The organism is Crocosphaera sp. XPORK-15E, from assembly GCF_034931425.1.
Taxonomy (GTDB): domain Bacteria; phylum Cyanobacteriota; class Cyanobacteriia; order Cyanobacteriales; family Microcystaceae; genus UHCC-0190.
The window spans coordinates 1-57,671 of sequence record NZ_JAYGHQ010000013.1; the positions used below are offsets into that span (position 1 = coordinate 1).

Genomic DNA, 57,671 nt, shown 5'->3' on the forward strand with positions numbered 1-57,671 from the left:
ATCCCGTCGCCAAATGAGTACATTATGGCGCGGGGCTTTCGGCGATTTAGCTAAATATACTACTATGGCCCGATCAGGATGACAATTTGATTGATCTATTGAGAATTTAGCTAAGATGGAATCTGGGGAAAAACTAAACAAATCCTAACTTTACCCCCAACTCTGATTACAATTGCCCATAGAGCGTAACGCGACTTTGCTAGGAGCTAACCGTGAGTCACAACACCTTAATAGACACGCCAGCGAAAGCCTTTGATACCAATGAATTTGATACCTATGTGATGCACACCTATGGGCGGTTTCCGATCGCCATGGAACGAGGAGAGGGGTGTCGTCTCTGGGATACGGAAGGAAAGGAATATCTCGACTTTGTGGCGGGTATTGCCACTTGTACTCTAGGCCATGGCCATCCTGCCTTAATTAAAACTGTAACCCAACAAATCCAACAGCTACACCATGTCTCCAATTTATACTATATTCCACAACAAGGAGAATTAGCTCAGTGGATTGTCGAGCATTCTTGCGCGGATCGGGTCTTTTTCTGTAATTCTGGGGCAGAAGCTAACGAAGCTGCCATTAAACTGGTTCGTAAATATGCTCACACTGTTCTCGACTTTTTAGAGCAACCCGTTATTTTAACGGCTAAAGGGAGTTTTCATGGACGTACCTTAGCCACCATTACCGCCACAGGACAACCCAAATATCAACAGGATTTTGAACCTTTGATGCCTGGTTTTGCCTATGTTCCCTACAATGATATCAAAGCCGTTGAACACGCGATCGCTGATATTGATGAAGGCAACCGTCGGGTAGCGGCGATTATGTTAGAACCCTTACAAGGAGAAGGGGGAGTGCGCCCTGGTGATATTGACTATTTCTTGCGTCTGAGAAAGATTTGTGATGAGAATAATATTCTCTTAGTCTTCGATGAAGTGCAAGTGGGAGTGGGACGCACCGGAAAGCTTTGGGGTTATGAAAATTTGGGGGTTGAACCCGATATCTTTACTAGCGCGAAAGGGTTAGCCGGGGGTATTCCTATCGGGGCGATGATGTCTAAAAAATTCTGTGATGTGTTTACCCCAGGAACCCACGCCAGTACCTTTGGCGGCAACCCCTTTGCTTGTGCTTCTGCTTTGACGGTGTTACACACCATTGAAAAAGACCATCTCTTACAGAATGTACAAGCCCGTGGGGAACAATTACGCACCAAATTACGGGCGATCGCACAAAAAGATCCTACCCTATTTACGGATGTACGAGGTTGGGGATTAATTAATGGTATGGAAATCAATGAAGAGATGTCAATTACTTCTCTTGATATTGTCAAAGCGGCCATGGAAGAAGGGTTATTATTAGCCCCGGCTGGGCCAAAAGTGTTGCGCTTTGTTCCTCCGTTAATTGTGTCTGAGGAAGAGGTTAATCAAGCAGTCCAAATTCTGGAAAAAGCGATTAGTAAAGTTTGTTCATCTACGGCTTGCTAATGGTAAATTAAGAGTGCGTTATCAATTAGCGCACTCTTATGCCCATGAAATATACTGATTTGAGGGAAAACTTTCTATGAGTGAAGAATTAGCAAAACGCAAATTACTGTCTGCTTTATGTCATGGCTCTATCTTTTTTAGTGCGACTGTTGTTTCAATTGGTATCCCAATTGTTATTTTATTCATTTCTGATGATCCCACGATTCAAAGTAATGCGAAAGAAGTTTTAAACTTTCACTTAAATGTTTGGCTTTATGGCATTATTTTTGGCATTCTTACTCTTATTCTTATTGGTTGGCTACTTTTAGGATTATTAGGGATTTTCACTTTAATTATGCCTATTCTTGCTATTATTCAGGTATTAAGTGAACCAAATAAACCCTTTCGCTATCCTTTTATTTTTAGGGTTTTATAAGAGAAAGCAGGGCGGGTTGATCTAACTTATTTGTGAGTATCATAACTTGTACAAAAAACCCGCCCCTACAAATTATTAACTTTGGATTTCTTAACCGCCATTTTTTTGTTACATATTGTTGTGTTTTTTGATGATTTTGATTTATCTGAGACGATTTATGGTAATAATATAAGTAGGGAGAATCTTGATTAGGATATTGCTTTCACAACCCCTACAGTTTCTAGTTGGGAGGAAAAGTATATGAATAACTTTGATCTTAAATGCTATCGACACACCTATAATAACCCTAATTATTGGGATGGTGAAAAGTTGAATAATGAAGAGTCTCGTCGCCAAATTTGGCAAAATTGTCGTCAATTAACGGATAATTTTTACAATGAGTTGATCCTTCGTGGTTATTTGGTGTTAAAAATATCATCCGATTAAAACAGATGGAGAGACTTTTATGAGAAAGTCTCTAAGGGATTTTTTTGTATTTTTTCAAGAAAAATGAGACAATATAATTTGAGGTAAAATTACCCATCAAAGCTGTTGTCGAGGTTAAGTTTTGCGGAAAAATACTAATCCCTATGATTACCCATTTCGCAGTGTTTATCAAACCTTTATTACTGCCGTTGTTTTAATGACAGGGGGTTGGTTATTATACTCATCAATTCGTGATTTCAAGCCCTTTTCTCCTTTTCCTCAGATTCAATCAACCTATAAAATTCAGCCCTTAGTCATGAAAGGGGGCGATCCCTATATTCGGGCATTAATGCGGACAATTACTGCTAGTGAGGCAAATGTCAGTAAACCTTACCATGTTCTCTATGGGGGTCAATATGTCTCGAATTTAGACCAACATCCTGACCGTTGTATAACGATTGTAACAGGGCCCAATCAAGGAAACTGTAGCACGGCAGCGGGGCGGTATCAATTCTTAAACACTACCTGGGCCAGTAAAGCTAAACGATATCACCCCAACCATTCAGGACTATTTTGGTGGAAATCCTACAGTTTTGAACCCGAATATCAAGATAAGGTTGTTTATCGTTGGTTAAGTGATCCTAATGCTTGGGGGGTGAATATTTCCCAATTATTACAAGGGGGCAAAATTGAAGATGTGTTACGATTACTATCAGGAACTTGGACAAGTTTAGGCTATGGTATTGAAACCAATTCTATGAGTTCCCATTTACCTAAAATTTATCAGCAAATGTTACAAGAAGAACTTTGAATCTAAATACTCCTAATAAGCGATCACTCACCATGTTAGACTTGACCTAATCACAAACTTTGGACGAAGAAAAAAATTTTTCTTCTGTCAAGTTCAGCATCTAATGGAGTAATTTATGCCTTACACCGTTGATACAGCACGTAATATCTTTTCAAATACCCTGGCCGCAGATGCTGTTCCCGCCACAACAGCCCGTTTTAACCAGCTTAGTGCAGAAGATCAACTGGCGTTGATTTGGTTTGCCTACTTAGAAATGGGAAAAACCATTACGATTGCCGCTCCTGGTGCGGCTAATATGCAGTTTGCTGAATTGACTTTGGCACAGATTAAGGAAATGTCCTTCAAGGAACAATCCCAAGCCATGTGCGATCTAGCCAATCGGATCGATACCCCCATCAATCGTACCTATGCAAGTTGGACAGCCAACATTAAACTGGGCTTTTGGTATCGTCTAGGTCAATGGATGGCCGAAGGATTTGTTGCTCCCATTCCTTCGGGTTATCAACTTTCTGCGAATGCTTCGGCAATTCTCGCAACCATTTGCAGTCTTGAACCCGGACAGCAAATCACTGTTTTGAGAAATTCAGTGGTAGACATGGGCTATGATCCGAACAAGATTAAGGGCTATCAGCGTGTGTCTGAAACTGTCGTTGTCCCCAAGGAAATCTCTGAGCGCGAAAAGGTGACCATCGAAGGGATTGATAATCCCACAATTATTCAATACATGACCAACCTCAATGCCAATGATTTTGAGGCTCTGATTAAATTGTTTGCAGAAGATGGTGCGCTTCAACCTCCTTTCCAACGCCCCCTTGTTGGAAAAGAAGCTATACTGCGTTTCTTCCGAGAAGAATGTCAAAATCTTAAACTTGTACCTGAACGGGGTGTGAGTGAACCTGCTAATGATGGTTTCCTACAAATTAAAATTACAGGGACTTGTCAAACCCCTTGGTTTGGTGCGAATGTCGGCATGAATATTGCTTGGCGTTTTCTTTTAAATCCTGATGGCAAGATATTTTTTGTGGCGGTTGATTTATTGGCATCTGCTAAGGAACTTTTAAACTTGGTTCGTAAATAGAGAGTTGTTGGTGATTTGGACTGAGATATCTCCAAATTTTTCTGCTGACTAAAATGAGAGCGTCCTCAGATCGGACGCTTTTTTCGCATACTATAGCTCGATCCTCCTACAACGGAAATCATGGTATTACAGAAAAACAAATCATATTTGGGTTTATGGCTGGCGATCGCCATTCTTTTATTGTGGCTGAGCAGTGGTCTTTTCCTCATGGCTTTTCCTCTGAGCCAGATGAGTTGGATTGCGATCGCAATATTAGTAGGATGTCGCTCTTTTCTACATACGGGGTTATTTATCTTGGCCCATGATGCGATTCATGGTAATCTCGTTCCTCACAATCTCCTCCTCAATCAAAAAATAGGTCAAATAACCGTGCTTTTATATGCTTACTTGTCCTATGAAAATTGCCAAAACAATCATAAAAATCATCATTTAAACCCTGCACATATTGGAGATCCTGACTTCCACGATGGAGTCCATTGTCATCCGATTCTTTGGTATTATAAATTCCTGTGTAATTACTTTTCTGTTGCCCAATTTATCAAATTTTTAGGGGTTATCGCTCTATTATCTCTCTTTTTTCATACTTTATTTGATGTTGCTTACTTAAATTTATTGCTATTCTTCCTAATTCCCCTTGTCTTGAGTTCACTTCAGCTTTTCTTTTTTGGGACATATTTGCCTCATGGCAAAGCAACATCTTGGCCAAACAGGACGCACCCCACTCATTTTTTAGGGAATTGCTGGTCATTACTAACTTGTTATCACTTTGGGTCATATCATGAAGAACACCACGCTTTTCCCCAAATTCCTTGGTTTCAACTGCCTCAAGCAATTTTCATTTCCCAAAGCCACCAAAAACTATTATAATTAGCATTGATATAGCACAATACCATAGGCAATAGACAATAAGCACTAGATCACAACTTTTGAGGATCTAGTAGCCTATACTTTGACGGCTAGATCAGGGAAAATAATGTCCTTAGACTGTGTAAATTCAAAAAACTATTAATGCTGACAATGCCCCTTTCTGAAACTCAATGGTCCCCTACAGAAGAAAAAATTGCCAAGACTGCTTTTGATACAGCTTATTGTCGTGAAGTGGCTTCAATGATGGCAGAGGTTAAACGACAGGCCCAAGGAGCAACCAATCCAGATGAACTATGGAAACTGCACGATTTTCTCAGTGCAAGAAGGCATGACTTAGATGGGAAATATGATTTTCGTAGTTCGATGTTAATTTTTGTCTTTGCTCAATTGCTCAAAGAAGACTGGTTGAAGCTTGGGGAGTTAGAGGGATTGAGTGCCGATAAGATCGCAAAGATCAAAGCACTCGCTCTAATTTGATATTGTCTTAAGTTACATAAAATCTAAGTCATCAAACTCTGCTTTAAGATGTCTGGCCATCAATTCTTTAACAGCTTCTTTTGGGGTAATTTTCCTATTTAAGAGTCGATAAACTTGATGGGAGATAGGAATGGCGATTTTGTAATTTTTAGCTAATTCTATTAACACATTGGTGGTATTAACTCCTTCGGCGGTACTTTTTAACTCTGTGAGAATTTCCTCTAAAGTTTTCCCTTGAGAAAGTCCATAACCGACGCGATAATTACGGGATAAAGGACTGTCACAGGTAGCTATTAAATCCCCCAATCCTGATAGTCCAAAAAAGGTTTCTGGGGATGCCCCTAATGCCATTCCGACGCGAATCATTTCGGGTAAAGCGCGGGTTAATAGGGCAGATTTGGCATTAGTTCCTAACTGTAAGCCATCACAAACTCCAGAAGCGATCGCCATTACATTTTTGAGGGTTCCCCCTAATTCTGTACCGATGGGATCATTGTTGACATAAACCCGAAAAATATCCGATGAAAAAATTTCTTGAACTGTTTCTGCGGCGGTTATATTCTTACTAGAAACGACGGTGGCCGCGGGGAGTCCTTTTTTTATTTCTTCTGATAAATTTGGCCCTGATAATACCACTACTGAATTGGTAGGAAAGGTTTCTTGCCAAATCTGAGAAGGGGTTAAGGTTGTAACAGCATCTAACCCTTTTGTGGCAGTGACAAAAATGGTTTCTTCGGGAATTTTTAAGGTTTGAAGTTTTTCAATAGTTGGTCTTACTCCTTTCATCGAAACAGCAGAAACAATTACCGAGGCTTCCTTAACAAGATCTGCTAAAGATTCTGTACTTTTTCGTGACCAGATTCGGACATTATTCTGCCTGTTATGTTTGGCTAATGTCGCTAATACTTGTCCCCATAATCCTGCACCGATTATAGTTAAATTTATCTTTTTATTGGTCATGGGATTTGGCTTATTATTAACAACTTTTCAGGGTTCTTCCAATACTTTAGGTAAGGGTTGACAGCCATTTTAAAATTATCTCTCTCATTATAACACTATTTAATCATAAATTTTCTTTAACTCAGTAATTAATGCGGCTTTTTTCAGGCTACTATATCCAGTTAGTCCTTTTTGTTTCGCCAAATCTCTTAACTCTTTTACTGTCAATTTATTCAAGTCTGGTTCAGGTTTAGGTTTAGATTCAGATTCAGGAGTTAAATAGAATACTTGTTTAAGTGAATCTAATTTTCTGCCTTTAGTAATGCCACATTTAAGCTTAATTACTGGCTCAAAATTCTTCCAAAATTTACGATCAGATTCATCAATTTTATTCGTTGCAACCGCTAAATTTAACCCTTTTAAGGGTTTGTCTCCTTCTTCAATTAGATAACGAAGTGCTGATTTAATTTCATCTCTAGATGCAGTAGAAAGATTGATTTTAGCAATTGTTTCTCGGCTCTCCCGATATCTTGGTGCAAAATGTATAATAAGTTACAATACTTAAGATGGTGGGTTACGACGCGGATTAAAACTTATTAGTTTTTCATCAAAATCATAGCCGCGTCTAACCCACCCTACGAATCATAAGCTTTACTTATCACCACACATACGGGAGAGCCAATAAGATAAGGGTTAATCGGATTATGACTAAATCTATCTGATGTTTGGTTTTTTCGTGCAGCAAAATCAACTGTTACATTACCCGCATTTTTCCTTCCTGTGGGAAATTGAGGGAATATTTCTTCAGGATGATTAAATCCTAAAGCTTTGAGAAAAAAAGGTATAAAATTAGCACAGACGATAGCTTCTGGCGCATTTTCTGGCAATTCTTTCCAGCGAGACTTGAGATCAGGCATTGTTGCGACCATTGATTTGACTCCTGAGTGTAAATACTTAATTGTTAAAGGTTAATGCTCTAACAATAGTATGCCCAGAATTCTTAGAGAATCTAACAGTTGTGCAAAATAAATTTGTGAAGATTTAGATCTCCGAAAAATTTCTAACTGATAATTACTTTAAAAGTATCAACAATATGATCAACGAATTCTTGTTGAATATTCATGACCCTCCCTTAAATCATTTCTTGACCAAGGGCTTCACTTTCCACAAAATCTATCACATCATCTGGGTATTGAAAGTCATGGGGAATACTAGATAATAATTGATCTAGGGTCGAAACATTTTGCTTCTTAGTAATGACAAGAGCATCTTTTGATTCTGTCAATTCTACAATTGAGTTTTCATCAATGCCAAAACTTTCAGCAATTTTTTGAGGAATACGAAATCCGATACTATTACCCCATTTTTTTAATTGTATATCCATTCTTATGTCTTGAACTACCTAGTTATACATTATAAAATTATAAGCAATTAATCTTATGAATTGATCTAAGCCTATCTGTAACCCAGATTGTTAAGCAATGTAACAAAATTGTTAAGCTCTATTTCAACTTTGAGAGATTTTGACAGATCGCCGTCTTTAAGGTCAAAGTCCATGATACGATGCAATCCGTAATCCCTTCTGGAAATAGGAGAATAGCCTTGGTTTTACGGGTTGCTGTTGTCGGTTCAGGGCCGGCCGGATCTTCCGCCGCCGAAACATTAGCAAAAGCTGGCATTGAAACATACTTATTTGAGCGTAAACTAGATAACGCCAAACCCTGCGGTGGTGCCATTCCCCTCTGTATGGTCAGCGAATTCGATCTACCGCCAGAAATCATTGATCGACGGGTGAGAAAGATGAAAATGATCTCTCCATCCAACATTGAAGTTGATATTAATCTTGATCGAGAAGATGAATATATCGGGATGTGTCGTCGAGAAGTTCTCGATGGCTTTCTACGCGATCGCGCCGCTAAAACAGGTGCTAACCTAATTAACGGAACGGTTTATCAATTAGATCTTCCCAAAACTAACACCGATCCCTACACTCTCCATTATGCCGATCATGGCAACGGAAACGCCCAAGGGGAAATGAAAACCCTCAAGGTTGATGTAGTTATTGGCGCAGATGGGGCCAACTCTCGCGTTGCTAAGGCCATTGATGCGGGGGATTATAATTATGCGATCGCCTTCCAAGAGCGTATCCGTTTACCCCAAGACAAAATGGCTTACTATGAAGACCTAGCCGAGATGTATGTGGGTAAAGATGTTTCCCCCGACTTCTACGCTTGGGTATTCCCCAAATATGACCACGTGGCCGTAGGTACGGGAACCATGAAGGTCAATAAATCCATGATTAAAGACCTACAAGCCGGAATTCGCGCCCGTGCTGCCCGTAGACTGGAAGGGGGAGAAATTATTAAAGTAGAAGCTCATCCCATTCCTGAACATCCCCGGCCCCGTCGTGTAGTAGGTCGTGTAGCGTTGGTTGGAGACGCAGCAGGGACTGTTACTAAGTCTTCTGGGGAAGGGATCTATTTTGCCGCTAAGTCAGCCCGTATGTGTGCAGAAACCATCGTAGAAGTGACGAATGCGGGTCAACGTATTCCCACAGAAGATGAGTTAAAACTGTATCTCAAACGTTGGGATAAGCAATATGGTATGACTTACCTGGTTTTAGATATTCTACAACGGGTCTTTTATCGGTCTGATGCTTCGCGGGAGGCTTTTGTAGAAATGTGTTCTGATAAGGATGTACAACGGATGACTTTTGATAGTTATTTATATAAAACCGTTGTCCCTGCTAACCCCTTAGTACAGATGAAAATTACCGCTAAAACTATCGGTAGTTTATTACGGGGTCATGCTTTAGCTCCTTAATTTTAGATAAGTTTAAGTCAAGTGCTTAGGGTGGGCGGATGCTCACCCTATTTTTTTGAAGTACATTTCTTGCATGAATTGTTCCCAAAAAAAGCATACATTTGTTAAGAAATAAAAAATATCCTATTTTATCAACGCTGAATAGTCCGAGTAAGAGATAATGGAATTGGAGATGTATAAAGATTCTCCCAGTAAATCAAGATCTGTTTTTAGCAGAGCTTCACTATCGCAAACTTTGAAAAGCGAAGGGAGTTAGTAGATATGAAACGCCGTCTTATTGTTTGTTGTGATGGCACTTGGCAGGATTTAGGGCAAAGTTATCCCACCAATGTTGTCAAAATGGCTCAAGCCATTAAGCTACTCGATAGTAATAATAATCATCATATCCATCAAATTATCTATTATGATGAGGGGTTAGGTACTAAGCAAATAGAATCAGGGGATTCTATTATTGATATCTTAACAAAACTTGGAGGAGGAGGATTGGGGTTAGGAATTGACCACAAAATTCAAGATGCTTATCGTTTTCTGTGCATGAACTATGAACCAGAAGATGAAATTTACTTATTTGGTTTCAGTCGTGGTGCTTACACAGTTCGTTGTTTAGCAGGATTAATCTATAACTCAGGTTTACCTCACAGAGAGTTCCTCCGAAAAATCCCAAAAGCTTACGAACTTTACCGAGAAAAACAAAATCCTGATAATTCACCTGACGGAAAAAATGCGGTTGACTTTCGTAGTCAATATGGGCAACGAGTTCCGATTAAAGCTTTGTGTTGTTGGGATACAGTAGCTTCATTAGGGATTCCTGACCTTATTCATGGTCTTAAATTGGATGAAAAGTTTAATGAACGATATCGCTTTTTTGATGACAAAGTAAATCCCACAATCAAGAAAGCTATTCATGCAGTTGCGATCGATGAAATCCGCAAAGTGTTTGATGTAACCCACATGGAATCTAGCATACCTGGTCAGGTAACTCAAGTTTGGTTCCCAGGCGCTCATGGGTGTGTTGGCGGAGGTTCTGAACAAGAACGGGGTTTATCCGATGGTGCTTTACTTTGGATGATGGAACAAGTTGAAAAACTGGGATTAGTTCTGGATGAAACTCATGTTGAAAATGGGATTAAGCCCAAATATAAGGCATCTTTTGACAATAAGCCAGAATTTCCCTTTAATATTGGAGGCCCAAATATCCGTAAAGTGACGGGTTTTGATGATTTACATGAAAGCGTCAAGAAACGGTGGAAAGATGATTCTAACTATCGACCTGAAAATTTGATGCCATTCAAGGAAAAGCTTGATGCTTAAAATCCCTAAGATTCTAATCTTAATTGCTACTTATAGAGTTAGTTTAAGTCAATTGCTTAGGGTGGGCGGATGCTTACCCTATTTTTTAGATCCTCCCATCAAGTAAAGCGACGTGCGTGGGTGTCGTCAATCAGTTAAACTTGGTAAAGAATCGAAAAATGTTAACTATCTATTAAAATTATGGGTCGCGTTGGGGTCTTATTGCTCAATTTAGGGGGCCCAGAACAGTTAGATGATGTTCGCCCCTTTCTATTTAATCTGTTTTCTGATCCAGAAATCATTCGTTTGCCCTTTCCTTGGCTACAAAAGCCCTTAGCTTGGCTCATTTCCACCCTCAGAAGTGGCAAATCCCAAGAAAATTATCGCCAAATTGGGGGAGGCTCTCCCTTAAGAAAGATTACGGAGGCCCAAGGGGAAGCTCTAGAACAACGGCTGGCAGAAATTGGCCAAGAGGCAGATATCTACATCGGAATGCGTTATTGGTATCCTTTTACGGAAGAAGCCATCGCTCGCATTAAACGCGATCGCCTGCAAAAATTAGTTATTCTCCCCCTTTATCCTCAATTTTCCATCAGTACCAGCGGCTCTAGTTTCCGTGTCTTGGAAGAAATGTGGCAAGAAGATTCAGCCCTGAGACAAATTGAATATACTTTAATTCCTTCTTGGTATGATCATCCAGGCTATTTGGCGGCCATGGCGGATTTAATTGCCCAGGAATTGGCTAAAATTCCTAACCCTGACCAAGTTCATATCTTTTTCAGCGCCCATGGGGTGCCTCAAAGCTATGTAGAAGAAGCGGGTGATCCTTATCAAGCAGAAATTGAAGCTTGTACGCGCTTGATCATGAAAACCCTGAACCGTCCCAACCCTCATACTCTCGCTTATCAAAGTCGGGTTGGCCCGGTGGAATGGTTAAAACCCTATACAGAAGACGCTTTACAAGAATTAGGGGAACAAGGAATCAAAGATTTATTGGTAGTTCCCATTAGTTTTGTTTCGGAACATATTGAAACCTTACAAGAAATTGATATGGAGTACCGCGAACTTGCCGAAGAAGCAGGAATTACTAATTTTCAACGGGTTCCTGCCTTAAATACTCATCCTCTTTTTATTGACTCTCTTGCTCAATTAGTGGTGCATTCTTTGGCAGAATCGCCAATAACCTTTGATTCTGTCACTCATCCCAAGAAAAACATGAAAATGTATCCCCAAGAACGTTGGGCCTGGGGCATGACAACTGCGGCTGAAGTCTGGAATGGACGGTTAGCAATGGTGGGATTTCTGGGTTTATTAATTGAGTTAATTAGTGGTCATGGCCCCTTACATTTTGTGGGAATTTTATAGGGGAGGATGAACTTGTTTAGTCATCCATTCTAATAAGGTGGGGATTAACTGAGGATCATCAGGGGAAAAAATCGGGATAGCTGATGATTCTTGCTGAGTGATCGCACCAATAACTCCATTAAACTTGCCCAATATTTCTAAGAGGTTAGTTGATAAATGGAGATTGTGAGCATCATCATAAAACAGTAAAATTAATTGTGTTTGTGGGGAGTTTCTCTGTAAAAGATGCCAGTAAAGACGCAATTTGGACAGAGTTTCCGGCAACCCATGTTCAAAGGGTTGACATTGTTGTTCTAACATTTGATCGTAAATATCGATCACGGGATTTTCTGGCTCAATAAAGCGACTACTTTCAATCCACACTAACTTAATTGAAGGGAATTGAGAGCTTTTTTGTATCTCTTGTCTCAATTGTTCAAGGAGTGTTAAAGCTGAATTGACAGAAGGTTGAATAAGAGGTTTAGACGACAGTAAAGGAGTAGGTAAAGCCCGTTGATGCCAAGCTTGATAAAATTCTCGATAAGATAAATATTGGGCGCAATGCCACATTATTTTATAACAAGCAGAGTATTCGAGTAATGGTTCTTTTAGTAAAGAATCCCGTAATTGAATCACGATCTGAGGCATCTGTTTCAAGGGCAAAATATCGATTAAACTCTCAGCAATTTGGATTGCTAAATTTTGATTGTTTAAGGTTTGGAGAAGTTTCACAAAAACAGCGATCGCTTCTTTATTTCCTAGGGCAATTTTCCCCAAACTTCTAGCAGCACAGCGGCGGTTTTCAAGATTATTACTGGTTTCTAATAATCGAATTAAAGTCGCCATTGCCACCGGATTTCCTTCGCCAATATCTCCCAAACTTTCAGCAGCTAAACCTCGAATATCAGGATCATCTGTAGACTGAATCAGATTGACTAATACCGTCAAGGCTTCTAAATTTCCCTGATTAATTTTGCCGAGACTTGCAGCAGCTTGACGGAGGGTAAATTCATCCCGTGAGGTTTGTAAAATTTGGGTCAACCCATTGATAACCGATGGATTTACTGGGTCAAGTTTGCCTAAACTTTCCGCAATTTCTCGATAGGTGGCCTCATCTTCCACCTGTTTCATTAATTCAAGAGAAACTTGCATAATGGCGGGATTTTTTGGGGCAATTTTTCCTAAACTATCTAAGGCTTCTTTGCGAAGTAGTAAGGATTCCCCAGAGTGCATTAGTTCTTCTAAAATAGTGATCGCCTGTTCATTTCCTTCGCCAATTTTGCCTAAACTACTAATGGCAATCCAACCAAGATAAACATCATTATTTTGTCGTAAAAGAGTGACCAAGGCCATAATGGCCTGAATATTACCCGGACAAACTTCTCCTAAACTATAAACCGCCTCTTGACGAATGCTTGGGTTAGTAGCTGTTTCCAGTAATTGTACCAAAACAGCAATGGCGGTGGGATTGCCTGGATCAATTTTTTCCAAACTTTCGGCCGCTTGCCGTCGAATGCCAATTTCTTTCGTTGTCCGAATCAGTTGCACCAGAATAGCAATAGCTGTAGCATTGCCCTGGCCAATGATTTCTAGGGCTTGAAATGTCCGTCGTCTGAGGGAAGAAGAAGATTGACTGTGGAGTAAATGAATGAGGGCTTTGATCCCTTGAAGATTGCCTTGCCCAATTTTTTCTAACCCTAAAAAAGCCATTTGACGAGTTTCATCCGTTGTGGCAGTTTCTAGCAACTCAACAAAAATGGCGATCGCTTGTGGATTGCCAGGATCAATGGTTCCGAGGGTTTCAGCGATTTGCCAGCTAAGAGATGAATTAGTCGGGGTTTTGAGAAATTGAGTTAAAGCGGCGATCGCCACAGCATTGCCTTTTGCCAGTCGCCCTAAAAATTGTAGCCCCTCTTTTTGTTCCCCTTCATCTGTAGAATTATCAATTAGAGCGATGAGGGCCGCGATGGCCAAGGGACGATAAAGGGTATCAAGACTCTCTCTGGCTGCCAATGCTCGTAAACTTAAAGCAAGAGCAGGAGAGGAAGATGGCACAGATCTAGCCTCAAATCCCCAATCAATAAGTTGTTCCACCATTTCCGTCCCGTGGGAACAATTAGGAATTTCCCCTAATCCCGTGGTTGCGATTAAATAGCCCCTGAGTCCATAGAAATTGGCTGGGCCACATTGATCATCAATCGTCATCAAAGCTTTGATCAAGGCTTCTTTGTCGTCTGTAGCAATATCCTCTCGTCCTAACCAAAAGCAAAAACTATTCTGCCATTGGTTGCTAAAAATGGGATAGGTTGTGTCATGATTGCCTAAAAAACACTGCCAGTCATCAATGGCGAGGGCAGCAAAATAGTCTCGAAAGGTCTGATCACAAAAAGTATAATAATTGTTTTCCTCATTTTCTGTGACCATTCCCACGGGAATCAGCCATTTTAATTGAACAGCTAAGGAAAACAGAGGGAGGTTTTCTCCAAAGCTATCCAAAATCATGTCATAGTCAATGGTCGAAGATATTTCACTCTGGGACTGATTTTTGAGAGCTAAGATAGCCAGTAATTGACTTAACTGTTGCTTTTGTTGAAGGGTTGTCGAGATGTTTTCTGCTTGCCATTGATAGAATTCATTGACTAACCCCTGATAGAGTTGCAGAGAGGTTTTAGGGAACTGATTGGGATTTTTCTGCCAATAACGGCATAACAACGCTAAACGTTGCGGATTTTTCAGCCATCGTTGAAGGTGTTGGGTTTCCGGTTCCTCTAAAATGCGACATAATTGGTGATCTAAATTTTCTTTGACTGGTTGTCGTTTTTCCAACAGTAAGCTAGGACGAAACCATTGTTCAATAAACTGTTTAATCTGATGCTGATTTTCTAAGGGTTGGGTTTGATAGATTTGAAATTTGGCTAAAAGACGGGGTTTAGTCCCCCAGGTTTGGGTTTGACAGGTTAGGATGATTGGGAGATTGTCCGTTATGTCTTGGCATTGATCTATCAAGCATTCCAGAGGAGAGGCCGCAACCTGAGCAACAGGTTTACCGAACCAATAATCGATCCCATCACACAATAACCAAACTTTTTGACTGGCTAATAATTGCTCAAATTCTCTTTGCCAAATTTCTTTAGGAATAGGTTCTGTGGTGCGGTAACGATTTGACCCTTGAATCAGCCATTTTTCCCATAAATATTGCTGTAATGTCTCTTTTTTAAATTGATGGGGCCAGATCCAAATCGGAATTTTATCCGTTTGCTCTAGTAGACGATGGGCAATTTTTTGTAAGAAAAGGGTTTTCCCTGTGCCAGATTCTCCGATAATGGCAATGTTTGGCTGAGGGTTGTGAGGATTATCCGAGAGGAGTATTTCTTGAAAAAATTCTTCTTGTTGGTAGATCCTATCCTTGGGAGGATCTGTGCTTAAATCGGGGGATAAGCTTGTCCCTAGGGGTTGATGGGGAGGATGATGGATAGAATCAGCTTGAAATCGCAGGGTTAAGGAGATTGGTGCTTGTTCCCCATCGCTTCCCGTCTCATCGGGTTGGGTATTCATTGGATTGATGGGCAATGAATATTTAAGCATGACACGGCCAACTTCTCTCCAGTTAATACTGAACCATGAGGAGGGAGGAAAAGACGTATCCTTCATAGGAGATAAGTGGCTTGGGGACATACTTATTGTCGCCTGTTTTGACTATGATCTTACCAAAAATATTGATCTTTCTCATTTTCACTGTTCAGTTTATTGATGCTGAGGCCAGATCTTAAGTTGTAAGAGCAATGATCAATGGCTGAATACTGTTGCGGCTTTCTTGAGTTAACATGATGACTGTTTGAGTCAACAAAATTTGAAGTAAAGACTAGAGCAAATTATGGAAAATCCCGTTAACTGTCAAATTGATTGTGTGAATGGTTGCATTTTAGGAGAAAAATGCCCTCATCGAGAACACGCAGAAGAAGCGGCCCAATTTATTCAAGAAACGTCTTTGGATCAAATATTGGAAATAGCGGAAGAAGCTAGACGGAAAAAACTCACTCAGCCCCCTCAATGGGTTATTCCTGATGATTTTTAAGGCAATTAGTAGGGGTAATTCATAAATTACCCCTATCATTGGCTACCTATACTGTCATTGCTAAGAATTTAAAAATTAAGGGTTTCTACTAAATGCCCTGAATAATTCTCCCCAAATTTACTGACTAATTCGGGAATATTTACTTTACTTTTAAAGTTTTAGTTAATTTATTTAAGTATTTAGTTAAAGTTTTTGTGAAGTAAACTTTTTTCAAAATCATTCGACAAATATGGTTTTTTTGCGTATAATCAAGGAAATTCTCTCTCTAAAACTTTGGCTGATATCCGTATTTTTGCGCTGATCTAGTAAAAAATAAATTAGGGGTAATTATTCTGGGGTTTAAAGAGGTTTTTTTTATAGTTAGTGTTTGATTTGCTTTTGATTAATATGGAGGATTTTCCGATGAACAATACTAGAGAAAATGCGGCTCAAGTTCATATCAATATTATGGAATTATTAGTACAAGAAGAACTGGATAAGCAACTCAAATATTATCCTCAAACCCTCAAGTCCTATCTCAACAAAATCGAAGTTTCAACCTATGCTCTTAATCGCCTACCGCCTCTTTATGCTTCTAGTGTAATGGGAAAAGAGCAGCAAAAACGCATAGGAAAATACAAATATCAAGCACAGATTAATTTAGCCGTTCGTCGTGCTTTAGCAGCCATTGAATGCGATCCTTTAAGGAAATCTATGCCATTAATTTCAGAAACATCAGCTGAATATCAAGTGGCTAATCTTGCGCTAATTAAATTACAAAAATTTCTGCAAGAGCATTATTTACTCCCTACACATCAAACCCTTTCTTGGCATAATTTAACTACGGTTATGCAGCAGGTTTTTAGGAAAATTGCTCCCGACGATTTTTCATCTAATAATTTATTCTCATCGTCGGGTTACTCTAGAGAAAATAACATGAATGGTCAATTTTTTCCTCTTCCTAAAAGCTCTGAAGAATCAGAGTGATTTGCTAGTTTATTCAATATACAGTAGGGGCAATTAATGAATTGCCCCTACATATTTTCTTAAGATTAAGAGTAACAAAAAATCTGATTAAATAAGTAATTCTCTAGTAAAATGGAACTAGATGACAGTCCTATTTAAACGGATCAGGTAGGCTGTCTATAGCCATAACCCGAACAGTTATAACCTACTTAAAATCAGTGTTACACCTTCTCTATGTCTCAATAGCAATACTACAGAAGATTCTTATTCCCCTCTGCTTTATTACTGCTTGGACATTTGTGATTATGTTAGTATTAACCTTATGGCGTACTATCAAAGACACAACAGATCGAGCTAAAGTAATGCACCAAATACCCTGTAGTACCTGTCAATATTTTACGAATGATTATCGTCTAAAATGTCCTGTTAACCCTCATCAAGCGAATACAGAACAAGCAATTAATTGTCAAGATTATCACGGTAGATCAAATTATTAATGAAAATTGGTATTATTGGATTAGGATTAATTGGCGGTTCCCTAGGTCTAGATTTGCGCCATCTTGGCCATGAAATTCTTGGGGTTTCTCGTCAAAAAAGCACCTGTCAACGGGCAATAGAAAAAGGTGTCGTTGATCAAGCTGATACTCAGATAAGTTCCCTTACTTCCACTGATATTATCTTTATTTGTACGCCTATTGGGTTGATTTTTCCCACATTAAAACAGTTAAAACCCTATTTAAAGAAAGAAACAATTATTACAGATGTAGGGTCAGTAAAAACGCCCATTGTCCTGGAATGCTCAGCCTTCTGGGAGAATTTTGTGGGAGGACATCCCATGGCCGGAACAGCAGAACAAGGCATAGAAGCGGCGCAAAGTAACTTATTTAAAAATGCTCCTTATGTTATTACTCCCACAGAAAATACGCCAAAAGATGGAGTTAAAATTTTAGAAAAACTGGCTCAATCTCTGGGTTCCATTGTTTATCATTGTTCCCCGGAAAATCACGATCAAGCTGTTGCTTGGATTTCCCATTTACCCGTGATGGTTAGTGCTAGTTTAATTGCTAGTTGTGTCAGAGAAAGTGATCCCATTGTCCTCAAATTAGCACAACAATTAGCTAGTTCGGGTTTTAAAGATACCAGTCGCGTTGGGGGAGGAAACCCCGAATTAGGAGTAATGATGGCTCAATATAATCAAAGGGCTTTATTGCGATCGCTGATAACCTATCGTCAACAATTAGACCAAGTTATTGAACAAATTAACACAGAAGATTGGGACTCCCTAGAAAAATTATTGAACGAGACTCAACAAGGGCGATCGCCATTTATCACACCTCCCCCTCAATTCTGATTTTTTTCTGGAATCTTTCCGCAAAAATACTTACCTTGCTTTATAATGAGGATAATTTTAACGATAGAGTTAAGAAAAATGCAAAATCAGATGACATTAACCACCCCTCACAAAGTTTTCTTTAATTTCAGCTTAATTATGTTAGGCGTTTGCGCTAATGGCGCATTTTTCTCGATCATGGCAACGTTATTACTGGGAACAGCTATTTTAGGGTATTTGAAAAATCAACCTCAGCAGGTTTTATTAACTCAGAATAAAACCCTCACAGAAGATGAAAAATTACCAGTCACTCGCTTCTAAGTTATCAATGAATAATTAATAATTGATAATTAATAATTATTCAGTCGCCATCATTATTCCACTATAAGAAGGAAGGGTTAATCTCAAATAATTGTGACCCCATTCAATGACCCCCTCTCCATACAGAATTAGACTCGGTTGTAAAGCCAAAATTGCGACAAAATCGCCGAATTCAGTCACTTCGATTGTGCTAATTTCCTGCCCTTTATTTAGACAAATAATAACTATTTCATTGCCTAAAATACGAGCGAAACTATAAACATTTCCCTGGGCATATAATGTATAATATTCTCCAATACGCAAGGCAGCATATTGTTGACGTAATTTAATGAACTTTTTATGATAGTTTAGAGTTGCTTGATCCCATTTTTCTTCTAGAGGAAACCCCTTGCGTGAATCGGGTTCATGTCCCCCTTGAATACCAATTTCATCCCCATAGAAGATGTTAGGAGTACCAGGAAAAGTAAATAATAAGAGAGTAGCTAATTCTACAGCAGTGCGATCATCTCCTGCCATTGTAATCAAGCGGGCTGTATCATGACTATCTAATAAGTTTAATTGGGTTAATTGTATTTCCCAAGGATGACGTTGTAATAATTGATTAATTTCTCTGGCATAGTCAGGCGCATCTAGGGTAGGATAGGGTTTATAGAAGCTAGGAACTGCGGTTTGATCCAAGCGATCGCCGACAATAAAAGCAATAGTTGCCCGGCCAAAAGGATAATTCATCACCCCATCAAATTGCTTACCATCTAACCATTGAGTGGCATCAAAAGAAATTTCTCCGACAATATAAGCATCAGGGTTAATAGCTTTTACCCGTTGCCGAAATTCTTGCCAAAAACCAGGAGTTTTGATACAATCAGGCACATCTAAACGCCAGCCATCAATTCCCTGTTTTAACCAATATTCAGCCACCTGCATAATATATTCTTTGACGGCAGGATGATCATGATTAAACTGGGGTAAAGCACGATAATCAATCCAAGAAACATAATTTGCAGGAAGACTGCCATCATAAGCAGAAAGGGGCCATCCTTCAATTTTAAACCAATCTAACCAAGGGGAATTAGGGCCATTTTCCAAGATATCATTAAAGAAGAAAAAGCCCCGACTAGCATGATTAAACACCCCATCCAAAACCACTTTAAAACCTCGTTGATGGGCAGTCTTTAACAAAATTTTAAAGGCTTCATTACCCCCTAATAAGGGGTCAATTTGATAATAATCGTGGGTATGATAACGATGATTACTAGCAGAGCGAAAGATCGGGGTAAAATAAAGAGCAGTTACCCCTAAATCTTGCAAATAATCTAACTTATCTATCACTCCCCAGAGGTTTCCCCCTTTGTATCCTTGATAAGTTGGGGGAGCATCCCAGTCTTCTAAGGGAACATCCAATAACCATTTTTGGTGAGGGGGTACACTTCTAGCGAAAGCATCGGGATAAATCTGATAAAAAATAGCGTGTTTTACCCAATCCGGGGTTTGAATTGACATAAAATTTCTCAATTTGTCTTATTAATTATATAATATTCCTTATCACAATAAAAAATTTACTTTTCAAATAACTGTTTTAATAATTCATTACGACTTAAATTAAAGTGCTGTTCAATGTCTCGTAAAAGCGAATAATTTTAGGGCTGTTTTCTGAGTCATCATAATGACAAAGGACAGCATCTTTTATCATTGTTTTTAAGGTTGGAATGTCATCAGCTTCAGTAAATATTGATTCACCTAAAGCCCTAGCAGTATAACCCCCTTCGGGATCTTCTTCAACAAGAAAAATAATTTCTTCGGTCATTTTTTGCCTCGTTAGTTTTAATTAAAGGACGAAAGGGTAAAAGAAAAAAGTAGGGGTTAACGGCCGTTGACCCCTACAATATGTTATAAATTTCTAAGGATAAAAACACAATTGTGGTAAACCTAGGGTTTCCTCCCATCCCATCATCAGATTTAAACATTGTATTGCTTGACCTGCTTGACCTTTGATGAGGTTATCAATGGCAGAAAGAACAATCACGCGATCGGTACGGGGATCGGTTTCTATGCCAATGTAGCAAAGATTCGTCCCAGCAGCCCATTTAGTTTGCGGATAAACCCCGTTAGGCAAGATTTTGACAAAAGGAGAGGAACGATAAAAGGCACTGTAAATGGTCAAAATATCGTCTCTGACTAGCCCAGGATCTCTTAATGTTGCGTAGACGGTGGCAAGGATACCCCGTACCATTGGCAGTAAATGGGGGGTAAATTGCACCCTAACTTCATGGCCCGCTAAGTCAGAACAAACTTGCTCAATTTCTGGGGTATGACGATGTTTAGCGACTCCATAAGCCCCAAATGACCCCTCTGCTTCCGCTAACAAAAGGTTAATTTTTCCCTGTCTACCGCCCCCTGAAGTGCCTGATTTTGCGTCAATAATCGCGGTTTCTGGCACAATTAATCCTTGTTTTAGTAAGGGGGACAGGGCCATCAAACTTGCGGTAGGATAACATCCAGGACAGCCAATTAATGAGGCAGACTTAATTTCCTCGCGGTATAATTCCGGCAGTCCATAGACTGCTTTTGCTGCTGTTTCTCCGTCCTTTCGTTCTGTATGATACCAACTGGTATAGGTTTGTAAGTCCTTAAAGCGATAGTCAGCAGAAAGATCTAAAACTTTACAGCCTTTTTCAATTAACTGGGGGGCCAGATCACAAGCGAGGCCATTGGGGAGGCCTAAAAATACCACCTCACAGCGGGCGGCGATCGCATCTGTGTCAATGGGTTCAATGGTCAAATTAACTTGATGCCCTAAATGGGGATACAATTCGGCGTAGGGCTTTCCAGCACTGTCTTTCCCCCCCAAATATACCACCTCTGCCTTGGGATGTTCTTGTAGTAATCTGACCAACTGTACACCACCATAGCCCGAAGCCCCGATAATTCCAACTGAGATTTTTTCTGACTCACCCATATAAGTTACTTCCTAAGCCTTTGTTTCATTAATCTAACGTTGGCCGAATTGTAGTATTAAATCCTAACTTTGAATCAGAAGCTTTTGTGAAGTCTCAATTAATAGTTTACCTTTTACCATCCCCAACTCCCTGCAACGCCTTTAAAGGGCCCTACAATATCAGAGGTGATCCAACCGCCATAAAAACCCCCTGGTTGAGGTGTCACCTTTTCCCCATTGACAGAACATTGATCCATCGGACTCACATAAAAGGCCAGATAATCTTTAATGGGGGCAAATTCTGGGGTTGGGTTAGGATAGCACCAAGCCACATTAACCGCTTGTTTATCCCCAACAATTATAGTGTAATAATTTGCTGGCCCTTTCCATTCACAAAAAGACTGTTGATTTGTCGGGTGTAAATATTCCATCTTAATATCTTCGGGAGGAATGTAATAAGATGGGGGATGACTGGTTTCTAAGACTCGATAACTCCGCCGACTTTCCACTAGAGTGATCCCATTAAAAATAATGATAATTTGTTGATCACAGGGTTCTAAACGGGGAGGACGGGGATAGTCCCAGACAGACTCTTGACCAGGTAATGGTGAAATAGGTTGAGGTCGAAACATAGAAGATAGTATTTACAATTGAGAGGTGAACAGTAACACAGCCTTCTAGACTGTCACAAATAAGATACTTATTGTAATCAATCGGTTATTACTCAAAGATTATAGCAATGTTCATCAAACTTTGGTAGCTTAGTAAATTATGACAATTCGACCCTTTCATATTGCTTTCCCTGTAACTAATTTGGCTGAAACTAGATATTTTTATGAAACTATTCTAGGTTGTCCTGTTGGTAGAACTTCTGAGACATGGATCGATTTTAGTCTCTTTGGCCATCAAATTACTGCCCATCTTTGTTTAACGGAGTCTGAAACAATACCCGTTAATACTGTGGACGGAAAACAAGTTCCGGTCAGACATTGGGGGGTTATTTTAGAGATGAAAGAATGGGAAATTTTAGCCGATCACTTAAAACAACAAGACATTGATTTTATCATTGAACCTTATCTTAGGTTTAAAGGGGAAATTGGAGAACAAGCAACCATGTTTTTTCTTGATCCGAGTGGCAATGCTTTAGAATTTAAAGCGTTTAAAAATGATCAAATGATCTTTCAACCCACAAGCTTTGAGAAATAATTGATAAAATGGTGAATGAGGGCATTTTTAGGAATGCTGAAACTCATAAATAAGTTAATGGTTAACTGCTGATCTATGCCCCTTCCTCGTCTAATGATTTTGGTTATTGGTCTTAGTATAATTCTAGGGCTAATTATTTGGTTAATTAATTCTATTTACCGACTTTATATTCAAGTTTCTTTTACGGCCCCACTCCTCGCTAATTTTTTGATTTTTCTAATTATGGGGTTGTTAGGTTTATCAATTTATGGGTTTATTTATTATTTTAATTTAACCACATCTCGGAAATCTCGAAAAAGTAAACGTCGTCAGCTAAAATTACCTGAACAAAAAACCGAAGCAGCAGAAGAAAACTTAAAAGCTGTCCGTCGTCAAGTCCAACAAATTCAGGATAAAGTTGCCCAAAAAGCACTATTAAATCGTTCCCAAGAAATTGCACAAAGTTTAATCAGAGGTGAGTTAAAAGTAATTGTTTTTGGGACAGGTTCAGCCGGAAAAACATCTTTAGTTAATGCTTTAATTGGGGAGATTGTTGGTCAGGTAGATGCTACTATGGGAACGACTAAAATTGGGGAAACTTATCATTTAAAATTAAAGGGAATTTCACGAGAAATTTTAATTACTGATACCCCAGGTATTTTAGAAGCAGGAATAGAAGGAACGGAACGAGAAACTCTAGCTAGACAGTTAGCAACAGAAGCAGATTTATTGTTGTTTGTGGTGGATAATGATTTGCGTCAATCAGAATATGAACCTTTACACATTCTGGCAGATATTGGTAAGCGATCGCTCTTAATTTTTAATAAAATTGATCTTTATACTGAAGAAGAACAAGAGCAAATTATGCAGCAGTTACGGCAAAGAATTAAAGGATTTATTGCTGCTTCTGATGTCATTTCTATTGCTGCTAACCCCCAACCATTTAAACGCACAACGGGGGAAATTATGCAACCTGAACCTGATATTATTCCCCTCATTAAACGCTTAGCTGTGGTATTAAGAGCAGAGGGAGAAGATTTAATCGCTGATAACATTTTACTACAATCACAACGCTTAGGAGAAGAAGCAAGAAAAATTATTGATCGTCAGCGAAAAAGACAAGCTGATCAGATTATTGATCGTTATCAATGGATCGGTGCAGGTGTCATTGCTGTTACCCCTTTACCTGTGGTTGATATGTTAGCAACTGCCGCAGTTAATGCTCAAATGGTAGTAGAAATTGGTAAAGTTTATGGGTGCGAATTAAACAGTGATAATGGGAAAGATTTAGCCCTTTCTTTAGGTAAAACCTTAGTCAGTTTAGGAGTAGTTAAAGGGGCCGTTGATTTATTAAGTAGGGTATTACAATTAAATATGGCAACCTATCTCATTGGTAAAGTCATTCAAGGAGTAACAGCAGCTTATTTAACCCGCATTGCTGGTAAAAGTTTTGTTGAATATTTCCGTCATGATCAAGACTGGGGAGATGGAGGAATTACAGAAGTTGTACAAAGACAGTTTCAATTAAGTCGAAAAGATGAATTTATTAAGGGATTTGTTAAAGATGCGATCGCTAAAGTGGTGCAACCTTTAACAGATACTTGGGAAGAAGAAACAGAAGAACTTCCAGAAGAATTTAAACAACCACCCATTCAACAAAAAGCAGTATTAGAAGAAGAAGATGATGATTGGTAAGATAAATTAATTTACCAAATTGATGTTAAGTCTAAGATAAAATCAGGTAAAATATCTTCTCCTGATAATGTATTTATATAGAATAGAGATCTTTTTTAAACAGACAATTCGCTGACATATCGATCTTCATAATTTTCAATTAATACCCCTATTACTTCCATTAATGAAGCTAAGGGATGAGATTCATCCTCACCTACAATATCAATTAATTCGTCAAGAATCGCAACTAATTTTTTATATTCTGCTTCAGTATGAGGAACGAAAATATTATCTTCAAGATTAGACCAAGAATTAACCGTTTGATTTAAGTTAGTTGTCAGCATATCTTATTCCTTTTCAATTGTCATTATTGATAACTTAAACTTTCTAAGGTATGTCTTTCTAGTTTAGTTGCTTCGCGCCATTCTCCAGGTTTTAAGTCCCCTAAACTCAATTTTTCTAGGGTTTTACCTGTTTTAAACCCGATAGAAACCCGCACTAATCTTAAGGTAGGATAGCCAATAGCAGCAGTCATCCGTCTAACTTGTCGGTTTCTTCCCTCAGTTAAGGTTATTTCTAACCAACTCGTAGGAACGGTTTTACGGTAGCGAATAGGGGGGTTACGGGGGGATAAATTCGGGGGAGTTGCTAACAATTGTACTTGGGCCGGACGAGTACAATAATCTTTAATTTGTACTCCTTGACGTAAATGATTCAATGTGGGTTCATCAGGAATGCGTTCTACTTGTACCAAATAAGTACGGGGATGGGCAAATTCTCGATGGGACAGACGATGTTTTAGGGGGCCATTATTAGTTAATAATAGTAATCCTTCACTATCAAAGTCCAGTCTTCCGACGGAATAAATATCAGGAATTGGAATATAATCTTTGAGGGTTGGACGGGGAGAATTTGGGTTATCTTTATCCGTAAATTGACATAATACCCCATAGGGTTTATTGAACAAAATATATTGATACATCATATTGAGATAGAAGATTTAAGGGATAAAAAATGTTTTCAGATAGATTTTAAATTATGATTTCTCCTTTTATTGTTTATAAATTTTACTACGATGCCCAATTTTAATTACTAAAACAACTAAAGTATTATTCTCGACTCTATAAATAATTCTATAGTCTCCTATTCTTATTCTTAATCTTCCTTCTCCATTTTTGAGTTGTTTAACATCAGGAGGATAAGGATTTGTTTTTAACGTATCAATTTTATTGCTGATTCGTTCCTGAATATCTCTAGGCATTTTTGACAGTTCTTTTCTGGCACTTTTGAGAAATTCAATTCTATAATCTGTCATAACTTAGACTATAATCCTAAATCTTGTTTGACATCTTCCCAGGAAATCCGTTTTTGATTACCAGGATCAGTTTCAGCTATGATAGCATCTCGTACATCTAATAAGTCTTCTAATTCTTCTGTATCAATTACGGTTAATTTTCCTTGACTGATTTGTTCTAAGAGTTCATCTACAGACAAGTTTAATTGATTCGCAAGTTGGGTAATACCTGTGATAATGTCCTGAGATAGGGTTACTTGAGTCATAGGAGTTTAAAAGTGTTATAATTAATTCTAGTTTAGCAAAAAAAACTTTGGTTTTGACTAGGGATAGTTTTACTAGCTTCTTGATCTTGAACTTCTTTAAACAATTACTAATATGAGACAAGTTATTTTATACCGAGATGAAGATGGTTACTGGATTGTTGAATGTCCAAGTCTCAAAGGTTGCGTGAGTCAAGGTAAAACCAAAGAAGAAGCTCTTACTAATATTAAAGAAGCTATTTCAGGTTATATTAGTGCTTTAGAAGAAGATGGTTTGCCTTAGAATTGGTGATTTTTCTAACTATTTTAGTTTTGACTAGCAACAATTTTACTAACTTCTTGAATAGATAAGTCTAAAGCTTCAGCAATTTGTTCTGCTGTTAATCCTAATTTAACTAAACGGGGAATAGTTTCTCGTTTTGTTTTCTTCTGGATGGAGTCAATTATAATTTTATCATCGTTAATAACATCATCATTTTCTTCAATCTCAGAAGAAGAATTAGGACAAAAATTCAGTTTGTTAACTTGACCAATATTCCCAATACCTCTAAAATTTTTTGCGATCATTCTTTCAACCGTTGCACGAAAATTAGATTTATTAATGTCTTCGCCTAATGTATTAGAAAGAAGTTGCCAAAGTTTATAAGCTTCATCTTTTGCATGACCTTTGCTACAGTTATATTCTTGAGCAATATCAGCATATTTTTGACCGTTTAAGACTCCTTTTAAAATAGCCGTTTGTAAACTATCAATGTGTTTACCTGTTGAAGATAATATCAACTCATCTAAATAGCTAACTAAGTCTTGAGCATTCATACTTAATTTAAAGGGTTTGAGCAGTCTTTATCCGTCATTATCCGCTAAAAGTAGTCTTTTGTAAAGATTATTTAGAAAAGTCCCGTCTTTTTCTGTCTTGATTTAACTTTTGATGTTTACAATTGATGACTATAATAACAATGTAGTCATAGTAAAAAACGTACTAACAATGAAAAAAATAAATGAGTTTAGTGTCATAACTATTACTAAAATTCTCGGAATTTCAACTCTATGTTCTTTAGTACCCATTTTAAATCAATCTCTATTTAATCAATCTTTAGCTCAATCTTCTCGAGTTACACAGGGATTTTATAGACAACAGGATCGTCCAGAAGTTTATTTAGTGTATAGTCCAAAGTTTTACTGTCATGTTCAAAATGAAGATCAAATGGCTGTTTTTGGAGGTTTTGGGAAAGTAAGAGTTGTCACTACATTAAATTTGACTACTATAAATTATACTGGTGATTGTGGATGGCCTAATGGTTTTTTAAGGCGTTCTAATGAACCAGAAGTATATAGGATGTATGGAAGCGGAATTCCTCAATTCAACATAGGCAATAATTTTTGTCATGTTATTAATGAAGCTCAAATGAATGCCTTTGGTGGTTTTAGTAAAGTTCGTGTAGTATCTCCAAATTCTGATTTGGGAAGAGGAAGAACATTCACAAATGATTGTCAAACTGGAGGAACGAGAACTATGATGCCAGACGTACAGTAACTTAATATCTTTTAATTGCTTATTTATAGTGCGAATCGCTCTTTTTGTAGGGTGCATTAACTAAGTGTAATGCACCTTATTTAACACCTAAATTAACTCGTTAATTTGATTGATAATTCTATCAATATCTCTAACCAATAATCTAGCCTCATTAATAGTAATTTGTTCCTCCGGTAATTTATAATGATTATCATTTTTAAACTCTGGATAAAGAAACTTAGAACGATAAGAACTTTTTTCTATTCTAATAATAACTGACGCTACACTTTTAAGATTTATAGACTCAGCTAAATTCTTTTTACAAAATCCCAAAAACATCCTCAACTTAGTTTCATGATTAAGAGGAATTGTACTTTTAAAATGAATAATAACTGCAACAGCTAAAGATTCCAAAGCGTGATAAACAAGAAAACCAATTACTTCTTGAATATCAATACCTAAAGATTGATTTTTTTTGGCACTTGCTAAATATCTTTGTGCTGTTTCAAGATAAGCATCTTTTGCTTTCATAGACAATAACACTATTATTAATATTCTTGATTATATCGTTTTTGCACTGCTCAAATTCAGTATAACTGATATTATTTAAAATGGGAATTATCAAATACTCAACTAAAAAATCTGATAAAATTTCTGACAGTTGCCAAGTCATTTCTGAATCTTGGTTAAAATCTCCAAATGTAAATATATGAATAACTTCTCTTTCTTGTTTTTGCAAAATAATATTATGATGTTCTAATTTATCATAATCAGCATAAATATTTTCAACAATAATTAAATCAATTGGCAAGGTTTCTAGTTTTTCTTTATTTTGGGTTAAACTAAGTTTGATAAAATGATAAATTCCTAAAAAATCATCAGGAGAATTTATCTCTATTGTTTGACCTTTAATAGACTCAATAATACTGACTTTATCAATAACCGTCATAGTTTATCCCTCTATTGTATGTTTGATGTTTAAAGTGATATCATTTGTCATCTTTGTCTAGAAGGTAACGGGATCTCTCTTTTACGACTATTATAAATAGTTTCTATCCATAATTCCCTTGCTTCCTCAATATTCATTACAACTTCTTCTAGTGTCTCTCCTTGCGTTATACACCCTGGTAAATCAGGAATTAAAGCTGTATATCCCCCCTCATCTTCAGGATAAATTGAGATAGGATATTTAAGGGATAAAAAATAGTCTAAAGACGGACGTTCTAACTCTTTATTTATTGTCATCTTTCCAATTCTCTAAATCTAATAACTTGATGATTTCTTCTAGGTAAGTCCGTTTAACCTTTTTGCCTCCTTTTTTCGGAATAATAATGAGATCTCCTGCATGATTTTCAAAAGCATGATGACTTCCTCTAGAACGAATTTCAACATAACCAAATGATTCTAAAACATAGCGGACATCTTCAAAACGTGCTTCTGGAGGATGAGAAAGCAATTTTTGAATTAATTTACTTAGTTTACCCACTTTTAAAAGTTTAAGGGTGGGCATTGCCCACCCTACTATTTTACTCTACTCCTTCAATTCTGTCCTCAACCTCCTGATATAATTCCTGTAACCTGTCTAAGTTTTCCTCTGAGGTTTCCCAGTAACCGCGGCCATTTACTTCTAATAAAGTACCGACCATTTTACGGAAAGAATTAGGGTTTAAATTCATCAGACGTTTACACATTTCTTCATCTTGAATAAAGGTAGTGTTCACGTCTTCATACACCCAATTATCTACCGCATCAGCAGTTGCAGACCATCCCATTGTATTCACTAAACGCTTAGAAAGTTCCCGTACACCCTCATAACCGTGGGATAACATTCCTTCATACCATTTAGGGTTTAATAACTTGGTACGCGCATCTAAACGGACGGTTTCGGATAGAGTCCGAACTTGTGCGTTAGCAGTCGTGGTATCCGCAATATAAGCAAAAGGTTTTTTACCATCTTCCCGTAAACTAGACACTACTTTTGTCGGATCAGAGTCAAAATAATGGGAAACATCCGTTAAACTAATCTCGGAAGAATCTAAGTTTTGGAAGGTTGCATCAGCAGTTTTTAACGCTGCTTCAAACACTTTGCGGTTATCATTCATGACTCCTGGGTTATCAGAGTCAAAAGCAAAACCTTTGCGGTTGAGATACATATTTTGTAACTCTTTTTCTTCTTCCCAACTGCTATTTTCTACCGCTAAGTTGACGTTAGAAGAATAGGAACCGGAAGCATTGGAAAAGATACGGGTAGCTGCTTGACGTAGGTTGATTCCCATGTCTTCTGCTTGTTGTAAAGCGTGTTTACGAACATAGTTCATCTCTAATGGTTCGTTCGCTTCTGCTGCCATTTTAACCGCTTGATCTAAAAGATTCATTTGGTTAATAAACAGGTCACGGAACACACCAGAACAGTTCACGACGACATCAATACGAGGTCTTCCTAATTCTTCAAGGGAAATTAACTCTAATTTATTGACCCTTCCTAACGCATCGGGTACAGGTTTAACCCCTACCATCCACATAATTTGTGCGAGGGACTCCCCATAAGTTTTGATGTTATCGGTTCCCCATAAAACACAAGCAATGGTTTCAGGATAATTGCCTCCGTTGTCAATTTTTTGACGGGCTAAAAGGCGATCTACCACAATTTTAGCAGACTTAACGGCAGCTAAGGTAGGAATAGATTGAGGATCTAACGCATGGATGTTTTTCCCAGTAGGTAAAACGTTGGGGTTACGAATAGGATCACCACCAGGGCCAGGTAATACATATTCCCCTTCTAATGCTTTTAGTAAACCCCCTAATTCATTATCTGCACAAACTTGTTCTAAACAAAATTCGAGGTATTCAAACAGGGGTTTTAAAGCATCTTGATCGACTTTAGGATAACCTAAATTATGTAAAGTATCTACCCAAGGTGTCTTTTTACCCATGTTAAAGAAATTCAGTTTAGAGACAAAAGAAACTCGTCCTTCTGCATCTATTTGTTCTTTAACTAAAGCAGAAACTGCTTCACGGGTTGCTAAAGTAATTTGTTGTAGCAACTCTACATCTTCTAAAATACCGCGATCGCTGTTTTGATAGACTTCCTCAATTTTTCGTCCCAAACTGTCAGCAATAATGCGGGGTAATGCGAGAAGTCCTTCTTCTTCTCGATCTAAAGCAGCAATGTTGACCAAAGTTGCGATCGCTTCTTCTGCGGTGGGAGGTTTTCCAATGACATGAAGTCCACAAGGTAACAAACGAGACTCAATTTCCATCAATTTTCGGTAGGCTAAACCGACAATATTATCCCGTTCTTCTTGGGTCATATCTTTAGCATCAGTATCAGGTAATTCAATATCCTGATCCAAATTGACTATCCGACATTGATCCATGATGGTGTTAACAATAGGGACACCGCGACCACTATCTTTTAAGGTTTGATAAGAACCAATTAACTCACTTAATTCTTTTAATCCCTTATATAACCCTGCATTCTCAGCAGGAGGAGTTAAATAAGAGATGGTTTCTGCATAGCTGCGACGTTTAGCAATAGTTGCTTCACTGGGATTATTTGCCGCATAATAATACAAATTGGGAATCATACCTATGAGAGTATCAGGGTAACAGTCCCCGGACATTCCCATCTGTTTTCCTGGCATAAATTCCAGTGATCCATGAGTCCCAAAATGTAACACCGCATCCGCTTTCCAAACTTGGTTTAAATAGGTGTAATAAGCAGCAAACCCATGATGAGGACTAGCAGATCTCGAAAACAGTAACCGCATGGGATCACCTTCATATCCAAAGGTAGGTTGTACCCCAATAAATACATTGCCAAACTGTTTCCCATAGATCAGTAAATTTTGTCCGTCACTGTTTAAATTTCCAGGAGGTGGCCCCCAGTTTTCCTCTAAACGGACGGAATAAGGGGTTAAACGCTCATATTGTTCTACAGACATCCGATAAGCTATATTTAACTCAGGGGACGCATATTGAGCTTGAGCATCATGTATAACCGCTTCCATCAACGCTTTGGGGGACTCTGGTAATTCTGGCACATCATAGCCATTCCCTTGTAAAGCTTTCATTACCTCGTAAATAGACCCAAATACGTCTAAATACGCGGCAGTCCCGACATTTCCCTTATCCGGTGGAAAGCTAAACACCGTAATAGCGACTTTTTTCTCTAATTTGGGTTTTTTCCGTAAATTAGTCCATTTCATCGCTCGTTGGGCCACTGCTTCGATCCGATCTTGCAGTGCGATCGCCCGTCCCGTATTGCCGTCCCGTCCTGATAAAATAATAGGTTCAATGGCCCCATCTAACTCAGGTATAGCTATTTGTAGCGCAACTTGGATGGGATGTAACCCTAGATCACTTGCTTCCCATTCCTGGGTAGTTTGAAATACCAGGGGTAAGGCGCACATATAGGGACGGTTGAGGCGTTTTAATGATTCTATCGCTTTGGGGTGATCTTGACGGGCTGGACCGCCTACTAAGGCAAACCCTGTCAATGATATTACCGTGTCTACAATAGGAAATGGTTCTACTCCTTTAACACTGTGATCCAAGAAATAAGCTTCTACAGGTTTAGAAAAGTCTAAACCTCCGGCAAAAACAGGAATAACTCTTGCCCCCATAGACTCTAATTCTTGTACCATAGCAACATAATGAGCATCATCTCCAGTTACTAAGTGAGTCCGTTGTAATATTAATCCCACACAAGGGGCCAAAGGATCTTTTAATTCATCAGAAATATCAGTCCGACTGTTGAACCAGTTTAGATAAGAGGGGACATCTTCAAACATTTTCATGGATAAAGGATGCCAAATTCCCATATCAAGATAAACTACCGGATCTTTATATTCAACCTTTTGATCCTTGAGTAATTCTTGATAGGAATACTTATGAGCCAACATTAACAGAAAGTTCTCTAAATTCTCAGATGAACCCCCTAACCAATATTGGAAACTTAACATAAAATTGCGAGCATCTTGGGCTTTTTCTACCGGAAGATACTTCAACACTTGAGGAAGTGTCCGCAATAGCTTTAACATGGCATCTTGGAAACCAGCCCCAGAATTTTCCTTCCGTTTCCGCATAAATTGGGCGATCGCACTTTTAGACTGTCCCAACTGGGCCATAGAAAAGCTGCCTAATTTATTAAGACGCATGACTTGGGGCATTGAGGGGAACACCACCACCGCATCTAGGTTATCACGATGGGGTTTAACCGCGTCTACCACTTTATCCGCTAAGTCTTCAATGAAGATGAGAGAAGCGATAAATAAGTTAGCTTTAGCCACATCTCGCTTAAATTCTTCGTAATTTTCCGGGTTTCTGAGTTCTTCTATGAGATAACCACTAATTTCGATGGCTAAATTGGGATTATTCTTATTGATAGCATTAACGGCCGCCGAGAGAGAACTCTGATATTGAGGTTCTAACACGACATAGACCACCTTGAGTAAGGAACGACCATTAATTGCCTCTGGAACGATATGGCGAATGGTGGACTTGACGTGAGTAAACATCTATGATAATGCTCCTTAATTTTGATGATAGCCCAAACGGGTTATAAACAGTGCAACCCCTGAGAGGAGTTGGCAAAAAATGAAATAGGACTCCTCTGTGTTTGTAGCAGAAAATGACACCCGATTGATGGTTTAATCGATGATTTGACACATTTTGTAAAGAAACATGAAATATTTCGTTACAAATCTTGACAAATTGCCTGAGTGTATAGTCAAATTTTGCTTAATAAAAGTTATTTTATTAAGTATTGACAAAAATAACCTTAAATGTATCGGAAGTGTTAATGTTATAATTCTGATCAAATGATCTAACTTACTTTATTAAAAGCCGAAAAAACCTAGATTATGGTAGATAGTAGTAGTTTTTCCTGGATTTTACCCCTTGCGGAAGAAGCTTATGCTAATCGTGAGGAAATATTAAGCAATTGGGAAAAATTTAAAACTCAATTAACAGGTAAACAGATTTCTATTGCAGTTACGGGATTACCAGGGGTAGGAAAAAGTGTATTATGTGACTACTTGAGTGAGAAGGCATATCAACGGAATTATTCAACTCCAGGAAAGTCCGAAGACTTAGAAAACAATAATATTGCTGCTAAAAATATTAAGATTCGTTTATCAACAATACCAGGACAAGATTCTCCTAATAAATTAGCTGCATTAGACGAAATTTTCCATGAAGAATATCCCATAGATGGGGTTATTCATGTTGTCGCTAATGGTTATTCTAGTCTTCGTTCTGCTTTTGCACAAGAATGGTATCAAGGAACAGATATTGAAGCATATCGTCAAGCACAGCTAAAAGTAGAAATTGATGATATAAGTGATATTTGTGAACGGATGAGAAAATCAATTAGAATAACAGGTAAGCCTAAATGGTTATTAGTTGCTGTTACCAAGATTGATTTATATTATGACACCATAGAACAAGCAAGAGATCGTTATCATGTAGGAGAGAGTGAATTTACTCGAAGAATAAGAAAATTAAGTAATCAAGTGGGGAGTGATAATTTTACTTGGGAGGTTTTACCCGTTTGTAGTATTCTAGATGATTTCAAATTAGGAGATACAATTTATCAATCCAAATTCAAAGAAAAGGAAAGAAATCATTATATTAATCAATTTCTTAAAAAAATTATAGCCATTAGTAAAGCATCATGAACCCTCAATCTTCTGAACCCAATTATGAACTTGAGAAGCAACAAGATCAAGAACCATTATTTCCCTCTGAATATAGTTTACTTGCTAAAAGGAGATTATATCCTGAAGACGAAATTGAAAATTTACTAGAGTTTGCAGAAGATATAAAGAAAATATGTGATAATTATCTTGATAAATTAGAACAGCTAATGGTTTTAAGAGATCTCATTTTAGGATTTTTTGGATTTTTATATTGTCTCAGTCTTATTATAATCTATTTTTATATAGACGCTGAGTATCCTCCTTCCGGTTATTACAGTAAATTGTCATTTTTTATTCAAGTATTTATAGCATTAAGCTCTTTGCTATTTTTTGTAATTACCATTGTTGCAATATCTTTAAATTCTCGGATTAATAAAATTAAAACCAAACTAAATTATGAGCAGAATGTTCTTACACAAACAGTTGATTTAATAAGAGAAGCAATAGCTTTTATCGTTGTAAATAATGGATGGACAACAATTCAAGAGATTGAATTTAAAATTAGATTATCAAGATTTAATACAGGTACATATAAAATGCCTCAAAGTGTTCTTAAAGAAATTCTTTCTCCTAAATCTAGAAAATGATTGACATTTAAAAGTATATTAAAAAATATTCTTATTTGGTTGAATTTTCTACAGAAGATGATGCTTATCTAGCGAAATGTTTGGAATTGGGAATTATGGCACATGGAGATAGTCAAGAAGAAACAATTCAAGAAATTAAAGAAGCAGTTAGGGTTCATTTATTGATGTTAATTGAAGATGGGGAGAAAATTCCTCAACCGAAATCAATGGTAGTTGAGTTATAATTAATGTAAGTATATAAATACAAAATGGGGCTAAATTTTATGCAAAAACTTTACTTAAAAGAAGCGAATAATCAATTAGAGGAACTAATTAAAAAAGCATCTCAAGGAGAAGAAGTGATTATTATTAGTGATGATGGGGAATGTTTTCAAATTCTACCTCTGAAGTCAAAAAAACCTCGTCCAAAATTTGGAAGTGCTAAAGGTTTGATTGAAATGTCAGATGATTTTGATGAACCTTTAACAGATTTTGAAAATTACGAACCATGAAATTATTACTTGACACTCATACTTTTCTTTGGTTTATTGATGGAAGTTCAAATCTGAGTCAGACAGCAAGACAGTTAATTGAAAATGAAGATAACCAGCGTTTTGTAAGTATTGCTAGTTTATGGGAAATAGCAATTAAAGTTAGTATTGGTAAGCTTAAATTAGGAGTATCATTGCCTGATCTAGTAAAGCAACAGGTCTATGATAATGATATAGAATTGCTTGCAATTAGTCCTGAGCATTTAGATATATTAAGAAAGCTAGATTTTCATCATAAAGATCCCTTTGATCGCTTGATCATTTCACAAAGTATAGTAGAGAAAATGACAATCATCACTAAAGATACTGCGTTTATTAGTTATTCTGTTCAGATTTTATGGTGATTAACCGAAATCAATGGTAGTTGAGTTATAATTAATGTAAGTATATAAATACAAAATTGGACTAAATTTTATGTAAAAACTTTACTTAAAAGAAGCGAACAATCAATTAGTTGATCTGTTCGTAAACAACGGACAGCTAATCTAATTTTAGGATAAAGCGGATGATTTCTGTCAGCAAAACGCAATAAGACGTTGGTATCAACTAAATAAATCACAATTAGAGATGATCCTCATAAATTCCTGCACGACTTACCCCATAATCCGATGGTTAAAGAATTATATAACAGGTATATCTAAAATAAAATCATGTAACACATCTTCCCCCGATAAATTACCAGGAAGAGATACAATTTCTTTATCTTGATTTAGGCGATAAATTTCTACTTGTTGCTGTTGGGGATTAATTAACCATCCTAACCGTAACCCTGCATCAAGATATTCCGCCATTTTCTCTTGTAAGTCTTCTAAATTATCGGTTCGTGAACGCAATTCTAGCACAAAATCAGGGCATAAAGGAGGAAATTTTTCTTGTTCTTCGTCTGTTAAACTATCCCATCTTTCTAATTTAACCCATGCCACATCAGGGGAACGTTTTCCCCCATTAGGTAAACGAAAAACCGTTGAAGAACTAAAGACGATTCCTAATTTTGTTTGTTCATTCCATAACCATATTTTACTAATTAATCTGGCTTCTCGACTACCACTTTTTCCACCTAATGGGGACATAATCAATAATTCTCCTTTAGACGTTAATTCCAATCGCCATGCTTGATTGACTTGGCAAAGTTGATAAAATTCTTCATCGGTGAGTTGAACGGGTTTTACATTAAGCGTGATGGTGTTCATTATTGAATTATTAATTGTGAATATCAATAGCTATTGTTCACAGTGCTATTTTAGTGCATTTTTACAAATTGAAAATGATTCAAAACTAATCAAGAAAGTCTAGCATTAACCACTTGATCACGTCCTTGTTTTTTCGCTTTAAATAAAGCATCATCCGCACTATCAATTAAACATTTAAGATCTAATTCTAAGGAAGGAATCATCGTTGCTACTCCTAAACTCATGGTGACATAGGGTTGGGCATCTGAGGCTTTATGAGGTATATTTAAGGCACGAATCCCTTCTAAAATGCGCTGGGCCACTTGTGTTGCCCCTTCATGGGGGGTATCAGGCAAAATAACTGCAAATTCTTCTCCTCCATAACGAGCGACTAGATCAGCAGGACGTAAGGCCGTACTAGCGATCGCCCCTGCCACGTTTTTCAGACAATCATCTCCCCCTAAATGGCCATAAGTATCATTGTACCGTTTGAAATAGTCAATATCTCCTAAAATCAAGGATAAGGGTTTTTTCTCCCTTGCTAAACGTCGCCATTCTTGTTCTAAGGTTTCATCAAAACAACGACGGTTGGCAACTTCGGTTAAGCCATCAAGATTAGCTAACCGATGTAATTTATGATTAAGATCGTGCAATTCTCGGTTCATTTTGTTGAGAGATGCTTCATATCTTTGTTGTTCTTCTTCCGCACGTTTCCTAGTAGTAACATCCGTTTGTACTCCAATATAATAAATGACTTTTTCTGATTTATCAAGAACAGGAGATAAAGACACTTCATTCCAAAATAAAGAACCATCTTTGCGATAATTTCTGAGGATAAAACAGCAACCTTGTCCCTCTCGAAGACATTGACGTATTTGTTCTATTTGTGGTTGATGGCGATCGCTTCCTTGTAAAAAACGGCAATTTTTTCCTTTAACTTCTTCTAAAGAATATCCTGTCATTTTTTCAAACCCAGGATTAACATAAATAATGGGATAATCAGAATGAGTAGCATCAACAATAATAATTCCATTATGAGTTGCCGCCACTGCTTGATGTAATAAGTAGGCTTCAATTTGGGGTTGAGAATAAAATTGTTGAGCAGATTCTGTTAATTTTAATTGTCGTTTTAGCTGACTATTATTGCCTTTTAATTTTTGACTAGACAAACTAATTTTTACTTGATTTTCAACCCTAGCCAAAACTTCCTCAAGTTGATAAGGTTTGGTAATATAATCTACGCCACCCATTTCAAAAGCCTTAACTTTTTCCCCGATTTGATCGAAAGCACTAAGGAAAATAACCGGAATTTCAACCGTATTTGTCTTGGCTTTTAATTGTTGACAAACCTGATAACCATCTAGCTGAGGAAGTTTAATATCTAATAACATTAAATCAGGGGGTTGGGTTTCCGCCGCAAGTAAGGCCATTTCTCCATCAATGGCTTGTCTAACATGATATCCTTGATCTTTGAGAATATTGGAGAGTAATCGTAAATTATCAAGTTGATCTTCGACAATTAAAATATTAGCTTGATAGGGAGTTTGTGTCTTCATGATTCATTAATTAAAGGTTGAGTAAGTTCTCGAATTTGACGAAAATTAAAGTAATTAACTAACTCAGTCATTCCGATAGCAACAGTAATCTGTTGATGAGGAATTTGTTGAATTAATTGGTACAAACTTTTACTATCTCCAGCACTCGCTGCCCAATCAACTTGATTAATCCAGTCTAGAGGCATCATCCCTAAAGATGATGGAGTTAAACTAATAGATAAATTATCTTCATTCTTTGTTTCCATTTCTTCATTTTCGTAATCATATTTCACTCCCAAATGTAGTTTGATTTTATTCAGTAATCGCTCAATTTCAAAAGGTTTATACAAAATATCATCACAAACTGAAGCTAATCTATTAATTTGATCGTTTTCTAAAGTACCTGAAGAAATTGCAATAATAATTGTCTGATTTTTTTGCGTTAAATCCTTAATTTGTTGAATTGTTTGATAGCCATCCATAACAGGCATACGAGTATCCATGAAAATTAAATTAGGTCGCCAATTAAACCAAATATCTAAGGCTTCTTGCCCATTACTAGCTTCTTGCACTTCAAACCCAATAGGCTCTAAAAATTTCATTAATAACTGTCGATTTTCTTTTTGATCATCTACAATTAAAATACGATAATTTGCTTGATTAGGGGCTAGTCTAACTACTTGTCTAGTTGCTGTAATTGGCGGCATATCTTGTTCTTCAGGAAGAATAACAGGCAAATAAAACTGAATAATTGTGCCTTGATTAACTTGACTATTCAAATATATTTTACCCCCCATTAAATGCACTAATTTTTTAGTAATTGATAAGCCTAATCCTGCTCCTTGGGTGGGAATTCCTCGGAAAAAGGGTTCAAATACTTTTTGTTGTATGTCTAAAGGAATTCCACAGCCTGTATCCTCCACTTCAATCCAAATAATATGTTGTGAAGAATCATTATTATTGCTGATTTCATCTAATGTCCATGATTGATTATTACTGACTAATCGTAAGGTAATACTGCCCTTATCTGTAAATTTTATTGCATTATCTAAAAGATTAATTAATATTTGTCTTAATTTATTTTCATCGGTTTTAATATAGGTGGGAACTTCGGGATCAATATCAAGGATTAGCTGTAAATTTTTGCTCTGAGCTTTAAGCTTTAACATTTCAATAATTGGCTCAATTAGTTTTTTCAAATTAAAGGAAGTTGAATTAACAAAATCTGAACCGACTTCTAATTTTGAAATTTCTAAAATATCGTTAAACAAGGTCAATAAATATTCCCCACTACGACGCATAATGGTTAAATTTTCTCGTTGTTCTAGGGTCAAGGTGCGATCTCGATTGAGTAATTCAAGAAATCCTAAAATAATATTGAGAGGGGTACGCAATTCATGACTCATTTGCCCCAATAATTCATTTTTTCCCTGATTAGTAGCTTCTAATTGAGCCGTTCTTTGCTTCACCTTTTCTTCTAATTCTTCAGTGGTTTTAATGAGTTCAGCCGTTCTTTCTTTTATTAATTGTTCAACTCTTTTTTTGTCTGCTAAAGTTGTGCCTAAATAAATAGTTACCAAAGTAGTTAATCCTAATCCTAACAGAAAAATTAGCCCTGATCTGACCAAAATAGGAAATAAATTAATATCAGGAATTATGATTAATGACCATTGACGATCCGCAACCTGTAGTGATCGCTGACAATTTAATGATTTTTGACAGCTAGATGGCAAATTTAAAGTAATATCTTCAGACTTTTTAAACCGTTTAGATTGAGCATCAAACTTTAAAAAAATACCACTATTTTTGGTTGGCTCTTGCTCAATTAAATAAAAGCTAAGATCGTAATTAGGTAAATGCTTCAACGTCATTTTTATTAAGTCTTCAAGTCGATAAACTGTATAAGCAGTTCCCCTAAATTCTTGATGGCGTTGTGCGATGTTATCTACTTGGCTACCACGACTATAAATGGGATAGTAAAGAACAAATCCTGTTTCCCCATTAATAAGAGTAATCGGTTCACTGGCTGTAATTTTTCCCGTATTTCTTGCTTTTTGCAGAGGCATATTTAAGCTTTCTGTTGACCCCAAGTTTAAACCAATTACTGATTGATAAAAAGGTTTAGGTTCTCCATAAGTAACCGGAAAATATTCGGTTTTATTTTCCAGGGGCTGACCATCTTTTGCCCATATCGTAAAATCAGGAAATCCCTGAGATTTCATCATTTTTTCATAAAGAGAACGTTCTTTTTGGGAAATTAAAGGGGCCCATGCCATGCCAAAAATTCCTGAATACTCATTTAAAAAAGGTGTCGTAAAAGCCTGAAAATCTTTATTAGTTACTTCATCGGATGCCTCATAAAAAATCCCTAAAGCCTTCGTCACTTGAGTATATTCTTGAAGATGTTGTTGAATATGTTGGACAATGTGATCTCCTTTTGCTTCAAATGCCTTTTTAGCTTGATCTAATTCGAGATTCCAACCCATCCAAGCAGCGATGACCGAAATTCCCCCCCCGATACATAAACTAATACCTAGGGGAAGATAGGAATGAAAACGGGAGAACGGATCTGTCATCAAAAAGAACCACAAGCGTAAAGATTTAACAGCGAGTCAGCGATCGCCCTTGAGTGAAGTCTTCCCAATGACGACAATCAGAACAATCAGGGATATTTTGTAGATTAGCTCAGTTTAGTGGGTTATTGCTTAGGCAATTCTGCGGATCTCTTGGGCTGTTTTTTTGCAAAATTCCGTGATTCTACCCTTCGCCTTGATGTCCTACTCTCTTTGAGAATGGACTTGTTTGTAAAGATTTTTTATATTATATTAAGAACAGTGACTAAAATAAAACAGTGAATTAGAGGAATTTTTTCATGCCCTATACAACGGAAGAAGGCGGACGTTTAAACAACTTTGCGGCAGAACCAAAAGTCTATGAGGCTACGCCCCCCACCAAGTCCCAACAACGTAACTACATTATCCTGGGAGTTGCCGCTTTGTTGTTAGTCGGTGGTTTATTGACTGTTGCGGTGTATGCTTCCTCTAATGTGGGTGTTAGCTAACTACGCTATCACCACTCATCATAACAAAAGCCACCCCTGAATCTATTATAGAGGTGGCTTAATTTATTGTTGTGATTGCCGTCAAACTTTTAGACAGCTTAGAAGAATTTTGGTTGATGACGGATTAAATTGAGGAATTCCTCACGGGTTTTTTGCTCTTCTTGAAAATCTCCCAGCATGGCACTGGTGACAGTCCAAGAGCCAGGTTTTTGAACCCCACGCATAACCATACACATATGAGTAGCTTCCATGACGACAGCTACCCCACGAGGTTCTAAAATTTCTTGAATAGCTTCGGCAATTTGACGAGTGAGACGCTCTTGTACTTGTAAGCGACGGGAATACATTTCCACGATCCGGGCTAATTTGCTCAGTCCCACCACTTTCTGGTTAGGAATATAAGCAACGTGGGCCTGTCCCATAAAAGGTAACATATGGTGTTCACACAAGCTAAAGAAATTAATATCTCGAACTAACACCATTTCATTGTGTCCCTCGTCAAAGATCGCCCCATTGACTAATTCTTCGAGAGACTGATCATAACCTTGGGTGAGAAACTTCATGGCCTCTGCTACCCGTTTCGGGGTTTTGAGCAACCCTTCCCGCTCCGGATCTTCTCCCACCGCTTCTAACATAGTGCGGACAGCATCCATCATTTTCTCGGTACTAACATCAGAAGGCGGCTGAATTTTAGCTTGCTGTCCATTGTGGGTATTGCGATCAGGCCGAGTCACTACTCTCTCCGTTAAATTAGGGTTGAGGGCATTAGGGTTAAGGCGATTGGAGCCGTTAGGAGACGCTATTGTCATAGTTAAAGTAAAAACGCTTATCGGGGATTAAAGGGTTCCAGCACTTGGTAAAATGGTGATCTCTTCCATGACGGCTTCTGCTGGTAAGAGGGCCGCCTGAAGGATAGTTTGGGCCACAAGCTCAGGCTTGAGCATGGCAGTACGATCAAAGTCGGCCTGTACTGTCTCCGTGTCCCAAATCGGTGTATTAACAGCACCCGGCAGAATGGTTACGACACGGATGCCATGGCTTCGCTCTTCAGCCGCTAAGACTTTTGAAAAAGATACCAAACCCGCTTTACTGACACAGTATGCTCCCCAGCCCGCAAAAGGCTGAGTCGCGGCAATAGAGGCGACATTAATAATGATTCCTTGGCTGCGATCGCGCATCTGGGGCAAGACCCCTTGAACACACTGAAAGACACTGGTTAAGTTCAAATCTATTACCCGTTGCCAGTCTGATAGGGATGTCTCCCGCAATAAATTGGTGTACCCCATTCCTGCGTTATTGACTATAATGTCAACGCCATCAAAATCAGCCACAATTTCTTGGATTTTTGCTGGTATTTCTGATAGCTGACTTAAGTCGATCTCATAGGCTTTGGCCTTAACTCCCTGCTCTCTAGCTGTTTGAGCCACAGATTCTAGTTGATCAAGGGAACGGCTAACAAGGGCAACGTCAATCCCTGCTTGAGCAAAGGCTAAACTGGTTGCTTTGCCAATACCACGACTTGCGCCTGTGATAATTGCTTTGGGTTGATTTAACGAAGAACTCATGGTATACTCAGTTTTCTATTTGACATTTCACCCACGAGTGAACTGCGCGATGCTCTGTTTGTGGTATCCTGTAACATTTCCAAATTTAAGAAATTGTTACAAAAGTTCACTTTGCAATTATAACATTCTCTGGGGAGTTCACGGTTAAGGATCTTGAAATCCAATGATTGTGAGACTGATACCCTGTCGTTATCTAGTGGGTTGCGGTTAAGGCGGGTTCTCGCTCTAAAAATACGCCGATTTTACGGAATTTTTGATACCGTAAGGCTTTGCGCTTTTCTGGGGACAACATTGATAATTCTTCCAGATGTTTTAATAAGGTTTGTTTGAGCAGGGCCGCAGCTTCTAGGGGTTTAGCGTGGGCTGCCCCAGAGGGTTCGGGTATAATTTCATCAATAATTCCCAACTCTTTTAAGTCGCTGGAGGTAATTTTGAGAGCAACAGCGGCCTGGGGAGATTTTTTCGCATCTTTCCAGAGAATAGCAGCACAAGCTTCGGGGGTAGCAACGGTATAAACGGCGTGTTCTAGCATCAATAATTGATCGCCGACTCCAATACCTAAAGCACCGCCTGATCCTCCTTCGCCGATGACAGTACAGATGATCGGGACATCAAAACTAAACATTTGACGGAGGTTAAAGGCGATCGCTTCTCCTTGGCCTAATTTTTCGGCATCTACCCCGGCCCAAGCTCCAGGGGTATCAATAAAGGTAATAATGGGCATCCCAAATTGGTTAGCGTGTTCCATGAGGCGAATGGCTTTGCGATAACCTCCAGGGGCCGGCATCCCAAAATTACGGGCTACATTATCCTTAGTATCCCGTCCTTTTTGATGGCCTAAAATAACAACGGGACGACCCCCCAAACGGGCCACGCCTCCCACTAAGGCCGGATCATCAGAGCCGCCGCGATCGCCGTGTAACTCAAACCATTCATCAGCGATCGCCTGTATATAGTCGAGGGTACTGGGGCGACGAGGGTGACGGGCTAACTGGAGGCGTTGAGAGGGGGTTAAGGCAATAAAAATCTCTTGACGGAGGGTTTCAGCACGATTTTCGAGTTGAGCGATTTGCTCGGAGACATCGACATTGTTTTCTTCTGCTAATTGCCGAATTTGCTCAATGCGGGCTTCTAACTCCCATAAAGGCTTTTCAAAGTCCAGCAGAAAGGTTCGGCGTTCGTTTTTGCTCATGAAATCCCCAATAGCTCATCAGGCAGGTCTGACATTATATTATACCCTTTGAGGTTATGCTTGGATTTTCTTTGATGGGATACAATCATAAAATTGTAATAACCTGGCAATTGTCTATGGATACTTGGTTACAACCTGACGCAACGGTTAATCATCGCTATCAGATCCTACGTCAACTCGGACAAGGAAAATTAGGACGGACATACTTAGCTGAAGATCGTCATCGCTTCAAGGAACTTTGTATTCTACAAGAATTTGCCCCTGATGTTCATGATCCCCAGGCTTTACAAAAAACCGAAGAACTGTTTCAACGAAAAGCCCAAATTCTCTACAGTCTCGATCATCCCCAAATTCCTCGTTTTCGTGAATTATTTCCCTTCAAACACGAAGAAAAAATCAGTTTATTTTTAGCACAAGACTATATCCAAGGGTTAACCTATCGTCAGCTATTAAATGAGCGTTTAAGCCAAGGAGAAGTATTTTCCGAAGCAGAAGTGACCCAATTTTTATTAGATATTTTACCCGTTCTTATTTATCTTCATGGAAAGGGGATTATTCACCGTGATTTAACCCCTGATAATATTGTTTGTCGTGATGAGGATAAATTACCCATTCTCATTGATTTTGGCAGTGTTAAACAACTGTCTGCCATTGCCACAACCTATTTTAAACAACCTCAATTACTCACGGCCAAAATTCTGCAAATTGGTCAACCAGGATATGCCCCCCAGGAACAGATTAATCAGGGAATCGTCTCGGCTTCTAGTGATTTATATGGGTTAGCTGCCACTGCTCTTGTTTTGCTGACGGGGAAAGAACCCCTAACCCTAATTGATCCACACACATCTCTTTGGTCTTGGCCCTCAGAAATCTCTTTGAGCGATTCTTTGACCCATATCTTACAAAAAATGTTGGCTCAAGCTTCCGGCGATCGCTATGATTCGGCCCAAGAAGTAATTAATGCCCTAAACAATCTTACTCCTCAACCTACCACACCCACAAAAGTCGTTGTTAATTCTACGGCAAATTCTGCTATAATCTCTCAGATTTCTACTCAGGAAATCTCTCGTCAATCTACCTCTGAAATACAAACCAATATGACATTGACAAGCAATAAAAATAGTCCGATAACTGGCTGTTTAGGTAAGCTTATTTTGATTTTGAGCCTAATTTTAGGATCAGGAATGATTGGGTGGTGGGCCGGAAAAGTATGGATATCACAAGTATTGACAGCTAAGAAAAACCCTGAGCAGATTTCTATTTTTTCTAATGAAGAATCAACCCCAAAAATTAGTGACCAAGAGTTACAGCGTAAAACAGAATTACGCACCCGTCGTCGTCAATTAGGGCTTGATCAAAGTTGGTTTGTTAATGTGGTTGATGAGATTTTTGGCGATCAGTATCCTTCGGAGAAAGGAAGGATCTTGAGCAATGGGAAAGATGATGCTTCTTGGCGAGAAAAATGGGATCAAACGGCGGCTAATTTATTAGATACTTTAGAAGGATTAAGTGCAGAAGCAATGCAAGGAATTGGCAGTTATACCCAAAATCAACGGGATAGTTGGAAATCACAAGTTAATAATTTACATTTGAGTAGTCGGGCGTTATATGATTTAGTTGATGGGCAATTTTTGTCCAAGTTTCCTGAACAGATAGACCAGAATTTTTTGGATAAACCTATTGGCCAAATTTGGAGTGCGATGGTATTAGATACCTTAACAGCTTTACAGTCAGGAACTATCTATGAAAAGCTTTCTTTAGTATCAGAATTTCCCACAATTGAAAGAGAAGAAAGGTTAGAAGTTGGAGCAGGAAAAGCCTATGTTTTACAATTAAACGCCGCCGAAAAAATTGAGATAAAATTAGAAGGCGATCGCAATTTATTGTTATCGATTTATTCACCGACTGGTAATAATAATCTATTAGAAGATTCTCCAGAACATCAATGGTCAGGAGAACTCCCTGAAAGCGGTTATTATGAGTTTACAGTGGTATCTAAAGCGGATAAACCTGTTAATTATAAGTTAAAGATTACGGTTTCTCAAGAATAGTAAAATTAAGCCTAAATTTGTTAACATTTGATAGTAGGGACGGGACGATGTACATAAGCGATCGCCCTTCCTTTGACTGAGTTTTTATCATAAATTCCTTGAAAATTACCCTCTAATTTTGTTCTGTTACGAATTAACTTTAGGGTATATTCTGCTTCTGCATTTGTTGCAGTTAGTAGGGTAGGAAAGGTTTGAATTTTAAGGGTTAATTTAAACTCATTATTGTTTGTTTCACTCTCAATAATTTCCCCTCTAATTCCATCACCATAAACAATTTTATCCCAAGTATTATTAGAGCAAACTAAACCAATTATTAGATGATTTTTAATCATTTTTAAACTAGGTTTATCCCCTTCTCTTGCAGGGGACAAGGTTTGAATTTTAACCATTCCTCCTAACAGGGTAACAAAAATTTGTCCCTGTAACGGTTCATGAGTTTTTTGCGGTAAATTATCCCAAAAAGTAGCGATAGAAACGGCTCTATAATTCCCTTGTCTGAGAGGATTTATGATTTCAAATTGGGGACTATTATTCCATAGTTTATCCCCTTTTCCATGCCAACGATATTTAGTATAACCTAACAGGCCAGGATGGGAAAAACTGCGATCTATTGCCTCTCGCCCCCGCAATTTTTGCCTAGTAATAGTATCATACCCTCCAGGGGGTTCAATGGGGTTTCTGATCAGGCTATAATCATCTGTCCAGGTACTTAATTCACCATTAAGAATAGGACGATTTACAACTTGATAAAAGTCATCGAATAACTCATAAAAATTCCCTCGATAATTGTTGCGAGAAACCACATCAGCATATTGTTTTTCTACTTCTAAAACTGCTGGCCCTGGAGTCTGTCCCCAACGACAACCTAAAATTAGATGATTGGGATCATATTTGCGGATTTTTTCGATACAAATTTGATAATATTGTTCTACCCAAAGTTGAACAAAGTCAGATTGATCTTGTAAATAAGTTTCGGAAATTAAGATTTCTTCCCTTGCTGTTAAATTGCGTATATTTTCTTTTGAAACAATCTCAATTTGCCAAACTTTACCTAAATTTTTCAGGGAAGTATGACGAGTTAATACAAATTCCCAGGCTTTTTGTGCCGCAGGTATTTCTTGTTTTTGACTTAAACAAAACTGTAATAAACCAATGCCTTTTGGGTTTAATTTTGGTTCTGCTGGTAATTCTAATTGATCCGGTTTAATGGGGCCATTATAACGATAAGTAGGGCTATAAGAAATAATACTTTCATTATGACCTAAGACTTCCATAAAACCTCGTTCATTATCTAAAAAATAACCCAGAAGCATTTTATTATTTTTCAGAGGAGTACAAAGATTTTTGCATTTTTCATCAATATTTTCTGCCCATTCTGGATGCCAAACATCAGGAAATTTTTCCATTAACCACGGCCCTTCGTAATAGGTTTCAATAATTTCTGTAAATGCCATATCTTGGTCAAAAAATTCCGATGTTGTCCAGGCCCCCATCCCATTAAAACCCCATTCTTTAAGATAGTTTACCCAGGTTTTAACGGTGGTTTTGGGAAGCGGAGGTAAGTTAGCCCGTCTTCCTCCCATTCCTCCTGCATTTAACCCCGTACAACCCCGATGATAAAAGGCCTTTCCTTGGGGATCAATAAACCACCATTTCCCATAAATACTCTTACCAACTCTAAAAAATTTCTCTTTACCTCGAATGGTTTTAGAATCAAATTTAACGGCAGTTAATAGCTTATCATCATTGGTTTTTGCCATATCTATTGTTTGTTGCCATTGACTAAGTTTCCATTGATAAACTGCTTCAATTTCTGCTTTTGTAACTATTGTAAAGCGAGTAGCTAAACGGGCTAAATTCCAAGGTAGCCATTTTGTTTTGTTGCCGTGATAGACTTCAATAATAATAGAATAAATTCCCTTTTGAACTTGTATAAATTCTCCATGTTTAACAGGTGTTTTATTTACCCACATTTCTGCCTTAACATTTAAACCTGCTACGCCATGACATACCCTTAATAAGTAAGGTTGATCAAAGGTAATAACTGTATAAAAAATAGAATAAATTTCTGGTTTATTATTGCCTATTTTTTTTAGATCAATTGCATCCGTAAAGTCGGGCCAACTGTTAGAGATTATTTGCTCTTTTGGTAAAGTTTTAAAGTTGTTTAAATTTGATACATTATTGATAAGTTTTTGACCTTCTCCTTGGGTTATTTGGGTTTGATATAACCATTGTTGAGGAACCATATTATCTTTAAATTGAATGGGAGTAATATAATTATTAAAAATTATATCTTGAGACGGATAAATATCAATAATAGTTGGTTTTAGGGGTTTAGGTTCAATTCCTGGAATGTTTTGATCATTAGTTTTTACTATCTCTTGAGAGACTGCCGATTTTTGATAGTATTTTGTCAATATTCCAGAAAGTAAAGCGACAGTCCAACCGAATAAAAAACGTCTATTAAATTTCATATTTCCCAATATTCTAAGGTTCTACAGAACTTGCAAGCCAAAATCAACAACTATATACAGTCTAAAGCCTAATACGATAACAACAATAAAATGAGAATAGTAAAAGACAAAAAAATGAGAATTTTTACCGGAAAATTGGGTTTAAGGTTCCCCGTCCCTTTTAGGACGGCTTTATATGGTGTATGATGTTAAGGATAGCGGGCAGGGTAATCAACCGCTTTAAAAACCCAGTCATCGAAGGATGAACGCACCATCAGGATCACAAGCGTTCCTGAACAGGGAACATCTGCCCTTAGCTTGGCGGCTTTTGGTTTAGTTAGTGCGGCTGTACTCAGACGCAAACGCAAATAATTCAAATTTTAACAGGACTTACGCAACTGTTTTGGTAGGGGCAATTCATGAATTGCCCCTACAGGTATACCGCTACGGGTCAGGCAAAAGTTAGGAGAAAAGAAAGGTTCAGCTTTTAAATAAACTTAGCGATCGCCTCAGCAATACCTTGAGATCCTCCTGGTTTTCCGACTCTTTCTTGACCATTTTTTACACAATTTTCTAAGTAATCATTGTCTCTTAAAATTTTTTGAATTGTTTGAGCAGCTTGGGTAAACATAGCAGGATTTTTATAACTGTTGCCAATAGTAGTTATAGAAGTGCCTAATAGTCGCATTTGGGCCTCAGCAAATTCGTAGGTAAATTGGGGGCCTTTTCCTGGTAATTGAATGACAGGTTTTCCTAAGCCTACTACTTGTTCAACGGCTGTTCCTGCCATGCCAATCGCTAAATTACATTGATAAATAATATCGGCAAAAGCATTATAATAACCTTGAATTATTATTATTTTATCTGTTAATTTTTTTGTGAATATTCCTGGAAATTGATAGTCCCATCCTTGTTTTTTTGCCAAATTTTCTAAGTCTAATTCTGTAATACTTTTTACCAAAGCAATCCGAAATTGAACCGTTTCTAAATCAGCTAATACTTCACAGACTTGTAATTGTAATTCTAAGTTATGAATAGCTTCAGGAACTCGACTACCTGGTAATAAAGCAATCATAGGAAGATCCGGGTTTAAATGTAAATCTTGACCGGTTGGAGTGAGAACATCCATAATAGGATAGCCCGCAAAAATTGCCTTTTTCATCCCTTGGTTTTGTAAGTCTTCGGCCGTAAAATTATCCCTGGTAAAGATAGCTAAACATCGGGGCGATCGCAAACCTAAACGAGTTAACCAGGGAAGTCGTAATTTTCCTTCATAAAAGCTAGAAGTAGACACCAAAAAAGCCACATAGGGACGACCAGAAATATAGGCCATGGTAATGGGAAAAATATCCCCAACAGCCACAATTAAATTATAATTAGAGCTAGACTTTAATAGGGTGCGAATTTGATAGATAGTCAGTCCAATTAACCCGGCACTTAAATCTTTTAATAACGTGAATATATTCATATAAAAAATGCCGCCAGATGGCAAATTTTGGGGTTGTCCAAGGATGGGAATATCTAAAGAATGGTAAGCGTTGCCTTCCCCAACCAAAGGCATTCCTGATACAATGATTTGAGGGGCAATTTTAACCAATGCCTGGAGAATGAGACTAGCATTTAGGTCTTCTCCATGCCCATTACTCATAAATAATACTGGTTTTTTGAGCATGATTGATATTGAGAAAAGCATTCTTTGTTAAGATAACATAAATTAGTTTAAAACTTGGCAATTAATGGCTAAAATTAAAGAAGATATCTTAAAGTTAAAATTTCTAGATTGATAAATAAAACATTCTATTATCTTAATTCCTAACTTCATTATGACATCAATTTGGGGTTCTCTAGTAATTTTTATCCTTTGTCCTCTCCTTGGGGGACTGCCTATTATTGAGTGGTTAACTTATATTTTTACTGGACAAAAATTGTCGCAACTAGGAACAGGAAATGTCTCAGTTTCTGCTGCTTTTTATCATGGGGGAACCTTTGTCGGAATTTTAGCGGCTTTATCAGAAGCAGGAAAAGGAATTATTGCTATTTTATTAGCCCGTTATTTTTTTCCCGTGCAACCAATATGGGAATTAATGGCATTAATTGCCCTAATTATGGGACGATATTGGATGGGAAAAGGTGCCGGAACTACTAATTTATTTTGGGGAATGATGGCTCATGATTGGCAAGCAACCTTTTTAACTGCCTTAATAGGTGGGGGCAGTTTTACTATTTTTCGTGATCGTAGCACAGGCCGTTTAGTGGCATTATTTTTATTAGCTTTTATCCTAACATTGAGACATCCTAATGATTCAGGATATATTGCCATGGCTTGGAGTTTATCAGGGTTAATGGCTTGGATTTTTGCTAAAATACCTGATGATTTAGATTTACCAGAAACCGGTGTCAAAACTTCTTCTAGAAAAATGTTTAAATTCTTCCGAGGCGAGAAAGCTATTGTTTCCTTAAATCATCAATTAGATGCAACCAAAGTCGGGCAAAAAGCAGCGACTTTATCCTATCTTAAGGGTTTAGGGTATCAAGTTCCTGATGGTTGGATCTTCCTTCCTGGTGATGATCCACAGCTTTTAATAGATTACCTTGATCCGAGTCCCATTCACCCTCTTGTGGTGCGATCTTCTGCTATTGGAGAAGATAGTGAAACTGCTTCAGCCGCAGGACAATATCTGACAATTTTAAATGTTACAAATCAAGCAGAATTACAAGCTGCTCTTTTAGATTGTTTAGCTTCTTATAATCATCCTCATGCCGTTAAATATCGTCGAGATCAAGGACAAAGCGATCAAGGTATGGCTGTCTTAATTCAAAACCAAGTTAAAGGAGTATTTTCTGGGGTTGCTTTTAGTCGAGATCCTGTTAATCCTCTTAGCAATTTTGTTGTTATAGAAGCCTTACCAGGAGAAGCCAATCAGGTTGTATCAGGAAAAATTACACCTGAACAATATCAAGTTGAAGTGTACCATAATAACGAAACTGATGCAATTAAAATCAATAATTTAGAATCTCAGGATACAAGAGATGTTCCACCGCAATTAATTGAAAAAGTAGCAATTTTAGCGAGAGATTTAGAAGCTTTATATCATGGAATTCCTCAAGATATAGAATGGAGTTATGATGGGCAACAACTATGGTTATTGCAAACGCGAACAATTACCAATTTACGACCAATTTGGACGCGAAAAATTGCCTCGGAAGTAATTCCAGGGGTAATTCATCCTCTAACTTGGTCAATTAATAAACCCTTAACTTGTGGGGTTTGGGGAGATATTTTTACTCTAGTTTTAGGCAAAAAAACTCAGGATTTAGACTTCAACGAAACAGCAACTTTACATTATCAACGAGCTTATTTTAACGCAACCCTATTAGGAGAGATTTTTCAACGAATGGGCCTACCTCCAGAAAGTTTAGAATTCCTCACTAGAGGGGCAAAAATGAGTAAACCATCTTTAATTTCTACTCTGATTAGTTTACCTGGTTTATTACGTTTATTGGGGAAAGAACGCAAGTTAGAAAAAGACTTTGAAAAGGACAATAAAAGCCTATTTAAGCCTCATCTCGATAAATTATATAATCAATCGCTGTCTGATTTGTCTCCCCAAGATTTATTAAAGCGAATTGAAAGCATTTTATTATTGCTAAAATCAGCAACTTATTATAGTATTTTAGCTCCCTTAAGTTTAGCTTTACGACAAAATTTATTAAAAGTTCCTCCTGAAACATTAGATAACAAAGGAACCCCAGAAATTGCCTCTTTACAAGCCTTAGAAAAGTTAGCTTTTCAGACGAAAGCTTTAATTAATGGTCGTATAATTGATAATTGTGATGCTTTATTTGAGGAACTTAATCATCATCCTCAAGGACAAAAAATTGTCAGAGAATTTAATGATATTTTAGCAAAATATGGTTATCTAAGTGATGTTGCTACGGATATTGCTGTTCCTTGTTGGCAAGATAATCCTCAAAATGTTAAACTATTATTTACTCAGTTAGTTTTAAAGGATAAACCTGTAGAAATCAACAACAAAAAAATTACAAAAAACTGGAACAATAAACAGGTGCAAAAAAGATTAAATCTCAAAGGAAAAGTCACAGAAATTTATTCTCAATTACTCGCTCAACTACGTTGGACTTTTCTCAGTTTAGCTGATTTCTTAATTAAACAAGGTATCATTTCACAAACTCAAGACATTTTTTACTTAACCTATGATGAGATTTTTAAAATTATTTCCCATCAAAATGTAGCCTTAGAGTCAAAGATTTCTGCTAAAATACAGCAACGAAAAGCAGAATTTAGCCAAAACCAAAACCTTGTCACAATTCCCTATATTGTCTATGGAAATATTACCCCAACTCTTAATCAATTTGAGCCTTCATTATCAATAATTAATCAACAAATAAAAGGAATTGGGGCCAGTTTTGGTCAAGCGGAAGGTTGGATTAAAATTTGTAGAAATTTCCAAACTTTGGCAGAAATTCCCCCAAATACAATCATTGTTGTTCCCTATGCTGATTCAGGATGGGGCCCCTTATTAGCCCGTGCTAGTGGTATCATAGCAGAAGTAGGCGGTTCTTTATCTCATGGGGCCATTGTGGCCAGAGAATATGGAATTCCAGCAATTATGGATGTTCACCATGCGACGGAATTATTAAGAGATGGCCAACGGGTACGAATTGATGGACAGCAAGGAATTATTGAACTTTTAGAAAGTTAATTGATTGGGAATCAAAGCGTTATAACTATGGAAAATAAACCGATAAAAAAAGCCTGGCACCAAAAATTAAAACAATTTGACTGGATAATATTAGGATGTATTCTTGTCCTTAGTTTAGTCTTGGGAGGTTTGTTAGTAAGGGGTGAACAAGTTCCTTTACAAGTGAGTTATTTTAGTTGGGAAGGTAAAAAAGTAGGGGTACAAGATAGAACCTTTAATATCAAATTTAATCGTCCCGTAAACCAGGATAGTGTTGAAAAGAATTTAATCATTGAACCCCCGCTTCCTGGACGAATTACCTGGCAAGGAAAAACCCTAATTTATACTTTAAATGATCCCCCAATTTACGGGACAAACTATCAACTTAAGCTGCAAAATGCTCAAAGAAGCTATGACGAAAACACCATAGAACCTTTTGTGAGTTTGTTTACTACCCGTGATCGAGTATTAGCCTATATTGGCATTGAAAAAGAAGAAAGAGGTCGCTTAATTCTGTATAATATTACTGATATTAATCAACCCAAAAAGACCATTTTAACGCCCCGTGATTTAGTGGTGACAAACTTTAAAATTTACCCTGATAGTGAGCAAATTATTTTTAGTGCGTTTGAACCTAGTCTTCGGACTCAAGGAATTGCAAAACAAGAACTTTATGCAGTAACCACTGGGTTTAATATTTCTCCCTCAATAAACCCTTCTCAAAGAGCAGGAAGACTTAAAAGAATTTTAGACGCAAACGATTATCAGAATCTCAGTTTTGACCTTTCAAAAAATGGTAAAACTATCATTGTTTGGCGGATTAACAATAAAAATCAGGCTGACTCTAGTTTATGGATAATTCCTGAAGAAGAAAAACCTAGATCCCTAGGAATTCCTGGATCAAATTTTGTCATTTCTCCTGATGGTAAACGTTTAGCTGTCGCACAACAAGGAGGAATCAGAATTGTTCCATTAGGATCTGATGCTGGTTCTTCTCAAATTTTACCAAACTATGAAAAAATCTTGGGATTTTCTCAAAATGGAGAAAAACTTTTACTGGTAAAAGATAATGTTGATTACACTCGTTCTTTAGTTTTGATAAATAAAAATGCAGAAAAACAAGAACTCTTGAGAACCCCTTATCCTATTATTGATTGTGAGTTTGAACCTAGGGAAAAACAAAATATTTATTGCTTGAAAACTGACCTAATACAAGGAGAAAATGGACAGTATCACGAAGAACCGTTTCTGTCAGTTGTTAACTTAAAAACTAAGACAGATTTGCCTTTATTAGCTTTACCAAATTATCGAGATGTTGTCTTGAGTATGTCCCCTGATGGAGTTGCCTTATTGTTCGATCAAGTAGTAACAACTGTCCCCCAATCTGAGTATGATTTATTAACATCTGAAAAGCAAGCGATCGCCGATGGACAACTCTGGTTACTTCCCCTACCTGAATTAGAAGGAGCGAAAAAATCGATTAAAATTCAACCCCAAGAATTGACCACAGGATTTAAACCTCAATGGCTACCCTAAAAAGTCAAGGGACAACAGGGAATATATAGGTTAAAATTGAGAAATAGTTGACTTAAGTAAACATCAAGAGGGTTAAGATCGTGAATTTAATCTCTATCATTATCTTAGGAATTTATTTGGTTGGCATCTGGAAATTTGTCTCAGGATATAACAACACTAATTTTAGTCGTCAATTACCGACAAAATTAATCTTAGCTTTGTTATGGCCAGCTTTATTAGTTATGAATCCATCCTATCGTCAAAACTTTACTAAAGCTTTAAAAGGACGGAATTGATTAAAGTTTAATGACAGAAAAATCAGGAAAAATTTGGTTAATTGGGGGGACAGGAGACAGCGTAAATATTGCATCTGCGATCGCCTCCCATCAATTTTCTTGCATTGTTACAGTCACCACCCTTACGGCCCAAAATCTTTACCCTATTATTCCCCAAATAACCGTCAAAGTTGGTAAATTAGAGGCAGCAGAAATCAAGCAATTATGCTATCAAGAAAGTATTCAGGGAATTATTGATGCTTCTCATCCTTTTGCCGTTAATATTTCTCAAAAAGTCCTGGAATTTTCTCAACAAGAATCTATTCCTTATTTACGTTATGAAAGACCTAGTTTAAATCCCAATCCTAATATTATTGAATTAGAGAGTTTTGAGGCTTTAATTAAAGGAAATTATCTGCTAAATAAACGGGTTTTACTAACTATTGGTTGTCAAGCTTTACATCTGTTTAAGCAATGGCATGATCAGGCTGTTTTATCTGCTCGTATTCTCCCTAAAATTGACTCCTTAGATATGGCATTAAAAGCGGGATTTAGTAACGATCGCTTGATTGCTTTACGTCCTCCTATTACCCTAGAATTAGAAAGAGCATTATGGCAACAGTGGGACATTAACTTAGTGGTAACAAAAGCATCAGGAAAACAGGGAGGAGAAGACATTAAAGCAAGAGTTGCTGAGGAATTAGGCATTCCTTTAATTGTGATTAAACGACCGAAATTAAATTATCCTCAACAAACAGAGCAATTATCTGATATTATTGAATTTTGTTATCAATATTGTTAGGAATCAATCATGTCTGAATCAATCACCCCTGCTATTAGCGATCGCATTTGTAAACACATGAATGAAGATCACACCGATGCCATTATTTTGTATGCTAAAGTCTTTGGAAATACCCCAGACACTGAAACAGCGAAAATGGACTCAATTGATCCTGAAGGAATGAATTTATCTGTAGAAATTAAGGGAGAAACGATTCCGGTTAGAGTGATATTTGATCATGTTTTAAAAGATGCAGAAGATGCTCATCATACTTTAATTGATATGATAAAAAAAGCACGGACTTCTAAAGGTTAGATATTATCTTAAAAATCATAGACTTGAACCCTAAAGAGTCAAGCTATACAAACAAAGCCTACCAAAACAGGCTTATAATTAAGCCGTTTAGACAGCCTTTGTTATTATAGAATCAGGCTTGAGCCTGTATATTGTACACAGGTATTAATTCTAGATGACTTATGAATATTATTTCTAATTTAAAAACCCTTTATGAAATTGATGATTCTCTCTGGTTAGAAGAAAACATCAAACTGTTGAAAACGAAACAATTTGATAAATTAGATTTGGAAAACTTGATCGAGGAGTTAGAGGATTTGGGGAGCGAAAAAAAACATAGATTAGAAAGTTTATTAGAGCAAGTTATTAGACATTTTCTTCTCTTAAACTACTGGGACTCAGAAAGGGCATATAATAAAGCTCATTGGGAATCAGAAATCGTTAATTTCCAAAACCAACTAGAAACTTACTTAAACACGAATCTTCGCCATTACTTACAACAAAATATATCGCGTATTTATGGAAAGACTTTGCGTTATGTTCGCAAAAAGACACAAGACACCGTTACTTTTCCCGATGAATGTCCCTACACATTAAATGATCTTCTTTCTGACTTCTAATATTGATTCCCCCCTCTAATCGATGTACTTACCTTATGTTTAACTTCGCTCAACCTCTTTATCCCTTAATTCTCGCTGCTGCTAAAAACAACCCAGAAAACGCCCATCAGCAACTTCTAAAAACCCTAAACTATCTTGATAGCAACCGTCACACTTTTTGGGGACAATGGGTACTCTCTCAGATGGAGAGTTCTTTCTGTTTCAATGATCCCCGTCTTCAACAAACATTATGGGGGTTAAACTTTAATAACCCCGTCGGGTTGGCCGCAGGATGTGATAAAGATGGAATCGCGGCTGGTATCTGGAGTCATTTAGGCTTTGGCTTTGCGGAAATTGGGGCTGTGACACTTCATTCTCAACCTGGAAACCCCCTACCTCGTTTATTTCGTTTACCCCTGGATAAAGCCGCTTTAAACCGATTAGGGGCGAATAATCAAGGGGCAGAAATTATCGCCCAAACTTTACAAAATACTTGGCAACGTCAACCCCGTCAAATTCCTATTGGCATTAATTTATGTAAGTCGAAAATTACGTCTTTGGAGGCAGCAGCAGAGGATTATGTGGGGAGTTTTTGTTATCTGGAAAACTGGGCAGATTATTTTGTGGTTAATGTGAGTTCTCCTAATACTCCTGGACTGCGATCGCTACAAGAAGGGGAACAATTAAACCTTATTTTAGACGCATTACAACAAGCTAATAAACAACATAAACCCCTATTTGTTAAGATTTCTCCTGACCTAACTTGGGAAGGGATTACCATCATTATTAACTTAGCTAAAACCTACAATTTGGCGGGGATTATTGCCACCAATACTACCATAAAACGGGAGGGTTTAAAGACAAAAATTCTCGAAAAAACAGGCAATCTAATTGATCAGGAAGCAGGGGGAATTAGTGGCCAACCTATTCGCCAACGTTCAACTGAGGTGATTCGATTTATTTATGAACAAACTCAAGGAAGATTACCAATTATTGGGGTTGGGGGAATTTTTAATGCTGACGATGCTTGGGAAAAAATTACCGCAGGAGCCAGTTTATTACAATTATATACAGGTTGGATTTATCAAGGGCCTTGGATGATTCCGCAAATTAATAAAGAGTTAATTACTAAGTTAGAAAAACACGGATTTTCCCAGATTTCAGAAGCCGTTGGCACTTCGGTTATTGATAA

Annotated in this window: 60 protein-coding genes and 1 pseudogene (2 of these 61 only partly in view); 33 read left to right on the forward strand and 28 right to left on the reverse strand. The window is 37.6% G+C overall.

Going from position 1 to position 57,671, the window contains the following annotated elements; all coding sequences use genetic code 11:
* Nucleotides 1-212: 212 nt before the first annotated feature.
* The 7 genes from VB691_RS15225 to VB691_RS15255 all read left to right on the forward strand — a co-directional run bounded on the left by VB691_RS15225 (nt 213) and on the right by VB691_RS15255 (nt 5,534).
* Nucleotides 213-1,481, forward strand: coding sequence for an aspartate aminotransferase family protein (locus tag VB691_RS15225; RefSeq protein ID WP_323292362.1), 1,269 nt, complete (start codon nt 213-215; stop codon nt 1,479-1,481).
* A 76-nt stretch (nt 1,482-1,557) separates the two neighbouring features.
* A complete protein-coding gene (locus tag VB691_RS15230; protein ID WP_323292363.1) occupies nt 1,558-1,896 on the forward strand; it encodes a DUF4870 domain-containing protein in 339 nt (112 codons plus the stop codon).
* 240 nt (nt 1,897-2,136) lie between these two features.
* Entirely contained in the window at nt 2,137-2,322 is a 186-nt protein-coding gene (locus VB691_RS15235) for a hypothetical protein (RefSeq protein ID WP_323292364.1), read from the forward strand.
* Nucleotides 2,323-2,443: 121 nt separating this feature from the next.
* Nucleotides 2,444-3,112 carry a glycoside hydrolase family protein gene (locus VB691_RS15240; RefSeq protein ID WP_323292365.1) on the forward strand — a complete coding sequence of 223 codons (669 nt, stop codon included), beginning with the start codon at nt 2,444-2,446 and terminating at the stop codon, nt 3,110-3,112.
* Between the two features lie 115 nt (nt 3,113-3,227).
* Nucleotides 3,228-4,190 (forward strand): orange carotenoid-binding protein, encoded by a 963-nt coding sequence (locus VB691_RS15245; protein WP_323292366.1) that lies wholly within the window; start codon nt 3,228-3,230, stop codon nt 4,188-4,190.
* A gap of 120 nt (nt 4,191-4,310) precedes the next feature.
* Nucleotides 4,311-5,057 carry a fatty acid desaturase gene (locus VB691_RS15250; protein ID WP_323292367.1) on the forward strand — a complete coding sequence of 249 codons (747 nt, stop codon included), beginning with the start codon at nt 4,311-4,313 and terminating at the stop codon, nt 5,055-5,057.
* Nucleotides 5,058-5,198: 141 nt separating this feature from the next.
* Complete coding sequence (locus VB691_RS15255; RefSeq protein WP_416245162.1) at nt 5,199-5,534, forward strand: hypothetical protein; 336 nt, start codon at nt 5,199-5,201, stop codon at nt 5,532-5,534.
* A 12-nt stretch (nt 5,535-5,546) separates the two neighbouring features.
* Here VB691_RS15255 and VB691_RS15260 read toward each other — a convergent pair whose 3' ends face one another.
* From VB691_RS15260 to VB691_RS15275, 4 genes are all read right to left on the reverse strand, one after another.
* Nucleotides 5,547-6,494: an NAD(P)H-dependent glycerol-3-phosphate dehydrogenase gene (locus tag VB691_RS15260; RefSeq protein WP_323292368.1), complete on the reverse strand. Its 948-nt coding sequence runs from the start codon at nt 6,492-6,494 to the stop codon at nt 5,547-5,549.
* A 99-nt stretch (nt 6,495-6,593) separates the two neighbouring features.
* Entirely contained in the window at nt 6,594-6,710 is a 117-nt protein-coding gene (locus VB691_RS15265; RefSeq protein WP_323292369.1) for a Rho termination factor N-terminal domain-containing protein, read from the reverse strand.
* Nucleotides 6,711-7,108: 398 nt separating this feature from the next.
* On the reverse strand, nt 7,109-7,402 hold the full coding sequence (locus VB691_RS15270) for a hypothetical protein (RefSeq protein WP_323292370.1): 294 nt from the start codon (nt 7,400-7,402) through the stop codon (nt 7,109-7,111).
* A gap of 203 nt (nt 7,403-7,605) precedes the next feature.
* The gene (locus VB691_RS15275) at nt 7,606-7,857 is read right to left on the reverse strand and encodes an AbrB/MazE/SpoVT family DNA-binding domain-containing protein (RefSeq protein ID WP_323292371.1); all 252 of its coding nucleotides are present in this window, start codon (nt 7,855-7,857) and stop codon (nt 7,606-7,608) included.
* Nucleotides 7,858-8,075: 218 nt separating this feature from the next.
* Here VB691_RS15275 and chlP point away from each other — a divergent pair, with 218 nt between their 5' ends.
* From chlP to hemH, 3 genes are all read left to right on the forward strand, one after another.
* Nucleotides 8,076-9,296, forward strand: coding sequence for a geranylgeranyl reductase (gene chlP, locus VB691_RS15280; protein ID WP_323292507.1), 1,221 nt, complete (start codon nt 8,076-8,078; stop codon nt 9,294-9,296).
* Between the two features lie 261 nt (nt 9,297-9,557).
* Entirely contained in the window at nt 9,558-10,607 is a 1,050-nt protein-coding gene (locus VB691_RS15285; RefSeq protein WP_323292372.1) for a DUF2235 domain-containing protein, read from the forward strand.
* Between the two features lie 180 nt (nt 10,608-10,787).
* Nucleotides 10,788-11,951, forward strand: a complete 1,164-nt coding sequence (gene hemH, locus VB691_RS15290; protein WP_323292373.1) for a ferrochelatase — start codon at nt 10,788-10,790, stop codon at nt 11,949-11,951.
* Here hemH and VB691_RS15295 read toward each other — a convergent pair.
* Nucleotides 11,946-15,485, reverse strand: a complete 3,540-nt coding sequence (locus VB691_RS15295; protein ID WP_323292374.1) for a HEAT repeat domain-containing protein — start codon at nt 15,483-15,485, stop codon at nt 11,946-11,948. The two genes, hemH and VB691_RS15295, sit on opposite strands and share 6 nt — an antisense overlap.
* Before the next feature lie 319 nt (nt 15,486-15,804).
* Here VB691_RS15295 and VB691_RS15300 point away from each other — a divergent pair, with 319 nt between their 5' ends.
* From VB691_RS15300 to VB691_RS15320, 5 genes are all read left to right on the forward strand, one after another.
* Entirely contained in the window at nt 15,805-16,005 is a 201-nt protein-coding gene (locus tag VB691_RS15300) for a hypothetical protein (protein ID WP_323292375.1), read from the forward strand.
* Between the two features lie 402 nt (nt 16,006-16,407).
* Nucleotides 16,408-16,971: a late competence development ComFB family protein gene (locus VB691_RS15305; protein WP_323292376.1), complete on the forward strand. Its 564-nt coding sequence runs from the start codon at nt 16,408-16,410 to the stop codon at nt 16,969-16,971.
* Nucleotides 16,972-17,168: 197 nt separating this feature from the next.
* Nucleotides 17,169-17,447, forward strand: coding sequence for a hypothetical protein (locus VB691_RS15310; protein ID WP_323292377.1), 279 nt, complete (start codon nt 17,169-17,171; stop codon nt 17,445-17,447).
* Nucleotides 17,447-18,301 carry a prephenate/arogenate dehydrogenase gene (locus tag VB691_RS15315; RefSeq protein ID WP_323292378.1) on the forward strand — a complete coding sequence of 285 codons (855 nt, stop codon included), beginning with the start codon at nt 17,447-17,449 and terminating at the stop codon, nt 18,299-18,301. The genes VB691_RS15310 and VB691_RS15315 overlap by 1 nt, the downstream gene beginning before the upstream one ends.
* Nucleotides 18,302-18,391: 90 nt before the next feature.
* Complete coding sequence (locus VB691_RS15320) at nt 18,392-18,601, forward strand: hypothetical protein (protein ID WP_323292379.1); 210 nt, start codon at nt 18,392-18,394, stop codon at nt 18,599-18,601.
* A gap of 36 nt (nt 18,602-18,637) precedes the next feature.
* Here VB691_RS15320 and VB691_RS15325 read toward each other — a convergent pair whose 3' ends face one another.
* The 4 genes from VB691_RS15325 to VB691_RS15340 all read right to left on the reverse strand — a co-directional run bounded on the left by VB691_RS15325 (nt 18,638) and on the right by VB691_RS15340 (nt 22,168).
* A complete protein-coding gene (locus tag VB691_RS15325; RefSeq protein WP_323292380.1) occupies nt 18,638-20,101 on the reverse strand; it encodes a glycoside hydrolase family 13 protein in 1,464 nt (487 codons plus the stop codon).
* A gap of 94 nt (nt 20,102-20,195) precedes the next feature.
* A complete protein-coding gene (locus VB691_RS15330) occupies nt 20,196-20,405 on the reverse strand; it encodes a 2-oxoisovalerate dehydrogenase (protein ID WP_323292381.1) in 210 nt (69 codons plus the stop codon).
* Between the two features lie 93 nt (nt 20,406-20,498).
* Nucleotides 20,499-21,557, reverse strand: a complete 1,059-nt coding sequence (gene argC, locus VB691_RS15335) for an N-acetyl-gamma-glutamyl-phosphate reductase (RefSeq protein ID WP_323292382.1) — start codon at nt 21,555-21,557, stop codon at nt 20,499-20,501.
* A 113-nt stretch (nt 21,558-21,670) separates the two neighbouring features.
* The gene (locus VB691_RS15340; protein WP_323292383.1) at nt 21,671-22,168 is read right to left on the reverse strand and encodes a DUF427 domain-containing protein; all 498 of its coding nucleotides are present in this window, start codon (nt 22,166-22,168) and stop codon (nt 21,671-21,673) included.
* Between the two features lie 139 nt (nt 22,169-22,307).
* On the opposite strand from VB691_RS15340, the gene VB691_RS15345 reads away from it, so the two are divergent.
* Both VB691_RS15345 and VB691_RS15350 read left to right on the forward strand, forming a co-directional pair.
* Entirely contained in the window at nt 22,308-22,742 is a 435-nt protein-coding gene (locus VB691_RS15345; RefSeq protein ID WP_323292384.1) for a VOC family protein, read from the forward strand.
* 75 nt (nt 22,743-22,817) lie between these two features.
* Nucleotides 22,818-24,416: a GTP-binding protein gene (locus VB691_RS15350; RefSeq protein WP_323292385.1), complete on the forward strand. Its 1,599-nt coding sequence runs from the start codon at nt 22,818-22,820 to the stop codon at nt 24,414-24,416.
* Nucleotides 24,417-24,511: 95 nt separating this feature from the next.
* On the opposite strand, the gene VB691_RS15355 is transcribed toward VB691_RS15350, so the two are convergent.
* From VB691_RS15355 to VB691_RS15370, 4 genes are all read right to left on the reverse strand, one after another.
* The gene (locus VB691_RS15355; RefSeq protein ID WP_323292386.1) at nt 24,512-24,739 is read right to left on the reverse strand and encodes a hypothetical protein; all 228 of its coding nucleotides are present in this window, start codon (nt 24,737-24,739) and stop codon (nt 24,512-24,514) included.
* Nucleotides 24,740-24,762: 23 nt separating this feature from the next.
* Entirely contained in the window at nt 24,763-25,377 is a 615-nt protein-coding gene (locus VB691_RS15360; RefSeq protein ID WP_323292508.1) for a pseudouridine synthase, read from the reverse strand.
* Nucleotides 25,378-25,446: 69 nt separating this feature from the next.
* Entirely contained in the window at nt 25,447-25,710 is a 264-nt protein-coding gene (locus VB691_RS15365; RefSeq protein ID WP_323292387.1) for a type II toxin-antitoxin system RelE/ParE family toxin, read from the reverse strand.
* Nucleotides 25,711-25,718: 8 nt separating this feature from the next.
* Complete coding sequence (locus tag VB691_RS15370; RefSeq protein WP_323292388.1) at nt 25,719-25,955, reverse strand: hypothetical protein; 237 nt, start codon at nt 25,953-25,955, stop codon at nt 25,719-25,721.
* A 112-nt stretch (nt 25,956-26,067) separates the two neighbouring features.
* Here VB691_RS15370 and VB691_RS15375 point away from each other — a divergent pair, with 112 nt between their 5' ends.
* Entirely contained in the window at nt 26,068-26,235 is a 168-nt protein-coding gene (locus VB691_RS15375; protein WP_323292389.1) for a type II toxin-antitoxin system HicB family antitoxin, read from the forward strand.
* Nucleotides 26,236-26,258: 23 nt separating this feature from the next.
* Here VB691_RS15375 and VB691_RS15380 read toward each other — a convergent pair whose 3' ends face one another.
* Nucleotides 26,259-26,768 carry a hypothetical protein gene (locus VB691_RS15380; protein ID WP_323292390.1) on the reverse strand — a complete coding sequence of 170 codons (510 nt, stop codon included), beginning with the start codon at nt 26,766-26,768 and terminating at the stop codon, nt 26,259-26,261.
* 112 nt (nt 26,769-26,880) lie between these two features.
* Between VB691_RS15380 and VB691_RS15385 the strand changes: the two genes are divergently transcribed.
* The gene (locus VB691_RS15385) at nt 26,881-27,486 is read left to right on the forward strand and encodes a hypothetical protein (protein ID WP_323292391.1); all 606 of its coding nucleotides are present in this window, start codon (nt 26,881-26,883) and stop codon (nt 27,484-27,486) included.
* Between the two features lie 87 nt (nt 27,487-27,573).
* On the opposite strand, the gene VB691_RS15390 is transcribed toward VB691_RS15385, so the two are convergent.
* From VB691_RS15390 to VB691_RS15410, 5 genes are read right to left on the reverse strand one after another with little or no spacing between them, the layout of a single operon-like run.
* Nucleotides 27,574-27,996: a HEPN domain-containing protein gene (locus tag VB691_RS15390; protein WP_323292392.1), complete on the reverse strand. Its 423-nt coding sequence runs from the start codon at nt 27,994-27,996 to the stop codon at nt 27,574-27,576.
* Nucleotides 27,971-28,414, reverse strand: coding sequence for a hypothetical protein (locus tag VB691_RS15395; RefSeq protein WP_323292393.1), 444 nt, complete (start codon nt 28,412-28,414; stop codon nt 27,971-27,973). Before VB691_RS15395 ends, VB691_RS15390 begins: the two co-directional genes overlap by 26 nt.
* A gap of 47 nt (nt 28,415-28,461) precedes the next feature.
* A complete protein-coding gene (locus VB691_RS15400; RefSeq protein WP_323292394.1) occupies nt 28,462-28,710 on the reverse strand; it encodes a type II toxin-antitoxin system HicB family antitoxin in 249 nt (82 codons plus the stop codon).
* Nucleotides 28,697-28,975 (reverse strand): type II toxin-antitoxin system HicA family toxin, encoded by a 279-nt coding sequence (locus VB691_RS15405; RefSeq protein ID WP_323292395.1) that lies wholly within the window; start codon nt 28,973-28,975, stop codon nt 28,697-28,699. The genes VB691_RS15400 and VB691_RS15405 overlap by 14 nt, the downstream gene beginning before the upstream one ends.
* A gap of 16 nt (nt 28,976-28,991) precedes the next feature.
* Nucleotides 28,992-32,984, reverse strand: a complete 3,993-nt coding sequence (locus VB691_RS15410; protein WP_323292396.1) for a magnesium chelatase subunit H — start codon at nt 32,982-32,984, stop codon at nt 28,992-28,994.
* A 345-nt stretch (nt 32,985-33,329) separates the two neighbouring features.
* On the opposite strand from VB691_RS15410, the gene VB691_RS15415 reads away from it, so the two are divergent.
* The 5 genes from VB691_RS15415 to VB691_RS15435 are packed head-to-tail and all read left to right on the forward strand — an operon-like array spanning nt 33,330 to nt 35,627.
* A complete protein-coding gene (locus VB691_RS15415) occupies nt 33,330-34,145 on the forward strand; it encodes a GTPase (RefSeq protein WP_323292397.1) in 816 nt (271 codons plus the stop codon).
* On the forward strand, nt 34,142-34,753 hold the full coding sequence (locus tag VB691_RS15420) for a hypothetical protein (RefSeq protein ID WP_323292398.1): 612 nt from the start codon (nt 34,142-34,144) through the stop codon (nt 34,751-34,753). The genes VB691_RS15415 and VB691_RS15420 overlap by 4 nt, the downstream gene beginning before the upstream one ends.
* 35 nt (nt 34,754-34,788) lie before the next feature.
* Entirely contained in the window at nt 34,789-34,977 is a 189-nt protein-coding gene (locus tag VB691_RS15425) for a type II toxin-antitoxin system HicB family antitoxin (protein WP_323292399.1), read from the forward strand.
* 39 nt (nt 34,978-35,016) lie between these two features.
* The gene (locus VB691_RS15430; protein ID WP_323292400.1) at nt 35,017-35,244 is read left to right on the forward strand and encodes a type II toxin-antitoxin system prevent-host-death family antitoxin; all 228 of its coding nucleotides are present in this window, start codon (nt 35,017-35,019) and stop codon (nt 35,242-35,244) included.
* On the forward strand, nt 35,241-35,627 hold the full coding sequence (locus tag VB691_RS15435; RefSeq protein ID WP_323292401.1) for a type II toxin-antitoxin system VapC family toxin: 387 nt from the start codon (nt 35,241-35,243) through the stop codon (nt 35,625-35,627). The genes VB691_RS15430 and VB691_RS15435 overlap by 4 nt, the downstream gene beginning before the upstream one ends.
* 276 nt (nt 35,628-35,903) lie before the next feature.
* Here the strand turns inward: VB691_RS15435 and VB691_RS15440 are convergent, their stop codons facing one another.
* The 3 genes from VB691_RS15440 to VB691_RS15450 all read right to left on the reverse strand — a co-directional run bounded on the left by VB691_RS15440 (nt 35,904) and on the right by VB691_RS15450 (nt 40,563).
* Complete coding sequence (locus VB691_RS15440) at nt 35,904-36,473, reverse strand: Uma2 family endonuclease (protein ID WP_323292402.1); 570 nt, start codon at nt 36,471-36,473, stop codon at nt 35,904-35,906.
* 89 nt (nt 36,474-36,562) lie between these two features.
* A complete protein-coding gene (locus VB691_RS15445; RefSeq protein WP_323292403.1) occupies nt 36,563-38,008 on the reverse strand; it encodes a diguanylate cyclase domain-containing protein in 1,446 nt (481 codons plus the stop codon).
* Nucleotides 38,005-40,563 carry a CHASE domain-containing protein gene (locus tag VB691_RS15450; protein WP_323292404.1) on the reverse strand — a complete coding sequence of 853 codons (2,559 nt, stop codon included), beginning with the start codon at nt 40,561-40,563 and terminating at the stop codon, nt 38,005-38,007. The genes VB691_RS15445 and VB691_RS15450 overlap by 4 nt, the downstream gene beginning before the upstream one ends.
* Before the next feature lie 296 nt (nt 40,564-40,859).
* Between VB691_RS15450 and psb34 the strand changes: the two genes are divergently transcribed.
* Entirely contained in the window at nt 40,860-41,048 is a 189-nt protein-coding gene (gene psb34 / locus VB691_RS15455) for a photosystem II assembly protein Psb34 (protein ID WP_323292405.1), read from the forward strand.
* A gap of 98 nt (nt 41,049-41,146) precedes the next feature.
* Here the strand turns inward: psb34 and folE are convergent, their stop codons facing one another.
* The 3 genes from folE to accA all read right to left on the reverse strand — a co-directional run bounded on the left by folE (nt 41,147) and on the right by accA (nt 43,805).
* Nucleotides 41,147-41,857, reverse strand: coding sequence for a GTP cyclohydrolase I FolE (folE, locus tag VB691_RS15460; protein WP_323292406.1), 711 nt, complete (start codon nt 41,855-41,857; stop codon nt 41,147-41,149).
* A gap of 27 nt (nt 41,858-41,884) precedes the next feature.
* Nucleotides 41,885-42,613 (reverse strand): SDR family oxidoreductase, encoded by a 729-nt coding sequence (locus VB691_RS15465; RefSeq protein ID WP_323292407.1) that lies wholly within the window; start codon nt 42,611-42,613, stop codon nt 41,885-41,887.
* A gap of 193 nt (nt 42,614-42,806) precedes the next feature.
* On the reverse strand, nt 42,807-43,805 hold the full coding sequence (accA, locus tag VB691_RS15470) for an acetyl-CoA carboxylase carboxyl transferase subunit alpha (protein ID WP_323292408.1): 999 nt from the start codon (nt 43,803-43,805) through the stop codon (nt 42,807-42,809).
* Between the two features lie 116 nt (nt 43,806-43,921).
* Here accA and VB691_RS15475 point away from each other — a divergent pair, with 116 nt between their 5' ends.
* Nucleotides 43,922-45,856, forward strand: a complete 1,935-nt coding sequence (locus tag VB691_RS15475) for a serine/threonine-protein kinase (RefSeq protein WP_323292409.1) — start codon at nt 43,922-43,924, stop codon at nt 45,854-45,856.
* Between the two features lie 20 nt (nt 45,857-45,876).
* Here VB691_RS15475 and VB691_RS15480 read toward each other — a convergent pair whose 3' ends face one another.
* Nucleotides 45,877-48,333, reverse strand: a complete 2,457-nt coding sequence (locus VB691_RS15480; RefSeq protein ID WP_323292410.1) for a hypothetical protein — start codon at nt 48,331-48,333, stop codon at nt 45,877-45,879.
* A gap of 466 nt (nt 48,334-48,799) precedes the next feature.
* Nucleotides 48,800-49,984, reverse strand: a complete 1,185-nt coding sequence (locus tag VB691_RS15485; protein ID WP_323292411.1) for a lipid-A-disaccharide synthase-related protein — start codon at nt 49,982-49,984, stop codon at nt 48,800-48,802.
* 151 nt (nt 49,985-50,135) lie between these two features.
* Here VB691_RS15485 and VB691_RS15490 point away from each other — a divergent pair, with 151 nt between their 5' ends.
* From VB691_RS15490 to VB691_RS15520, 7 genes are all read left to right on the forward strand, one after another.
* The gene (locus tag VB691_RS15490; protein WP_323292412.1) at nt 50,136-53,036 is read left to right on the forward strand and encodes a glycerol-3-phosphate acyltransferase; all 2,901 of its coding nucleotides are present in this window, start codon (nt 50,136-50,138) and stop codon (nt 53,034-53,036) included.
* A gap of 27 nt (nt 53,037-53,063) precedes the next feature.
* Complete coding sequence (locus VB691_RS15495; protein WP_323292413.1) at nt 53,064-54,551, forward strand: Ig-like domain-containing protein; 1,488 nt, start codon at nt 53,064-53,066, stop codon at nt 54,549-54,551.
* 77 nt (nt 54,552-54,628) lie between these two features.
* Nucleotides 54,629-54,826 carry a hypothetical protein gene (locus VB691_RS15500; protein WP_323292509.1) on the forward strand — a complete coding sequence of 66 codons (198 nt, stop codon included), beginning with the start codon at nt 54,629-54,631 and terminating at the stop codon, nt 54,824-54,826.
* 10 nt (nt 54,827-54,836) lie between these two features.
* The gene (locus VB691_RS15505) at nt 54,837-55,607 is read left to right on the forward strand and encodes a cobalt-precorrin-6A reductase (RefSeq protein WP_323292414.1); all 771 of its coding nucleotides are present in this window, start codon (nt 54,837-54,839) and stop codon (nt 55,605-55,607) included.
* A gap of 9 nt (nt 55,608-55,616) precedes the next feature.
* A complete protein-coding gene (locus tag VB691_RS15510) occupies nt 55,617-55,901 on the forward strand; it encodes a DUF2470 domain-containing protein (RefSeq protein ID WP_323292415.1) in 285 nt (94 codons plus the stop codon).
* A 161-nt stretch (nt 55,902-56,062) separates the two neighbouring features.
* A complete protein-coding gene (locus tag VB691_RS15515; RefSeq protein WP_323292416.1) occupies nt 56,063-56,500 on the forward strand; it encodes a DUF29 domain-containing protein in 438 nt (145 codons plus the stop codon).
* Between the two features lie 35 nt (nt 56,501-56,535).
* A protein-coding gene (locus tag VB691_RS15520) for a quinone-dependent dihydroorotate dehydrogenase (RefSeq protein WP_323292417.1) crosses the window boundary here: on the forward strand, nt 56,536-57,671 show its 5' portion. 10 nt of this gene lie beyond the right edge of the window; 1,136 of the gene's 1,146 nt are visible here — the first part of the coding sequence; the start codon lies at nt 56,536-56,538; its stop codon lies beyond the right edge, outside the window.
* Nucleotides 57,640-57,671: pseudogene (locus tag VB691_RS15525) on the reverse strand (DUF29 family protein); its annotated part runs 196 nt beyond the window's last position; the annotation flags it as partial. The gene VB691_RS15520 and the pseudogene VB691_RS15525 overlap by 42 nt on opposite strands.

Excerpts from the sequence above, each read along its gene's own strand:
- VB691_RS15345 (WP_323292384.1), top strand. The coding sequence starts at position 22,308 with ATGACAATTCGACCCTTTCATATTGCTTTCCCTGTAACTAATTTGGCT.
- VB691_RS15465 (WP_323292407.1), bottom strand. The coding sequence starts at position 42,613 with ATGAGTTCTTCGTTAAATCAACCCAAAGCAATTATCACAGGCGCAAGT.
- VB691_RS15295 (WP_323292374.1), bottom strand. The coding sequence starts at position 15,485 with ATGAATACCCAACCCGATGAGACGGGAAGCGATGGGGAACAAGCACCA.
- VB691_RS15430 (WP_323292400.1), top strand. The coding sequence starts at position 35,017 with ATGCAAAAACTTTACTTAAAAGAAGCGAATAATCAATTAGAGGAACTA.
- VB691_RS15410 (WP_323292396.1), bottom strand. The coding sequence starts at position 32,984 with ATGTTTACTCACGTCAAGTCCACCATTCGCCATATCGTTCCAGAGGCA.
- VB691_RS15380 (WP_323292390.1), bottom strand. The coding sequence starts at position 26,768 with ATGAATGCTCAAGACTTAGTTAGCTATTTAGATGAGTTGATATTATCT.
- VB691_RS15450 (WP_323292404.1), bottom strand. The coding sequence starts at position 40,563 with ATGACAGATCCGTTCTCCCGTTTTCATTCCTATCTTCCCCTAGGTATT.
- VB691_RS15255 (WP_416245162.1), top strand. The coding sequence starts at position 5,199 with ATGCTGACAATGCCCCTTTCTGAAACTCAATGGTCCCCTACAGAAGAA.
- VB691_RS15440 (WP_323292402.1), bottom strand. The coding sequence starts at position 36,473 with ATGAACACCATCACGCTTAATGTAAAACCCGTTCAACTCACCGATGAA.
- VB691_RS15330 (WP_323292381.1), bottom strand. The coding sequence starts at position 20,405 with ATGACCGAAGAAATTATTTTTCTTGTTGAAGAAGATCCCGAAGGGGGT.
- accA (WP_323292408.1), bottom strand. The coding sequence starts at position 43,805 with ATGAGCAAAAACGAACGCCGAACCTTTCTGCTGGACTTTGAAAAGCCT.
- VB691_RS15245 (WP_323292366.1), top strand. The coding sequence starts at position 3,228 with ATGCCTTACACCGTTGATACAGCACGTAATATCTTTTCAAATACCCTG.
- VB691_RS15300 (WP_323292375.1), top strand. The coding sequence starts at position 15,805 with ATGGAAAATCCCGTTAACTGTCAAATTGATTGTGTGAATGGTTGCATT.
- VB691_RS15250 (WP_323292367.1), top strand. The coding sequence starts at position 4,311 with ATGGTATTACAGAAAAACAAATCATATTTGGGTTTATGGCTGGCGATC.
- VB691_RS15435 (WP_323292401.1), top strand. The coding sequence starts at position 35,241 with ATGAAATTATTACTTGACACTCATACTTTTCTTTGGTTTATTGATGGA.
- VB691_RS15385 (WP_323292391.1), top strand. The coding sequence starts at position 26,881 with ATGTTTACAATTGATGACTATAATAACAATGTAGTCATAGTAAAAAAC.
- folE (WP_323292406.1), bottom strand. The coding sequence starts at position 41,857 with ATGACAATAGCGTCTCCTAACGGCTCCAATCGCCTTAACCCTAATGCC.
- VB691_RS15510 (WP_323292415.1), top strand. The coding sequence starts at position 55,617 with ATGTCTGAATCAATCACCCCTGCTATTAGCGATCGCATTTGTAAACAC.
- VB691_RS15235 (WP_323292364.1), top strand. The coding sequence starts at position 2,137 with ATGAATAACTTTGATCTTAAATGCTATCGACACACCTATAATAACCCT.
- VB691_RS15355 (WP_323292386.1), bottom strand. The coding sequence starts at position 24,739 with ATGCTGACAACTAACTTAAATCAAACGGTTAATTCTTGGTCTAATCTT.
- VB691_RS15515 (WP_323292416.1), top strand. The coding sequence starts at position 56,063 with ATGAATATTATTTCTAATTTAAAAACCCTTTATGAAATTGATGATTCT.
- VB691_RS15340 (WP_323292383.1), bottom strand. The coding sequence starts at position 22,168 with ATGTTTCGACCTCAACCTATTTCACCATTACCTGGTCAAGAGTCTGTC.
- VB691_RS15285 (WP_323292372.1), top strand. The coding sequence starts at position 9,558 with ATGAAACGCCGTCTTATTGTTTGTTGTGATGGCACTTGGCAGGATTTA.
- VB691_RS15260 (WP_323292368.1), bottom strand. The coding sequence starts at position 6,494 with ATGACCAATAAAAAGATAAATTTAACTATAATCGGTGCAGGATTATGG.
- VB691_RS15415 (WP_323292397.1), top strand. The coding sequence starts at position 33,330 with ATGGTAGATAGTAGTAGTTTTTCCTGGATTTTACCCCTTGCGGAAGAA.
- VB691_RS15360 (WP_323292508.1), bottom strand. The coding sequence starts at position 25,377 with ATGTATCAATATATTTTGTTCAATAAACCCTATGGGGTATTATGTCAA.
- VB691_RS15370 (WP_323292388.1), bottom strand. The coding sequence starts at position 25,955 with ATGACTCAAGTAACCCTATCTCAGGACATTATCACAGGTATTACCCAA.
- VB691_RS15325 (WP_323292380.1), bottom strand. The coding sequence starts at position 20,101 with ATGTCAATTCAAACCCCGGATTGGGTAAAACACGCTATTTTTTATCAG.
- VB691_RS15315 (WP_323292378.1), top strand. The coding sequence starts at position 17,447 with ATGAAAATTGGTATTATTGGATTAGGATTAATTGGCGGTTCCCTAGGT.
- argC (WP_323292382.1), bottom strand. The coding sequence starts at position 21,557 with ATGGGTGAGTCAGAAAAAATCTCAGTTGGAATTATCGGGGCTTCGGGC.
- VB691_RS15275 (WP_323292371.1), bottom strand. The coding sequence starts at position 7,857 with ATGGATATACAATTAAAAAAATGGGGTAATAGTATCGGATTTCGTATT.
- VB691_RS15365 (WP_323292387.1), bottom strand. The coding sequence starts at position 25,710 with ATGACAGATTATAGAATTGAATTTCTCAAAAGTGCCAGAAAAGAACTG.
- VB691_RS15270 (WP_323292370.1), bottom strand. The coding sequence starts at position 7,402 with ATGGTCGCAACAATGCCTGATCTCAAGTCTCGCTGGAAAGAATTGCCA.
- VB691_RS15320 (WP_323292379.1), top strand. The coding sequence starts at position 18,392 with ATGACATTAACCACCCCTCACAAAGTTTTCTTTAATTTCAGCTTAATT.
- VB691_RS15390 (WP_323292392.1), bottom strand. The coding sequence starts at position 27,996 with ATGAAAGCAAAAGATGCTTATCTTGAAACAGCACAAAGATATTTAGCA.
- VB691_RS15495 (WP_323292413.1), top strand. The coding sequence starts at position 53,064 with ATGGAAAATAAACCGATAAAAAAAGCCTGGCACCAAAAATTAAAACAA.
- VB691_RS15395 (WP_323292393.1), bottom strand. The coding sequence starts at position 28,414 with ATGACGGTTATTGATAAAGTCAGTATTATTGAGTCTATTAAAGGTCAA.
- psb34 (WP_323292405.1), top strand. The coding sequence starts at position 40,860 with ATGCCCTATACAACGGAAGAAGGCGGACGTTTAAACAACTTTGCGGCA.
- VB691_RS15445 (WP_323292403.1), bottom strand. The coding sequence starts at position 38,008 with ATGAAGACACAAACTCCCTATCAAGCTAATATTTTAATTGTCGAAGAT.
- VB691_RS15505 (WP_323292414.1), top strand. The coding sequence starts at position 54,837 with ATGACAGAAAAATCAGGAAAAATTTGGTTAATTGGGGGGACAGGAGAC.
- VB691_RS15420 (WP_323292398.1), top strand. The coding sequence starts at position 34,142 with ATGAACCCTCAATCTTCTGAACCCAATTATGAACTTGAGAAGCAACAA.
- VB691_RS15485 (WP_323292411.1), bottom strand. The coding sequence starts at position 49,984 with ATGCTCAAAAAACCAGTATTATTTATGAGTAATGGGCATGGAGAAGAC.
- VB691_RS15405 (WP_323292395.1), bottom strand. The coding sequence starts at position 28,975 with ATGCCCACCCTTAAACTTTTAAAAGTGGGTAAACTAAGTAAATTAATT.
- VB691_RS15400 (WP_323292394.1), bottom strand. The coding sequence starts at position 28,710 with ATGACAATAAATAAAGAGTTAGAACGTCCGTCTTTAGACTATTTTTTA.
- VB691_RS15305 (WP_323292376.1), top strand. The coding sequence starts at position 16,408 with ATGAACAATACTAGAGAAAATGCGGCTCAAGTTCATATCAATATTATG.
- VB691_RS15475 (WP_323292409.1), top strand. The coding sequence starts at position 43,922 with ATGGATACTTGGTTACAACCTGACGCAACGGTTAATCATCGCTATCAG.
- VB691_RS15230 (WP_323292363.1), top strand. The coding sequence starts at position 1,558 with ATGAGTGAAGAATTAGCAAAACGCAAATTACTGTCTGCTTTATGTCAT.
- VB691_RS15350 (WP_323292385.1), top strand. The coding sequence starts at position 22,818 with ATGCCCCTTCCTCGTCTAATGATTTTGGTTATTGGTCTTAGTATAATT.
- hemH (WP_323292373.1), top strand. The coding sequence starts at position 10,788 with ATGGGTCGCGTTGGGGTCTTATTGCTCAATTTAGGGGGCCCAGAACAG.
- VB691_RS15375 (WP_323292389.1), top strand. The coding sequence starts at position 26,068 with ATGAGACAAGTTATTTTATACCGAGATGAAGATGGTTACTGGATTGTT.
- VB691_RS15490 (WP_323292412.1), top strand. The coding sequence starts at position 50,136 with ATGACATCAATTTGGGGTTCTCTAGTAATTTTTATCCTTTGTCCTCTC.
- VB691_RS15480 (WP_323292410.1), bottom strand. The coding sequence starts at position 48,333 with ATGAAATTTAATAGACGTTTTTTATTCGGTTGGACTGTCGCTTTACTT.